We start from the raw sequence: 52,824 nt of genomic DNA, 5'->3' as shown, positions 1-52,824 counted from the left end.
GGCATTACCAATGAATTGTCTGCGACCGCACCGCCGTGTCCCGACCTGGGAGGTCACGAATGCCTGACATCACCCCCTACACGTTGGACGTGCCGCAGCGCGACCTCGACGACCTCGCGGCCCGCCTCGACCGCGTCCGGTGGCCCGACGAACTACCGGGCGTCGGCTGGGACCGCGGCGTCCCGCTCGCCCGCATGCGGGAACTCGCCGAGTACTGGCGCACCGGTCACGACTGGCGCGCCCAGGAGGCGCGGATCAACGAGTTCCCGCAGTACACGACCGAGATCGACGGCGCGAACGTGCACTTCTTCCACGTCCGCTCCCCGGAGCCGGACGCGCTGCCGCTGATCGTCACGCACGGGTGGCCGAGCGCGTCCGCCGACTTCCTCGACATGCTCGGGCCGCTCACCGACCCGCGCGCGCACGGCGGCGACCCGGCCGACGCGTTCCACGTCGTCGTCCCGTCCCTGCCGGGGTTCACGCTGTCCGGGCCCACGCGCGACACCGGGTGGAACGTCGGACGCATCGCGCGCGCCTGGGCCGAGCTGATGGAACGCCTTGGGTACACCCGGTACGGCGCGCAGGGCGGTGACTGGGGCTGGCCGGTCTCGCTGGCGCTGGCCGGTGTCGCCCCAGACCGTGTGGTGGGCCTGCACACGAACTACCTCCCGTCGCCCCCGGGGGAGACCGAGGGCCTGACAGAGGACGACCTGGAGCGGCTCGCCCGGCAGAAGGAGTACGTGTCCGCCCCCGCCGGCTACTGGCAGATGCAGTCCACGCGCCCGCAGACGCTCGCGTACGCGCTCGCCGACTCCCCCGTGGGCCAGCTCGCGTGGATCGCCGACCGGGTCACCGCCTGGACGGACCCCTCGATCGGCGTCGACGACGACCGGCTGCTGACGACCGTGTCGCTGTACTGGTTCACCGGGACGGCCGGGTCGTCGTCGCGGCTGCACGCGGAGAACACGGGCACCCGGGGCGGGCTGCCCGCGTGCCCGGTGCCGCTGGGGGTGGCCGTGTCGCCGCACGACCTCGTCCGCCCGGTCCGGCGGCTCGCCGAGCGGTACCACGACGTCGTCCACTGGACGGAGTTCGACCGGGGCGGGCACCTGCCCGCGCTGGAGATCCCCGAGTCGCTCACCGCGGACGTCCGGGCGTTCTTCCGGCTCGTCCGCCGACCGGTCACGGCTCGGTGAGGTCGTCGGAGAGGGCCCGCAGGCGGGCGCGGGCGTCGGCGTCGTACGCCTGCGCGTCGGCGCGCGCCTCGTCGAGCCCGTCGAAGAAGCGGCCCGAGACGTCGTCCAAGGCGGGGTCGGCGACGAGCCGGCGGGTGGCGCGGACGCCCTCCTCCAGGGTGCTGACCGGGGACGACACCATCTTCGTCGGCATGTACGTGGCGGGATGCAGGGCGTTCGCGGTGACGCCCGTCCCGTCGAGTTCGGCGGCGAGGTCGAAGGTGAACAGGATCTGGGCGAGCTTGCTCTGGCAGTAGGCCCGGACCGGGCTGTAGCCGCGGGTGAGCATCACGTCGCCGAAGTCGATCGCCTGCTGCCCGAGGCTGCTGACGTTCACGATCCGGGCCGGTGCCGAGGAGACCAGCGTGGGCAGCAGCAGCCGGGTCAGCAGGTATCCGGACAGGTAGTTCACCGCGAACGTCGACTCGTGCCCGTCCGCGCTCTCCTCGCGTTCGCGCGGCCCGCCGATCCCCGCGTTGTTCACCAGGACGTCCAGGCGCGGATGGTCGCCGCGGACGGCCTCGGCGAGGGCGCGGGCCTCGGCGAGGGACGCCAGATCGGCCCGGTACCACGAGGTGCGGCCGCCGATCTCCTCGCGCACGGCCGCACCGCGGGCGTCGCTGCGGCCGTGCACCAGGACGTGCGCGCCCTCGGCCGCGAGCTCGGCGGCGAGGGCGCGGCCGAGCCCGTCGGTGGCGCCGGTGATGAGGATCGTCTGCTCGTTGATGGGACGCATGCCCCCATCGTGCTCGCGCCGCGCCCCGGGACGCCAGGGACGGCGCCGCGCGTTCGTCCGGCGCCGGGGGCCCGGCCGCCGGAGGTCACGGGCGGGACAGGAAGTCCTCGACGTGCTTGAGGAACTCGTCCGGGCGTTCCGCCATCACGATGTGCCCGCTGTCGAGCTCGACGTACTCGGCGCCCGGGATGCCCGCGGCGAACTCCCGGTGGTTCTCCACCGGGAGGGTCGCGTCGTCCCGGGCGCCGACGACGAGCGTGGGCGCGGCGACCCGCGGCAGCAGGGACCGGACGTCCACCCGCCGCACCAGGTCGACCTGGCGGAGCCGGTCCGGCGTCGGGCGCATGAACCCGTGGGACTGCTCGATCGCGTCGTGCCCGGCCCGGTTCATGAACGCGCGGCTGTAGGCGAGGAGGGTCGAGTACCGGCCGAACGCCTCCGCGTCGCCCGCGACCGCGAGCCACGCCGCGACCATCTGCCGGACGTACTCGTCGCCCGGCCCGGCGACGCCCGCGACCGGGACCAGCCGCCGGACGACGTCCGGCCGCAGCCCCGCGACGGCGGTGGCGACGGGCGCGCCGAGCGAGAACCCGACGACGTCCGCCGGGCCCGTGCCCGCGTCCTCGATGACGGCCGCGACCTGCGCGGCGAGGGTCTCGGCGGTGAGCGGCGCGCCGCCGTCCGCGGCGGGGTCGCTGCCGGACAGGTCGGGCAGCACGACGGTGCGGTGACCGGTGAACCGGTCGAGCACCCCGTCCCACATGGCGGCGCCGGGACCGACGCCGTGGACGAGGACGAGCGCGGGGCCCGTCCCCTCGACGCGGTAGGGGACACGGGCGTCCGCAACGGTGATCGTGGGCATCTTGTCCGCCTTCCGGGTGGTTCCTGTGATGCCCTGAACGTTGCCGGACGCGCCGCGCGTTGAGGAGCGGACCGCGTTGGCTAGGACAACCGGTCCCAGGCTGCGGCGCCGCCGATCACCGATCATGGACGCATGGACATGGACCGCCGCGAGCTCGCCGACTTCCTCCGCCGCTCCCGGGAGCGGCTCCGCCCGCGGGAGGTCGGGCTGCCGGCCGGTCCGCGCCGCCGGACGCCCGGCCTGCGCCGCGAGGAGGTCTCGCAGCTCGCGGGCATGTCCGCCGACTACTACATGCGGCTCGAGCAGGCCCGCAGCCCGCAGCCGTCCGCGCAGCTCCTCGCCGCGCTCGCCCGCGCGCTGCGGCTCACCGCGGACGAGCGCGACCACCTGTACGTCCTCGCCGGGCACCGGCCGCCCGCCGGGCCGTTCGCGGGCGAGCACGTCCGGCCCGGCCTGCTGCACCTGCTGGACCGCCTCGGCGACACCCCCGCGCAGATCCTCGGCGACCTCGGCGACCTCCTCGCGCACAACGCGGCGGCCGAGGCGCTCTTCGGCTGCGTCTGCACGGTCGAGGGGGCCGACCGCAACATCGTCTGGCGGTGGTTCACCGACCCGTTCGTCCGGTCCGCCTATCCCGAGGACGACCACGAGCGCATCGCCCGCGCGCACGTCGCCGACCTGCGCGCCGCCGTGGCCCGGCGCGGGCACGACGCCGCGTCGGCCGCGCTGGTCGAGCGGCTGCACGGCACCGGGGGCGCGTTCACCCGGCTGTGGGAGCGGCACGAGGTCGCGGTCCGCCGCACCGGCCGGATGCGGGTCCGGCACCCGGAGATCGGGACGATCGAGTTCGACGCGGAGGTCCTCGTCACCCCCGCCGAGGACCAGCGCCTCGTCGTCCACACGCCGCCGCCCGGGTCCCGGTCGGTGGAGGCGCTCGAGCTGCTGCGCGTCATCGGGCCGGAGTGGGCCCACCGGAGCCACAGCGCAGGCGCCACAGGGACGTGACCTCGGCGGACCGGGCCGCGTGCAGCGGGTCGTCCGCGTCGGCCGCCTTCGGATGGACGGGCGCCGCGTCGAGCCGGTCGATCACCTGCAGGCCCGCGGCGGCGAACGCGGCGGTCAGGTCGTCCCGCGCCCGCAGTCCGAGGTGTTCGGCCAGGTCGGACAGGATCAGCCAGCCCTCGCCGCCCGGTTCGAGGTGGTCGCCGAGCCCGTCGAGGAACCCGCGCAGCATCCGCCCGCCCGGGTCGTAGACGGCGCGTTCCAGCGGCGTCGCGGGCTTCGCCGGGAGCCACGGCGGATTGCAGACGACGAGGCCGGCGCGTCCGTCCGGGTAAAGGTCCGCCTGCACGACGTCGACCGGCACCTGCAACCGCTCGACGTTCTCCCGGGCACATGCAAGCGCGCGCGGATCGACGTCGGTGGCGACGACCCGGCCCACACCGCGCCGCGCGAGGACGGCCGCGAGGACGCCCGTGCCGGTTCCGATGTCGAACGCGGACGTCACGCCAGGCGGGATCGGCGCGCGCGCGACGAGATCGACGTACTCGCCCCGGATCGGGGAGAACACGCCGTAGTGCGGGTGGACGCGGTCACCGCCGAGAGCGGGCACGGGCACGCCTTTGCGCCGCCACTCGTGCGCGCCGATCACCCCGAGCAGCTCCCGCAGCGGCACCACGTACGGCTCCTCGCACGGCCCGTACGCCTCCGTGCACGCGTCCCGGACGTCCGGCGCCCGCCGCAGCGGGACCACGTGCCCGGCCTCGACCGGCACCAGCACCATCCCGAGCGTGCGCGCGCGCTGGGCCCGCGCCTGCCGGAACAGGTGGAAAGCCTGGAGACCGGACGGTTCGGTCTTCTTCCTCTTACGCGTGGGTGCGTCGATCCTGCGCGCGATCGCCTGCACGAGCTGCCGGGCGTTCTGGAAGTCGCCCCGCCACAGCAGCGCCGTGCCCTCGCACGCCGCACGGTACGCGTCGTCCGCGCGCGTCCCGTCGTCGGCGGCCGTCACCCGGCGGGGCGGCGGCGCGGTCTCCGACCGCCAGCGCGCGCGGCGGCCCCGATCGTCCTCGAACCAGCCGACGCCCGGTTCGTCCGACACGTCCGCCCGCCCCTGCCCAGCACTCATACCGCGACCGTTCTGTGAGATCCCGCTTGGATCGTACGGCCGGTTCCGGCGTGACCGGGCGGCTCGGAACGGTGCGACAATCCGCGAATGCGACTTCCCGGGCCCGTCCACGTGGCCAACGAGGGTTTGGCCTTCCTCATCGAGATGGCCGCGTTCGCCGCGCTCGCCTGGTGGGGGTTCACGGCCGGAGACGCGGTAGCGGTCAACGTCCTCCTCGGCATCGGGGCACCGGCCGCGGCGATCGTCCTCTGGGGCCTGTTCGCCGCCCCGAAGGCCCGGTTCGACGCGGGGCTCCCGGTCGTCCTGCTGGTGAAGGCGCTCGTGTTCGCGGCCGCCGCCCTGGCCGTCCTCGGCGTGGGGAGCCCCGTGCTCGCCGCCGTGTTCGGGGCGGTCGCCTTCGTCAACACCGTCCTCGCCACGCTCGACCGGGACGCCCGCTTCCGCACCGCGCGGGACGGCGGCTAGGCGGACGGGCGGAGGCGGGCGTCCAGGGCGTCCAGGTCCGGGACGAACCAGATGTGGCCGCCCGTGTTCGACTCGGCGACGAGGGCGCGCAGCGCCGAGCTCGTCTCCAGGTGCGCGGAGATGTCGCCGACGATCGCCAGCCGGATCCGGTAGTTGACGAACTTCTGCATGATCTCGCCCGCGAACCGGGTGCCGAGGGCGAAGAACCGCTCGTCCAGGCGTCGCGCGGGCACGGCCACGACCTCGGCGCCGAGGAACGCGGCGCCGATCAGGTCGAGCGCGTCCTGCTCGGTGGCGATCGGCGGGCCGTCCGGGTCGCACACCAGCACCGGCGTCCCGGCCCGGTCCATCATCTCGTCAGCCATCGTGCTCCTCCGCCTCCAGTAGGTCGTTGCCGCCGTCGAGCACGCCCTCCAGAAGGCGCAGTACGTCCGCGGTCGGTCCCGCGCCGCCGAGCACGACGAACTTCAGGCGCCGCCGGCCGGCGTCGTGCACCGCCTGGATCCGCAGGCGGTCCGCGGCGGCCCCGCCGGTGTTCGCGGCGGCGAGGACGAGCGTGCTCAGCCGGTCGGCCGCCGCCCGGTCGACCCCGTCGATCTCGACGATGCTCGACACCTCGACGGACGCGCCCGCGCCCGTCCCACCGCCGGGGGCGGCCGGCCGGCCGGTGAGCGCCTCCAGATCGGCGGGCGCGATCCGGTACTGCTTGCCGATGCGCACGGCGCTGAGCCGTCCATCGCGGATGTAGCCGCGCACCGTCCGCACGTGCAGCCCGAGGAGGTCGGCGACCTCCTCGACCGAGTACATTTTCTCAGTCATCGTTCCCCACCGTACCTCTAATAGGGAACGATACGTACGTTTACAGCATCGGGCGGTCGAATGTTTCACGGGAAACAAGGGCGGATACGGCGACGGGCCGCGCCCCCGGAGCGTCCGGGGTGCGCGGCCCGTCGGGCGACCGGGCGGCCGGGGTCAGCGGCCGGTGCCTCCGTAGACGACGGCCTCGACCTGCTCGGAGTCGAGGTCGAACGCGCGGTGGGCGGCGGCGACGGCGGTGTCCAGGTCGTCCTGCGCGACGACCACCGAGATCCGGATCTCCGACGTGGAGATCATCTCGATGTTCACGCCCGCGTCCGCGATGGCGGCGAACAGCGTGGCGGTGACGCCCGGGTGCGAGCGCATCCCGGCGCCGATCAGCGACACCTTGCCGATGCGGTCGTCGTAGCGCAGCGACTCGAAGCCGATGCGCTCCTTGACCTTGTTGAGGGCCGACAGCGCGGCCTGCCCGTCCGTGGCGGGCAGCGTGAACGAGATGTCGGTGCGCCCGGTCGACGCGGCCGACACGTTCTGCACGATCATGTCGATGTTGATCTCGGCGTCGGACAGCACCGTGAAGATCGTGGCGGCCTCACCGACCTTGTCGGGGACCCCCACCACGGTGATCTTGGCCTCGCTGCGGTCGTGCGCGACGCCGGAGATGATCGCCTGCTCCATGTCCTGTCCTTCGAGTTCGCTGCTGTCGACGACCCACGTGCCTTCCTTCTGGCTGAACGAGGACCGCACGTGGATCGGGATGTTGTAGCGGCGCGCGTACTCCACGCAGCGCAGATGCAGGATCTTCGCCCCGCTCGCCGCCATCTCCAGCATCTCCTCGTAGGAGATCTTCGGGACCTTCCGCGCGGCCGGCACGATGCGCGGGTCGGCGGTGAAGACGCCGTCGACGTCGGAGTAGATCTCGCAGACGTCGGCGTTCAGGGCCGCCGCCAGCGCCACCGCGGTGGTGTCGGACCCGCCGCGGCCGAGGGTGGTGATGTCCTTGGTGCCCTGCGAGACGCCCTGGAAGCCGGCGACGATGCAGATCGAGCCCTCGTCCAGCGCGGTCCGGATGCGCCCCGGGGTCACGTCGATGATCTTGGCTTTTCCGTGGGAGCCGTCGGTGATGACCCCCGCCTGGGAGCCGGTGAACGACCGGGCCTCGTGGCCCAGGTTCGCGATGGCCATCGCCAGCAGCGCCATGGAGATGCGCTCTCCGGCGGTGAGCAGCATGTCCAGTTCGCGTGCCGGCGGCAGGGGGCTGACCTGCTCGGCCTTGTCGATGAGATCATCCGTCGTGTCACCCATGGCGGAGACGACGACAACGACGTCGTTGCCCGCCTTCTTCGTTGCGACGATCCGCTGGGCGACCCGCTTGACGCACTCGGCGTCTGCGACGGAGGAGCCACCGTACTTCTGCACGATTAGAGCCACGGTTTGGGCGCTCCTCGGTTCGGGGTCAGGCGTACCAGCCGTCCAGTCTACCGAGGTCATCCGCAATGACTACGTGCGGGTAATTCAGGGACGGGCTCCCGAACACCTCTCTCCCCCCGCCGCCGTCAACCGGCGCCGGCCGACGCGCCGGACGGGACGGGGCGTCCGGGGAGCGGGCGTTCGGGGACGGCGTGGGCGACGACGAGCTTGAGCAGCAGGACGACCGGGAGCCACGCGAGCCCGTCCGGTGCGGGGATCGCGGGGGTGAGCATCGCGCCGGTGAGGACGGCCAGCAGGGCGGCCGGACGGGCGAGGCGGCGCGGCGCGCGGGCGACGAGGACGACTCCGGCGAGGGCCCACGCGTACCAGAGCGGCCCCCACCACCACGCGGCGCCGAAGAGGAGCCCGGCGATGATCGGCTGCACGTGGACGGCCGCGAAGCCGATCTCGTCGTGCAGGAACCGGTTCACGCGCGTCGGCCGCACCGGCAGGGGCCCGTGGTAGAAGCGCTTCGCGGAGTCGAGGCCGTTGGCGACGACGCCGCCCGCGAGGTCGTACGCGATCACCGCGATGACGGCGAGCCGCCACCACGACCAGCCCGCGCCGATGCCGAGGCCGAGGGACGCGGCGACGCCGAAGGCGCCCGCGATGTGGGCGAGGGCGCGTTCGCCGCGGGTCGGGTCGACGCCGAGGAACCAGCTCGGTTTCACGTGCGGCCCCCCTCGTGGCCGGTCTTGTCCTGGCCGTTCTCGTCCTGGCCGTTCTTGTCGTGGTCGGTCATGCCGTAGGCGGTCATGGCCTCGGCGGTCCAGCGGGCGAGGCCCTCGGGGGACAACGGGTCGGTGCCGAGGACGTCGGCGATCCGGTGCCGCAGCAGGAGCACCGCGAGGTCGTTGACCAGCAGGAACGCGGTGCGTTCGGGGGTCGGGGCGTGCCGCCGGGCCGCCTCGAACAGGCGGCGGAACAGGCGCGCGCCGGCCGGGTCGTCGCCGGGCAGCAGCCGCGCGAGGTAGGCGGGGACGGGGGAGCCGGGCGGCAGGCGGCGCAGCAGCGCGTCCGCGAGGGACGCGTGGCCGCCGTCCGTCGGGGCCGGGTGCGCGGCGAGTTCGTCGAAGATCTCCTCCAGCAGGCTCACCACGTGCCGGTCGACGGTCTCGCGGAGCGCCTCCTTCGACCCGAAGTGGTGGATGACCAGGGCGGCGGAGACGCCCGCGGCCTCCCCGATCCGGCGGACGGTGACCCGGTCGGGGCCGTGCAGGGCGAACAGGCGCAGGGCCTCGTCGCGGATGACGGCCCGGGCGGTGCGGTCGTCGTTGGCTGAACGCATGTTTGGGATGCTAAACATATGTTTAGTCACTGTGCAACGCTGATGTCGGTTTTCCGCTAGTGGACGCCCGTGGCCGTCGAGGATGCTGGGGAGCATGCACGAGGACGTGGAGAGGTGCGTACGCGCCGTCCGGTCGAAGGACGCCCGGTTCGACGGATGGTTCTTCACCGGGGTGCTGACCACGGGGATCTACTGCCGCCCCAGTTGCCCGGCCGTCACGCCGAAGGCGGAGAACATGCGGTTCTACCCGAGTGCCGCGGCGGCGCAGCAGGCGGGGTTCCGGGCGTGCAAGCGGTGCCGTCCGGACGCGAGCCCCGGCTCGCCCGAGTGGAACCACCGCGCGGACGTCGTCGCCCGCGCCATGCGGCTCGTCGCGGACGGCGTGGTCGACCGTGAAGGCGTCCCCGGACTCGCGCGGAGACTCGGGTACAGCACGCGGCAGATCGAACGTCAGCTCAACGCCGAACTCGGTGCCGGGCCCCTGGCGCTGGCGCGCGCGCAGCGGGCGCAGACCGCGCGGCTGCTGATCGAGACGACGCCGCTGCCGATGGGGGACGTCGCGTTCGCCGCGGGGTTCGCGAGCATCCGGGCGTTCAACGACACCGTCCGGGAGGTGTTCGCGCTCACGCCCACCGAGCTGCGCGACCGGGTCGCGAAGGGGCACCCGCCGGCCGGGTCCGGCACCCTGTCGTTCCGGCTGCCGTTCCGGGCGCCGCTGTGCCCCGACAACCTGTTCGGGCACCTGGCGGCGACGGCGGTGCCCGGGGTCGAGGAGTGGCGGGACGGCGCGTTCCGCCGGGCGTTCCGGCTGCCGCACGGGCACGGCGTCGCGTCCCTGCGCCCGCACCCCGAGTACGTCGCCTGCACGCTCGCCCTCACCGACCTGCGCGACCTCACCATCGCGATCAGCCGGTGCCGGTGGCTGCTCGACCTCGACGCCGACCCCGTCGCCGTCGACGACCAGCTCCGCGCCGACCCGGTCCTCGCGCCGCTGGTCGGCAAGGCGCCGGGACGGCGGGTGCCGCGCGCGGCGGACGGCCCCGAGTTCGCGGTCCGGGCCGTCCTCGGGCAGCAGGTGTCGGTCGCGGCGGCCCGGACGCACGCGGCCCGGCTCGTCGTCGCGCACGGCGACCCGATCGGCGACCCGCTCGGTGGCGCGGGCGGGCTCACGCACCTGTTCCCGACGCCCGAGGCGCTCGCGGACCTCGATCCGGAGACCCTCGCGTTCCCCCGCTCCCGGCGCGTGACCCTGGCGGCGCTCGTGGACGCCCTCACGAAGGACGACATCGACCTCAGCGTCGGGAGCGACTGGGAGTCGGCCCGCGCGCGCTTGGCGACACTCCCCGGGGTCGGGCCGTGGACGATCGAGACCATCGCCATGCGCGCCCTGGGCGACCCCGACGCGTTCATCCCCGGCGACCTCGGTGTGCGCGCGGCGGCCCGCGCGCTCGGCCTCCCGCACACCCCGGCCGCCCTCACCCGCCACGCCGAAGCGTGGCGGCCGTGGCGCGCCTACGCCGTCCAGTACCTGTGGGCGACCGGTGACCACGCCATCAACTACCTGCCCGCCTCCTAGGAGCTGACATGCGGACAACCGGCAAGAGGACGACCGGCAAGAGGACAACGCACACCGTCCTGGAAAGCAAAGTCGGGCCGCTCACCATCGTGGTCACCGACGGCGCACTATCCGGCCTCTACATGCAGCAACAGCGGCACCGCCCGTCCCCGGAGACGCTCGGATTCCCCACGGACGACCCGAACGAACAGCCGTTCCCGCAAGTCGCGGAACAGCTCGACGCCTACTTCGCCGGTGACCTCACCGAGTTCGACGTCCCGATCGCCATGAACGGAACACCTTTCCAGCAACGCGTCTGGGCGGCGCTCCAGCGCATCCCCTACGGGGAAACGGTCACGTACGGCGAGCTGGCGCAGGAGATCGGCAGCCCGACCGCGTCCCGCGCCGTCGGCCTCGCCAACGGCAAGAACCCGATCAGCGTGATCGTCCCCTGCCACCGCGTCATCGGTTCCAACGGCGACCTCACCGGGTACGGCGGCGGCATCGAGCGCAAGCGGTTCCTGCTGGACTTCGAGCGCACGGTCCGGCACGGCGCCGAACCCGCGCTCTTCTGAACGGGCGGACGATTCTGTCGGCCCCCTCGGATAACGTGCGGGCGCGACCGGACGTCCGGTCGCGGGTATCGCGAAAGGGCACGTCAGATGGAGTTCCGAGTCGACCGGCAGACGCTCGCCGAGGCCGTCGCGTGGGCCGCGCGGACGCTGCCGTCCCGTCCCGCCGTGCCGGTCCTCGCCGGGATGCCGATCGAGGCCGGCGACGGCGAACTGGCCCTCGCGGGGTTCGACTACGAGGTGTCGGCGCGCGCCCGGATCGACGCGGAGGTCGCCGAGCCGGGCCGGGTGCTGGTGCCGGGCAGGCTGCTGTCCGACATCGTCAAGAGCCTCCCCGCCCAGCCCGTGGAGGTCTTCACGAAGGGCGCCGAGGTCGTCGTCCGGTGCGGGGCCGCCGAGTTCGGCCTGCTCACGATGCCCGTCGAGGACTACCCGACCCTCCCCGAGCCGCCCGCCCGCGCCGGCACCCTGCCGGGCGAGCTGTTCGCGGAGGCCGTCGCGCAGGTCGTCCCGGCCGCCGGCCGCGACGACACCCTACCGATGCTGACCGGCGCCCGCATCGACATCGAGGGCGACACGATGTGGCTCGCCTGCACCGACCGGTACCGCATCGCCGCCCGCGAACTGACCTGGTCGCCCGCCGACCCGGGGTTCACCGCGGGCGTCGTCGTCCCGGCCCGCACCCTCGCCGACGCCGCGAAGGCCGTCCGGCCGGGCGCGGAGGTCGCGATCGACCTCGGCGGCTCCGGCGAGGCCCTCATCGGCGTCTCCGGCGGCGGCCGCACCATGACCAGCCGCCTCCTGGACGACCAGTACATCAACTACCGCGCCCGGCTCACCGGCGAGTGGACGTCCACCGCGCGCGTCCGCACCGCCCCGTTCGCCGAGGCGATCAAGCGGGCGGCGCTGGTCACCGACCGGGGCACGCCCGTCCGGCTGGCGTTCACGCCCGGCGAGGTGCGGATCCGCGCCGCCACGGGCGACTCGGCCCGCGCCAACGAGGCCCTCGGCGCCGAGCTCGACGGCGACGAGGTCGACATCGCGTTCAGCCCCCAGTACCTCCTGGACGCCCTCGCCGGCGTCCGCACCGAGTGGACGCGCGTCGAGTGCACGGGCCCGACGAAGGCGGCCCTGATCACCGGAATCCCCGACGAGGAGGGCGCCGCCGACCACGACACCGGCTTCCGCTACCTCGCGATGCCGGTCCGCCTCACCTCCTGATCTAGAGGTCCAGGACGGCCAGGACGAACCGGACGTCCCGGTCGCCCGCGTTCGCGTACGAGTGCGGGCGGTCGCCGACGAACACGGCGGCCGCGCCCGCCTCGACGAGGTCGGTGCGCCCGTCCACGCCCAGCGTGAGGACGCCGTCCTCCACGTAGACGATCTCCTTGGTGCCGGGCACGTGCGGGTCGCTGTCCCGCGTCTCGCCCGGCCGCAGCTCCCACCGCCACAGCTCCAGCGACGGCCGCGGGTCGCTGCCGGCCAGCAGGGTGCCGCGCCCGCCCCGTGCGCCCTCCCACAGCACCACGTGCCGTTCCGGCGGGAACATCCGCACCGGCGGCTCCTGCTCCACCTGCACGAGCCGGGTCAGCGGCACGCCGAGCGCGTCGGAGATCCGGATCAGCGTCCCCAGGTTCGGGTTGCCGCGCCCCTGCTCCAGCCCCACGAGCACGCCTTTGCTGACGCCCGCCCGCCCGGCCAGCTTGTCCAGGCTCCAGCCGTGCCCGGCCCGCAGCGCCCGGACCGTCCGCGCCACGGCCTCGCCGATCGCACCCTGTTCGCCCACGCATCCTCCTCGACGGGGATACCAGGATGCCACCGCCCCGATCGGTCGTTACAATGACCTGCGGAGTACATCAAAATGACCGGGAGGTTCGGGGACATGCTGGAGCGAATCGTCGTGGACGAGGCCGTGCGGGAGCTGCGTCCCGACTTCGCGGTCCTCGCCATGACCGCGGAGGGCCTCACGAACGGACCGGGCGACGACGCCTCGGCCGCCTGGTTGACCCGCGCCGCCGAACACGCCGACCCCGCGAACCCGCACGTGGAAGCGTGGCGCGAAGCGTACCGGGCGTTCGGCGCGAAGCCGAAGCGCACCCGCCCGTCCGTCGACGCCCTCATGCGCCGCGCCGTCCCGTCCATCAACCGGGTCGTGGACGCCTACAACGCGATCAGCGTCGAGCACGCGCTCCCGATCGGCGGCGAGGACCTCGACGCCTACCGCGGCCCCGCCCGGCTCGTCCGCGCCACCGGCGACGAACCCTTCGACGTCGTCGCGTCCGGCGAACCGGCCGTCGAGCACCCCGAGCCGGGCGAGGTCGTCTGGCGCGACGACGACGGTGTCACGTGCCGCCGCTGGAACTGGCGGCAGTGCGTCCGCACCCGCCTCACCGAGAACACCAAGAACGCCCTGTTCCTGCTGGAACGCCTCGAGCCGTACCCCCTCGACGACCTCCACGCCGCCGCCGACGCCCTCGCCGCCCGCCTCCGCGAGATCTCCCCGGACGTCCGGATCGCCACCCGGCTCGTCGCATGGTGACGGTCCTCGCCCTCGGCGCGGCCCTGGCCTACGGCGTCGCCGACTTCCTCGGCGGTGCCGTCTCCCGCCGCGCCACCGCCCTGCAGGCGCTGCTGTGGTGCGTGCCCGTCGGGTTCGTCGTCGTCCTCACCGCCGCGCTGATCGACGGCGGCGCGCCCACCGCCCCGTCCCTCGCCTGGGGGTTCGGCGCGGGCCTCGCCGGCGGCACCGGCCTCATCACCTTCTACGGCGCGCTCGCCCGCGGCCCGATGAGCGTCGTCGCGCCCGTCTCGGCCCTCGCCGCCGCCGTCCTCCCCGTCGCCGCCGGCGTCGTGCGCGGCGAACGGCTCAGCGCCACCGTGATCGCGGGCGTCCTCCTGTGCCTGGTCGCGATCGGCATGGTCAGCATGGAGGAGGACAAGGAGGAAACGGCGCCCGCCAAGCGGAGCCTCACCGACTCGGGCCCCCTCATGGCGGCCGTCTCCGGCATCTGCTTCGGCGTCTTCTTCACCATCCTCGGCGCCGCCGGGAAGGACGGCGACCTGTGGCCGATCGTCGGCTCCCGCGTCGGCAACCTCGCGGTCGTCCTGGTCGCCGTCGCCGTCGCTCTCCGCCTCCGCGGCGGGAACCTCGGCCCCCGCGTCTCCGGTCGCACCCTGATCGCCCTCGCGCTGCTCTCCGGAATCCTCGACGCGAGCGCGAACGTCCTGTTCGTCGTCGCCACCCAGCACGGCCTGCTCAGCCTCGCCGCCGTCCTGACGTCCCTCTACCCGGCGATCACCGTCCTCCTGGCCCGCATCGCCTACAGCGAGCGCCTCCGCGCCGTCCAGCGCGTCGGCCTCGCCGTCGCCGCCACCGGCGTGGTCCTGGTGACCGCCGGGTGACGCACCGACGCGGCATGCGCGCGGTGTGGCACGACCTCCACCGCAACCGATCACCGCGTCAGGTGGAGTACTCCCCGTCCCAGGGGGCGCAGAAGCCGAGCCGATCCGGGTAGAGTTCGGCCCAGTCGTCCTCGTCCTCCTCCTCGCCGTGCCGTTCGATCACCAGGCCGAACAGGACGCCGTCGACCACCACGCGAAACGGCCGGACGGAGATGTCGGCGTACTCGCGCCCGGGAAGCGCGTCCAGCAGTTCCCCCATCCGGGCTTCCGCCCTGGCCACGACGGACGTGCCCGAGTGCGGCCGTCGCTGCTGCTCGCGCCACGTGCCCGCACACCACACGTCCGATTCGAGGTGACGGCCCGCGAAGTCGAACCGGTGAAGCACGACGAACAGTCGCTTGCGATCCTCCCAGCCCTCCCCGTGGTCGGCGTCGCCGGCCATGGCGTAGGTGATCGAGCCGAAGAACTGGCCTTCCGCGTACCGGCCGATCGTGGCCGTCCGGTACTCCGGCTCATGGGCGATGGGAATGAGATCGGGCACTGCCATCCCGAAACGCTAGCCGCGCGAGCATATTTGTTGTTACGCAGAGTCGGCTCAGGCATAGGGAGACGCCCATGTGGACCGCGAGTTCGCTGCCCTACCTCACACCCCGGCAAGACGGCCAGGCCGACGCGTGGTCCCAAGAGGCGGCGGAGGCTGGACACGTGGGCACCCAGCAGACCCGTGAGGTGGTGACAACGCTGCCGCCCGCGCAGGTGGCGGCGGCGCTACGGCTGCCGGAAGGCGCCCCGGCGGTGGTCCGGCGGCGGACCATGCTGATGGACGGTCGTCCGGTCGAGTTGACCGACTCCTGGTACCCGAGCGCCATTGCCGCCGGAACGGCCCTCGCCGAGCCCGGGAAGATCAAGGGCGGCGCGGTCACTCTGCTGGCCGGTCTCGGCTACACCGTGCACGAGGCCCGCGAGGAGATCGAGGTGCGCGTCGCCACTCCGGAGGAGGCCGCCGAACTCGCCCTACCCGCCGATGCACCGGTGATCCTCTTGCGACGTACATGTCTGACCGCCGAGGACGTGCCGTTCGAGGCGTCGGAAATGGTGATGGTGCCCGAGGGGCGCCGCCTGCGTTACCGGCTCACCGCCGGTTGAGCGCTTCGCGGACTGACGCCCGGTGCTCAGAGGTCGTGGGCACCCGACCGGATGGCACCGAGCAGCGCGCCGAAGGCCCCCCGGTCGAGCAGCAACTTCGGCCCGTGCGGATCGGTGGAGTCACGCAAACCGACTCCGGCCGATACGTTGCACGCAATCTCGACGCAGGTGTTGGCGTCCTTGCTCCGTGTGCTCTTACGCCACCGGACGTCGGGTCCTTCTAGCAGAGTCAGCATGGATGGTCGAAGCCTCGTCTCTTCGCCGCCGCCTCGATCAGTTCAAGAGAGCTTTCCGGGGTGAGTGCCGCTTCGCAGATCTTTTCGAACGCCAGCCTACAATGCTCGACTTGTTGCGGACTCTCCATGTAGACCACTCCGAAGAAGCCCTCCGCATACGCCACGTCGGGGTCTGCGGGCTCTGCGAACCTGAGGACGATCAGTGACCCTTCCAAGCCGCAGTGAGTCCCGACCGACTGCGGTAGGAGCTGAACGGTGACGTTCGGGCGCTGCGCATCGGATTGAAGCCGGCGGAGCTGGTCGCGCCACACGGCCGGTCCACCGATCGGACGGCCGAGCACGGCTGCGTCGAGGACGACGCGGAGCCGCGGCGGATCGACCTCCCGGGTGAGGATCGTCTGCCGGACCATGCGAGCACGGATCCGGCGCTCGATGTCACTCGCCTTGCCGAGGTCGCCCGCCTTGATGATCTCCCGCGCGTAGTCCGGCGTCTGCAGGAGCCCGGGGATCACCTGAGGGTCCCAGTTGCCGATCTCCGAGGCCGCGTCCTCCAATGCGACGTACGGTCCGTTGAGCACGTCGATGTAGTCCGTCCACCACCCGCGTTCTTCGGCTTCGCGGGCGAGGCTCAAGATGGCTTCTCGATCAGGGCTGCCCACTCCGTAGAGGTTGAGCATCAGATGAACGTCGCGTTCATTGGGCTTGTTGCGGGCGCTCTCGATATGGCTGACCTTGCCCTGACTCCACCCCAGGCGAGCGGCTGCGGCCGTCACTCCCAGTTCCGCCTGCTCCCGGAACTCTCTGAGGCTGCGCGCAAGCCTCCGCGCACGGACCGAGGGGATGTACGAAGGGGACATAGTGCCAGTATCGCTCCGTGTGATCGGCAAACAACTCTTCGTGGCCAGATCAGGTCACGCACATCGCTGCTAACGCCTTGCGATCAGTAATCATTACGAACACTATGTAGCCATGACGACGCCGAGTGTGACGGTGTCGCAGGCGAGACCTGGCAGGAAGAGACCGCCGCGCGGTCGGGCTGAGCTTGGAACCCTCTCCCCGACCGCGCGGCTACCAACCCCACAAGGGAGGAGGTACCGCCATGGTAGACAGCCCATCGGCGGTGAGGGGCGCTGTTGAGGGCGTTCCGACCGGGCTCGGGGATCTGTGTCCCGGGTGGTTCAGCGAACGGGTGGACGGGCGGCTCGTCGCGCGGCGGCTGGAGACGCTGTCCGACTACCAGCGCGGGTGCGGGTGCCTGGACGAGGTGACGGCGGGGTCCGTCACCGAGCTGCTGCTCGTGTGCGAGGCGCACAACACGCTCGCCGAACGGATCGCGGTCGCCGAGACGACGGCGCGCGGCGTCCACGGGGCGGGGTCGTGACCGCCGTCGTCCAGCCGATCCGGCCGGCGCCGTGGGATCGGGACGATCCGGAGGTGGTGCTCGCCGAGGTGCGGCGTGTGCTGCCGGGCGTGGTGGCGTGGGCGGGCGAGTACACCGGCTCGTTCTGGCTCCTGCACGACGACCGCCTGGAGGAGTTCGCGGACGGACGAGCGTTGCTCGCGAGTGTCCGAGGGATCTCCGTGCCGTGGCCGCCGCAGATCCCGAGGGCCCGGCGGACGGACGTCCGCCCTGGTGCGGCGCCCAGGCCGTCGAACCGGAGGGCCGCCGCGCCGCCACGTCACGTCCCTGCGCGGGTGGGGCGGCGCCGGGGGGGCGAGCCGTTCTTTCCGCCGCCCAACCGGGTTCGCCGGTTCCTCGGCAGGTGCGGGGCGCTCCTCGGGGGTGTGGACGCCGGTCACTGAGGGGCGTCGTCCCTGGTCACCGTGAGCCGGACGGCGTACAGGCAGTCTGAGGGTGGCGCGGTCCCCGAATCCACGGATCAGCGGAGCCGCGCGGTCAAGCCGGGGGAGCCAGGGTGACGTCCTGGCCGGTCGCGGTGACGGTGATACGGAACCGCCGGAGGGCGTCAGGCTCGCGTTCGGCCTGGAGGACCGACTGCGGTTGCTTCTGACCTCGCAACGGCATGAAGAACGCGTCGCCCACCGCGCGGCCCTCGGCAACGCCGTCTGCGACGTCGAGGACCACCAGCGCGCCGACGCATTCGGGGCCGGAGTAGGGCACGACGATCCGGCCTGCGTCGCGGGTCTGCTCGACCCACGCGTACGGGATCGTCCGGGCTGACGCCGTGACGATCACCCGATCGAACGGCGCCCTCTCGGGCGCGCCGTTCTCGCCGTCGCCGGTGATGAGGCCGACCCGGTCGGCGAAGCCGGTCCGCTCCAGGGCCGCCGACGCGGCGGCGGCCGGCTCCGTGTCGATCTCGACGGTGGTGACACGGGCACCGGCGGCGGCCATGAGCGCGGCGTTGAAGCCCGTACCGGCGCCGACCTCCAAGACGCTCATGCCGGGCTCCAATTCGGCGACGTCGAGCATCTGCCGCACGACGTAGAGGGCGGACGCCGACGAGGTCGGCCACAGCGTGCCGTGGGCGTCCCGGTGGACCTGGGTCACCACGGGCTCGCCGCTGTCGACATGCCGTTCCCACAGCTCGGGATCGTCGGCGCGGTCGAGTGACTGGAGCTCACCTTCCGAGTTCCGCACCCAGATCCGATCGGGAATGAAGTCCGCCCGGTTCACGCCTGCCCCGAGCCGCCGCAGAGCGGACACGTCACCTGCCTCTTCTTCCCGTCGTCCCACTGGTCCTGCTTCCCCGAGCCGTTGCAGCCATGGCACTTGGCCGGCTTGCCGTGCTTGCCCACCGCCCCCCTCCCACTCCTCAGTTGGGACAACCGTAAGTCGGCGCATCCGGGCCTACAAGGAGCGAACCTGCTCGCCGACGCGCGTGCTGCCGGGTGCTGGGTCCGACGGGGCGGACGGGATGGTCCGGGTTGCAGTGCGCGGGCGTGGCTTGTCCCCCGTGCGAGCTACGGGGGAATGTCCGCTGAACGGTGACGAATCGTGGGGGGACGGATCCATAGCGTTGTTCTCGTCGCCACGGACACCGTGCCGCGGCGAGAGACAAGCCCCCGGCTCCCGCTCTGGAGGAAACGATGATCCGCGCCGTCAAGACCGCCGCTCTGGCCGCCCTTTCCGTCGCCGTGCTCGGTGCCGGGCTCGTCGGGTGCGACGGCGAGTCGATGGAGAACTGGGACCCGTTCGCCTCCGGGCCGAAGGCCGCGTCGTTCACCGGCAGCGAGAAGCTCGATGTGGACGGCAAGTCGGTGAACGTGTCGTGTTCCGGTGAGCTGGCGGACGGTGAGCCGGTCGTGGTGCTGCTGCACGGCGGGGGCGACGGGGCCGACAAGATGGCCGCCCTGCAGGAGTCGGTGAGCGCGAAGCACCGGGTGTGCTCGTACGACCGGCTCGGTGCGGGGGCGAGCGCCAAGCCGGACGGGCCGCAGAGCTTCGACAGCACGGGGAAGGTCCTGACGGGGGTGCTCGACCGGGTGGCCGGGGACCGTCCGGTGGTGCTGGCCGGGCACTCGCTGGGCGGGCTGATCGCCGCCCGGTACGCCCCCGACCACCGGGACCGGGTGAAGGGCCTGGTGCTGATGGACGCGACGCCGGCGACGATGGTCGCCGACATCTCGACGATCATCCCCGCGTCGGCGACGGGCCCGGCGGGCGACCTGCGGGCGCAGAACCTCGCGATCTTCCAGGGGCGCAACCCCGAGCAGCTCGTCATCGAGGACGGGCCGGTCGAGTCCGCCGGGGACGTCCCCGTCGAGATCATCAAGCACGGGCAGCCGTACCTGGCGGCCCTTCCGGGGTACGGGCGGGCGCTGGAGGACGCCTGGACCGCGGGCCAGGCGAAGTGGAAGGGCCTGTCGAGCAAGGCCGAGGTCAGTGTCGCGGACAAGGCCGGGCACTACATCTACACCGACACCCCGGACGTCGCCGTCAAGGCCATCGAGAAGGTCGCGGAGGCCGCCTGACCGCGGCAACGGCGAAGGGCCGCGACCGGGAGACGGTCGCGGCCCTTCGCGGCGGCGGTGGTGGTGGGATTCGAACCCACGGAAGGTTGCCCTTCACACGCTTTCGAGGCGTGCGCCCTCGTCCACTAGGCGACACCACCGCGGAAGAGCCTACCGGACGCGGCGCCGTGCGAAGAACTCGATTAGCGGGGCCGCGCACTCCTCGGCGAGGAGTCCCGCGATGACCTCGGGCCGATGGTTCAGGCGGCGGTCGCGGACGACGTCCCACAGCGACCCCACGGCACCGGCCTTCTCGTCGACCGCCCCGTACACGAGCCGGGCGACGCGGGCCTGGACGGACGCGCCCGCGCACATCGTGCAGGGTTCGAGCGTCACGACGAGGGTGCAGCCCGTCAGCCGCCACTCGCCGCGGGCGGACGCGGCGGCCCGCATCGCGACGATCTCCGCGTGGCCGGTCGGGTCCCCGCTGCGCTCCCGGTCGTTGCGCCCGGTGCCGACGACGTCCCCGGACGGGTCGAGGACGACCGCGCCGACGGGGATCTCGCCCGCGTCCGCCGCGAGCCGCGCCTCGTCCAGCGCGCGCCGCATCGCCGGGACGAGCCCGGGCGTGGGGTCGTCAGTCACGGAGCCGGTCGAACTCCTCGCCGAATCCCGCGCGTTCGGCGACCGTCAGGAGCGCGTCGCCCGGCAGGGCCCGCTCCCCGAGGTCGGCGAGGCCGCCGGCGTCGATGCCGAGGTCGTCCAGCAGGGCCGGGTCGCCGCCGGGGTCGCCGGCCGGGATCTCCCCGACGAGCTGGTGGAACAGGGGCGCGAGCCCGTCCTCGCGGACGGTCGAGACGTACGCGCGGGGCTCGTCCTGCCCGTCCAGCCGGACGACCGCGAACCAGTCGTCGTTCTCCTCGACCAGCAGCACGACGGGGTCGCCGTACGACTCGACGGCCGCTTCCCGCATCAGGTCGGCGACGTCGTCGACGTCCGCGGCCTCGGCGAGGACGGCCTCGGTGCCGACCCAGCCCTGCGGGGTCCGCGCGAAGACTGCGGCGAAAGAGGACACGTGCCCATTGTTACCCACGGGGTTCCGCGGGTCACGTCCGCGCGCCTCCGGATCAGGCGACGGTGTCGACGGCGCGTTCGAACGCGGCCGCGAAACCGATGCGGCCCGCGATGCTGAGCAGCATCTCGTCCGGGTACAGCTCGAGGTCGCCGGAGATCGCGCCGAGCTCCATCTCGTCCAGGCCGAGATCGGCGAAGATCGACATGTCGCCGACGGGGAGGACCTGGTCGAGCTCCTCGTCCGCGGGGACGGGAATGTCCAGGTATTCCAGGACCTGTGTGGCCAGCGGCCAGTCCACCGACGCGGTGACGTCCGACAGGAACACCATCACCTCGTCGCCGAGCAGCCGGATCGCCACGAAGAAGTCGTCGCCGACCGCCACCAGCCCGATCGTGCCGCCCAGGCTCGGCTGCTGGCGCAGGGCATGGATCAGCCCCGCGAGGTCCTCGGTCAGCGCGACCGGGAGCACCTCGGCCTCCCAGGCTTCGTCCTCCCGGTACACCACGACGGCGAAATCCGTCGCGTCAACATCCGTCATGTCCACCCCACCGGCGCGGTTCCTGCCAGGGCATGTTCGCAGACGCGGCGCGCCCCCGTACGTCCCACCGCCGAATTCGGGGCGGGCCGGCGCGGACGCCCGGCACGTCGCGGCGCCCGGCCCAACGAACCTACTCGATCGGCACCGGGACCGGGCCGCCCGCACCGCATGTGGCGGAACGCGTCAGTTGATGCGGAACGTGCGGCGGCGCAGCGCCGCGTGGATCCGGGCGCGCCGCGACCGGTGCGGGGTGACGCGCCGCCGCAGCTCGCGGGCCTCGGCGAGCTCGCGCAGGAACACCGCCCGGCGGCGCAGATGCTCGCGCACCTCCTCCGGCGAGATCTCGCCCTGGGGGCCGGGACGGGACGGCGCGCGCCCCTCGTCGCCCGCGCGTCCCGCGGCTTGCGCGCGGCGGCCGTCCGCGGCGCGGCGGCCGGCTGTGACGTCGCTCACGGACGGTTCGGTCGAGTCCGGCGCCGGGTCGCGGGCCGGCCCCGGCGGCGTCGGCTGCTGATCGCTGTCGCGGCTCATACCGCTTTCGTGCCCAGCTCACCGGCGTCCTATCCTGCCGCGGCCCGGACCGGACGAACGCCGCATGTCGGCTACCGTGTGCGCATGCAGACCCTCGCCGTCGACCACCCGCTCGTCGCGCACAAGCTCACCACCCTGCGGGACTCGCGCACCGACTCGCCCACGTTCCGCCGGCTGGCCGACGAGCTGGTGACCCTGCTCGCCTACGAGGCCACCCGCGACGTCCGGGTCGCCGAGGTGACGGTGCCCACCCCGCTGGTGGAGGCCGAAGGCGTCCAGCTCGCCAGCCCGAAGCCGCTCGTCGTGCCGATCCTGCGCGCGGGCCTCGGGATGCTGGACGGGATGACCCGGCTGCTGCCCACCGCCGAGGTCGGCTTCCTCGGCATGATCCGCGACGAGGGGTCGCTGCAGGCGCAGACGTACGCGACGCGGCTGCCCGACGACCTGTCCGGCCGGCAGTGCTACGTCCTGGACCCGATGCTGGCGACCGGCGGGACGCTCGCCGCCGCGATCCGGCTGCTGTGCGAGCGCGGCGCCACCGACGTCACCGCCATCTGCCTGCTGGCGGCGCCCGAGGGGCTGAAGCACCTGGAGCAGTCGTTCACCGACATCACCGCGCCGGTCCGCGTCGTCACCGCCGCGATCGACTCGCACCTGGACGAGAACGGCTTCATCGTCCCGGGTCTCGGCGACGCGGGCGACCGGCTCTACGGCGTCGTCTGACGGTCCCGGCGGCCCCCCGGGCGCCGCGGCGGCCCCGGCGGCGCACCGCCCGCCCGTCCGATGACCATGTGGTCGCGAACGGGGGCGCGGAAATGTTCGTTCGCCCTGGTAGAGGGTATTGAGCCTCCACGGAACGCCAGTGCGCGTTCCCCTCCGCCGCCGCGGCACAGGGGACCGTTTCGGACCGGGCGGCGCGAGCGAGCTCGAGGATGTCGCAATGGCTCACCACGGGGATGGGGACCTGCCGCGCTACGCGGCGATCGGCGAGCGGCTGACCGAGGAGTTCGCGGGGGTGCACGCCGCCGAGACGGTGTCCCGCTGCGTGTCCGCGGCCCGGTACGGCGCCGAGGAGGTGGTGGGGTCGGCGCCCGCCGACCTCGTCGAACGGATCGCGCGCCGGCACCTGGAGGTGCTGGCGACGGTCGCGGCCGAGAAACGCCGCAAGGCGCGCCGGTCATCTCTCGACAACGCGCCATAGGCCTTCCTTTGCGGGGGGTTGCGGCTGTGCGAAACTGAACCGGGGTCTCGAGTCCAGTGCTCCGGGAGGCAGCCGTGCCCGCCAAGAAGTATCTGACGTGGGCCGCGGCGGCCTTCGTGGCGTTCTACGTCGTCACGCAACCGGACGGCGCCACGCGGTCGGTGGAGACCGTGGCCGGGGGCCTCGCCGACGCCGCCGGTTCCGTGATCACCTTCATCAACGCGGTCGGCTGAGGCCGCGATGAGACTGGTCACCCCCGGCGACTCCGCGCCCGCGTCCGTCAACAAGTACCTGCTCCCGCACGAGAACCAGGTCATCACCGTCCGCCGCCACCCCGCCGTGCTGATGGTCCCGGTCGGGCTCGTCCTCGGCGGCCTGATCGTCGCGGGCCTCCTGGTCAACACCGTCGGCGCCGCCATCATGTGGATCTGGTGGGGCTGGCTCGCGCTGCTCGCCTGGTTCGTGTGGCGCGTCGCGGAATGGTCGGTCGACTACTTCGTCATCACGAACCAGCGCATGCTGCTCACGACGGGCATTCTCACCCGCAGCGTCGCGATGATGCCGCTCGCCAAGGTCACCGACATGAGCTTCAAACGCTCGATCACCGGCCGGATGCTCGGCTACGGCGAGTTCGTCCTGGAATCCGCCGGCCAGGACCAGGCCCTCACCAACATCGACTACCTCCCCTACCCCGAGCAGCTGTATCTCGAAGTCTGCGAGATGATCTTTCCGAACAAGAACCCGGACGAGTAGCGGATCCCGCGCCCGGCGGCGGCTCGCTTCGTTACTCTCGATGTGCGTTAACCCGCAATGTGCAATCATGTCGGCACCCCAGCCGCCTGATTACTTCCGCTAAGTGAGTCCACATGCCGGGTCCAGGCAATGTCGGCGAACGTGTCCGCAACCTGCGGCTGACCAGACGCTTGTCGCAGGCACAGCTCGCCGGTCACGACCTTTCCGACAGCTACATCTCGTTGATCGAGTCGGGCAAGCGCACACCGACCCCGACCGTGCTGCGCATGCTGGCCGAGCGCCTCGGCTGCACGCCCGAGTACCTCGCCGAGGGCGTCGAGCCGGAGCAGCGCACCCACCTCGAGGTCCGGGAGCGCCACGCGCACCTCGCCCTGCTGGGCGGTGACCCGGCGGCCGCCGAAGAGGGCTTCGACGACGTCATCGCGCGCAGCGACGACCCCGACCTCACCTCCCGCGCCCGCTGGGGCCGCGCCCGCGCCCTCGAGGAGCTCGGCCGCACCGACCTCGCCATCGGGCTGTTCGAGGAGCTGCGCGAGCAGGCCGAACGCGACCCCGGCCGGGCCAGCACGCTGCCCGCCGTCGTCGCGCTCGCCCGCTGCTACCACACCGTCGGCGACCTGGGGCAGGCCATCGCGCTCGGCGAGCGAGCCATGGAACGCCTCCGCGTCGTCGGGCTGAACGTGGGACGCGAGCACACCGAAGCGGGCCGCGTGCTGCTCCTCGCCTACGTGGACAGGTCCGACCCGGCGCGCGCGCACGAGATCGGCCGCCGCCTCCTGTACCCGGACGGCGCGGACCAGCCCGTCAGCGTCCACTACCAGCAGGCGAGCCTGCGCGCCCTCGAGGACGGCGCGATCGGCGACTCGCTGTACTTCGCCGACCAGGCCCTCACGGCCCGCGCCGAGGGCGCCGCGCCGCGCGCCGACGCCCGCCTGCGCCTCGCCGCCGCCAAGGCGCTGCTGCGCGGCGTCGCGCCGTTCTCGGAGAAGGCCCCCACGATCGTCCCCGACGCCTTCGGGCGCCCCCGCGCCGAGGGCACGATCGACGCCGCGAGCGAGGCGCTCGACCTGCTGGAGCGGACGTCCGAGCTGACCGGGGCCGACGCCACCGAGGCCGCGATCGCCCGAGCGCGCGCGCTCGTCCTCGTAGGACGCCTCGACGAGGCCATCGGGGCGCTCGAACGGTTCCTGGACACGGGGTTCGCCCTGCAGCCGCCGCAGCCCACGATCCCGTCCCGTCCGCTGGCCCCGCAGCCCGGCCAGGACCTCGTGGCCCGCACCCGGACGGCCGTCCGGGCACGTCTCGTCCTCGCGCGCGCACGCGTCGCCCAGGGAGACCCGCAGGCCGCGCAGGTCGTGCTCCAGGCCGCGTCCGAGCAGCTGCGGACGCTCCCGGCGGGACGGTCGACCGCGCGCCTCCTGCGCGACATGGGCGAGCTGTTCGAGCTCGTCAAGGACGGCGAGAGCGCGGCCGCCGCGTACCGGCAGGCGCTCGAGGCCACCGGCCTGCGCGCGGGCCGCCCCCACGAGGCCAACTGCGACCTCGGCCGCGTCTGACGCACGCCCCGGCGCCCGCCGCGGAATAAACCCACGCCCCCGATGGTCCTAACATGGAGACATGGGATGACCGGCTGACTGCACGCCGGGTGACGTAGGGGGGACGCCGATGACGCTGCGCACCACGCGCCGCTCCTCGCTCGTCGACCAGGTGATCGACCAGCTCAGGGACGAGATCGCGAACGGCGTCTGGCCGGTCGGCGGGAAGATCCCGCCGGAGCCGGTCCTGTCGGAGACCCTCGGCGTCGGCCGCAACACCGTCCGCGAGGCCGTCCGCGCCCTCACCCACGCGGGCCTGCTCGACAGCCGGCAGGGCGACGGCACCTACGTGCGCGCGACCAGCGAACTGTCCGGCGCCGTCCGGCGGCGCCTCGAGAAGGCCGAGCTCATCGAGATCCTCGAGGTCCGGCGCGGCCTGGAGGTCGAGGCCGCCCGGCTCGCCGCCACCCGCCGCACCGACGCCGACACCGCCGCGATCGCCGTCGCCCTCGCCCGCCGCGACGCCGCCTGGACCGCCGGCGAGCACGCCGCGTTCGTCGAGGCCGACCTCGCCTTCCACACCGCCGTCGTCGAGGCCACCCACAACCGGGTCCTTACCGACCTCTACCGCGACTTCAGCACCGCCCTGCGCGCCAGCATCGGTGCCGCGGGCGACCTGCTGCGGCACGCGGACGTCCCGCACGGGCCCATCGCCCGCGCCATCGAGGCGGGCGACGCCGAGGCCGCCACCCGCGCCACCCACGCCTGCCTCGACCAGATCCTCGACTCCGCCGTCCCAGAGACGGCCGTGCCCGGGGTCCCGGAGACGCCGCCTCCCGTCGGGACGCCCGGCGGGGCCGGGGCCGCCCCGTAGCGCACCCCCTCCTCCCCCCCGTCGCGGGCCGTCGCTCTGACGTGCCCGATTCCTCCCACCGAATCCTGTTCCGTAGAGCCGCGCCGCGAGCGCACGACGAAGGTGAAATGAACGCGTCCACGAAGCCCTCCGCCACGACCGCGTCCCCCGCCCCGGCGACGTCCCGCGCCCCGGCGACGTCCCGCGCCACCGCCGCGTGGGCCCTGGCGGGGCTGATCCTGCTCACCGTCAACCTGCGCGCCGCGATCACCGGCATCTCCCCGGTGCTCGGCGAACTCCGCGACGCCTTCGGGCTGTCCGGCGTCGGGGTGAGCGTCCTCACCACCCTCCCGGTGCTGTGCCTCGGCGTGTTCGCGTCCCTCGCCCCGGTGCTGGCCCGCAGGCTCGGCACCGAGGTCGCCATCGCCGGCTCCCTCATCATGATCACCGCCGGGATCCTGCTGCGCGTCGTCGCGTACGCGCCCGCGCTCTACATTGGAACGGTCCTGGCGGGCGCGGGCATCGCGATGGGCAACGTCCTCATGCCCGCGGTCATCAAGCGGGCGTTTCCGCGCCGCGTCGGCTCCCTGACCGGCGTCGCGATGATGCTGATGGCCGCGTCCGGCGCCATCGCCGCCGGGCTCGCGGTGCCGCTCGACCACGCGGGCGGCTGGCGCCTCGCCCTCGCCGTCTGGGCCGTCCCCTCCCTGGCCGCCGCCCTGGTGTGGGGCCCGCTCGCGCTCCGCGGGCGGACACAGCGCCGCCGCACCGCCGAGCCCGCCGACGTCCCCGGCACCGACCCCCACCGCACGGACGGGACGCTGCTGCGCTCGCCGCTCGCCTGGTGCGTCGCGGCGTTCATGGGCCTGGCCTCGCTGATGTTCTACGTGCTGATGTCCTGGCTGCCGGAGATGATGCAGGACGCCGGATACGCCCCGGCGACCGCCGGGATGATGGTCTCGGTCATGATGATCGTCGGCATCCCGCTGGGCTTCCTCGTCCCCGTGTTCGCCGCCCGGCTCCGCGACCAGCGCGCCGTCGTCGCCGCCATCGGCACCGTGATGATCGTCGGCATCGGCGGCATGCTCCTCGCGCCGTCCGCCGGCTGGGTGTGGACGGTCACCCTCGGCATCGGCGTCGGCAGCGCCTTCCCGCTCGCCTACACGCTGCTCAGCCTGCGGTCACCGAGCCCGTCGATCGCCGCGCGGCTGTCCGGGATGGCGCAGACCGGCGGATACCTGCTCGCCGGATTCGGCCCGCTCGCCGCCGGCGTCCTGCACAGCGCCACGGGCGGCTGGGACGTCTCGCTCGTCCTCCTGCTCGCCCTGATCGTGCCCGAGATGGTCTTCGGGCTCCTCGCCGCCCGCCCCGGATACGTCCGCCTCGGCGACGGGGGCCCGCTCGTCGAGGCGAAGCAGATCGCCCTCCCCGCGCCCGCCCGCACCCGCTGAGGGCGGGCGCCCGCGCGGCGGCGCCCGTGCGGCGCGCGGGTCAGCCGCGCACGCCCACCGCGTCCAGATCGAGGACGCGGGCGTGCAGGACGGTCCGCTGCTGCAAGGCGGCGCGCAGGGCGCGGTGCAGCCCGTCCTCCAGATACAGCTCACCGCGCCACTGGACCACATGGGGGAACAGGTCGCCGTAGAAGGTGGAGTCCTTGGCGAGGAGCGACTGCAGATCGAGCTCCCGCTTGGTGCTGACGAGCTGGTCGAGGCGGACCTGGCGAGGCGGGATCTTGGCCCAGTCCCGGGACGAGAGCCCGTGGTCCGGATAGGGCCTTCCCACACCCACCGCCTTAAAGATCACCCCACGAGTCTACGGCGTCCGACGCGGTCGCAGAAGGAAACGCAACTACCCGAGTCACCGTTTTCACCTCCCGGGTAAACCAATTACATCGCAGGTCAACGGGGTTGTCAGTATTTTGCGTCAACGCAGTTGATCGCCCCGTCGGCCATGACCGTCTGCCCCGTCATGTATCGGGAATCGTCCCCGGCGAGGTACGCCACGGGCCACGATGGGCGCGACGCCCCGCTCACGGTAGGGAAGGCGGAACGAGGGGCCGTGCGGGTACCGCTGACCCGTACCGGCGAACCCGGCCCTCCGCCCCGGCAGGGAAGACCCTCGGGCCCGTCCGGTGTGCGCGGGACCACGCGGCGACACGCCCGCGCGCCGCGGTCCGGAAAGCACTGAGGGCGGCATCCGATGGATGCCGCCCTCGACGTCGTGCGCCCCGCGGGGCGAGCGGAGGATGCGAGATTCGAACTCGCGAGCGCTTGCACGCAACACGCTTTCCAAGCGTGCGCCCTAGGCCACTAGGCGAATCCTCCGCGGGACAGCCTACCGGGTGTCGGGCAGTGGTCGCGCCTCGATTACCGCCTCCACCGGAATCGGGCCGTAGACGTGCGGGAACACCCCGTCCCCGACCGGCTCGTCGCGGACGGGCGCGTCCAGCCGCGACACGTCGATCACCAGCAGGACCAGGGCGTCCCGGTCCACGCCCGCGTAGAACCGGCCGAGGACGCCCCGCACCTGGTCCATGCCGGAAGAACAGTGCACGAAACCCTCGTCGTCGAGCGTCCGTCCGAGGGTGGACATGGTGTACGACACACCCGCGTCCCTGGCCGATTCCCAATGGCGTCGTTCGGCGATGTGCAGGAGTGTGCGCCGCGCTGGAGCGGTGTCGGAGTCGCCCATGGGGCGGAGAGTAACGCCGGAACCGTGCCAACCTCGCGCCGGGATGCCATAGACTTTGGGGCAGACCCCTCGCATGGCGTCACCCTGTGAACCTCCCCAGGGCCGGAAGGCAGCAAGGATAAGCAGGCTCTGGCGGGTGTGCGGGGGGTCCTTTCGTTTCTGACGCTCTGCTCTTGAGGAGGGCGGACCCCCGATGAGTCTGGCTCTGTACCGCAAGTACCGGCCTGCGACGTTCGCCGAGCTCAAGGGGCAGGAGCACGTCGCCGAACCGCTGCAGCAGGCGCTGCGCAACGGCAGGATCAACCACGCGTACCTGTTCAGCGGCCCGCGCGGCTGCGGGAAGACGTCCAGCGCCCGCATCCTCGCCCGCTCCCTGAACTGCGAGAACGGCCCCACCCCCGACCCGTGCGGCAAGTGCGACTCGTGCGTCGCGCTCGGCCCGACCGGCACCGGGCACATCGACGTCATCGAGATCGACGCCGCCTCGCACGGCGGTGTCGACGACGCCCGCGACCTCCGCGAACGCGCCTTCTTCGCGCCCGTCTCCGCGCGCTTCAAGGTGTACATCATCGACGAGGCGCACATGGTGACCCGCGAGGGGTTCAACGCGCTGCTGAAGCTCGTCGAGGAACCGCCACCGCACCTGAAGTTCGTGTTCGCGACGACCGAGCCGGAGAAGGTCATCGGGACGATCCGGTCCCGGACGCACCACTACCCGTTCCGGCTGATCCCGCCGGGCACCCTCACCGAACTCGTCGAGGAGATCCTCGAGTCGGAGAACGTCCCGTACGAGGCGTCCGCGCTGCCGCTGGCGGTGCGCGCCGGCGCCGGATCCGCGCGCGACACCCTGTCGATCCTCGACCAGTTGCTGGCCGGGTCGGACGAGAACGGCATCACGTACGCGCGGGCCGTCTCCCTCCTCGGCTACACCGACTCCACGCTCCTCGACGAGGTCATCGGCGCCTTCGCGGCCCGCGACGGCGCCGCCGTCTTCGCCGCGATCGACCGGGTGATCGAGAGCGGCCAGGACCCCCGCCGGTTCGCCGCCGACCTGCTCGAACGGCTCCGCGACCTGGTGATCCTCTCGAACGTCCCGGAGGCGGCCGGGTCCGGGCTGCTGAACGCGCCGCCGGACGAGCTCGAGCAGATGCGCAAGCAGGCGTCCGCGCTCGGCCCGGGGGAGCTGACGCGGGCGGCCGACCTGCTGCACACCGGGCTCACGGAGATGCGCGGCGCCACGTCCCCGCGGCTGCTGCTGGAGCTGGTCGCGGCACGGATCCTGCTGCCCGCGGCGTACGAGGACGAGGCGTCGATGTTCGCGCGCCTCGACCGGCTGGAGCGGCAGGCGTCCCAGGGCGGCTTCGGCGGAGGCGGTGGCGGTGCCGGAGGCGGCGGCTTCCTCGGGGGCGGTGGCCTCGGGGGTGGGGGGCTTGGGCAGTCGGCCCCTGCACAGCCCCCGCCCGCCCAGGGGGGCGACCCCACTTCAAGTGTCAACCGCCCCGCCTCTCCCGCGCCCGCAGAACCGCGTCCTGTGGATAACCCCGGTTCCACGAACCTCCCGCCGTCCCCGGACGCCCGCCCGAACGCGGGGCACGACCGGCAGCCCTCCGGCCAGCCCCACGGCCAGTCTCACGCCCAGCCGACCGGCCAGCCCCACGGTCAAGCGCCCGCCCAGCCCCACGGCCAGGCACCCGCCCAGGCACCCGCCGCCCCGGCCTCAGCCCCTGCGGCGGCCCACGCGGCCCCCACGGCCCCGGCCCCCACGTCCCCGGCCTCCCCGGCCTCCGCTGCACCCGCCGCTCCCGCCGAGGGCCCGGACATCCAGACCCTCCAGCGGTACTGGCCCGACGTCGTCGAGGCCGTCAAGCAGAAGAGCCGCGCCACCTGGATGGTCATCATGTCCGGGGTCCATCCGATCGGGCTGGAGGGCAAGGTCCTCACCCTCGGCTTCGACGCCGACGGACGGCGCCTCGGCTTCGTCAACGGGGGGCGCGACGTCGTCGTCCGCGAGGTCCTCAAGGAACGGATGGGCGTCGACTGGCGGATCGAGACCGTCGTCGGCAACTCGCCTCCCCCCTCGGGCGGCGGACGTCCCGGCGGCGGGTCACCGGGACCGTCCGGCGGCGGCCCGGGCGGCCGCCCCACCGGCGGCTTCGCCCCCGCCGCCGCCCCGACACCCACCCCGAGCCAGGCCCAGACCCCGGCCCCGGCCCAGGCCCCGGCTCCGCCACGGCCCGCCCCCGACCCGCCGGCTCCCCCGCCCGGCCAGGGACGCGGCCCGGCGGCGGGCGCGCCCGTCCGGGACCCGGGGCCGCCGCCCCCGCCGCCGGACGAGCCTCCGCCGCCGCCCGAACCCGCCCCGATGGACGAGAGCGACGAGGTGGACCCCGAGGGCGACGCCGACGCGGACGGGCTCGAGGCGGAGATGACCGGGATGGCGCTCATCCAGCGGGAGCTCGGCGGGCAGATCATCAAGGAGATCGACAACTCCTAGCGCGAACTCCCGGCCGGAGCCGCGCGACCGAACGGAGTCGGCACACCGGCGTCCGCACTTACCGCCGCGCGCCGTCACCCCGTAGTCTCGGGGGACGGACGTCCGGTGGTCGGCGGGTCACCAGAGAGAAGGCCCTCACCAAGGGCCGGAAGAAGGAGTGCACCGTGGAACCCGGTGGTCAGTTGAACATCCAGGAACTGCTCCAGCAGGCGCAGGCCATGCAGGAACAGCTCTTCACCGCGCAGCGCGAGCTGTCGGAGGCCGAGGTCAAGGGCACCGCGGGCGGCGGCCTGGTCACCGCGACCGTCAACGGCGCCGGGGAGATCACCGGCCTGACGATCGACCCGAAGGCCGTCGACCCCGACGACCCGGCCGACACCGCGGAGACGATCGCCGACCTGGTGCTCGCCGCGATCCGCGACGCCGGTCGGGAGGCCCGCGAGCTGCAGCAGGAGAAGATGGGCCCGCTCGCGCAGGGCCTCGGCGGCGGTGGCGGCCTGCCCGGCATGCCCGGTCTCGGCGGCGGCGAGGGCGGCGGCGAGGGCGGCGGCGGCCTGCCCGGCGGCTTCCCCGGCCTCGGCGGCGGCACCGGCGGCGACCCGCGGCCCTGACGCCGTAACGGCGCGTCCACCAGAACCCGAGCGGAAGGAAAGGTCCGTTGTACGAAGGGGTCGTTCAGAACCTCATCGACGAACTGGGCAGGCTGCCCGGCGTCGGCCCCAAGAGCGCGCAGCGGATCGCCTTTCACCTCCTGGCCGCCGACCCGGCCGACGTGGAGCGCCTCGGCAAGGCGCTCAAGGAGGTCAAGGACAAGGTCCGCTTCTGCAAGACCTGCGGGAACGTCGCGGAGGAAGAGGAATGCCGGATCTGCCGTGACGCGCGGCGGGACCCTCACGTCATCTGCGTGGTCGAGGAGTCCAAGGACGTCGTCGCGATCGAGAAGACCCGGGAGTTCCGCGGCCGCTACCACGTGCTCGGCGGCGCGATCAGCCCGATCGAGGGCGTGGGTCCGGACGACCTGCGGATCCGCGAGCTGATGCAGCGGCTCGCGGACGGCACCGTCACCGAGCTGATCCTCGCCACCGACCCGAACCTGGAGGGCGAGGCGACCGCGACCTACCTCGCGCGGCTCGTCAAGTCCATGGGCCTGAAAGTCACCCGACTGGCCAGCGGCCTGCCGGTGGGGGGCGATCTCGAATACGCCGACGAGGTGACGCTGGGCCGCGCATTCGAAGGACGGAGGCTGCTCGATGTCTGACGCCAACAGCCCGCAGGAGTGGACGGCGCTCGCCGAACGGGTCGCCAAGCACGTGGAGAACTACCTGGGCGGCCTGGAGGCCGTCGCGCGCGGTGACGGCGGCACCCAGACGGTGTCGCTGCTCCTGCTGGAGGTGTCGCAGATCATCCTGGCGGGCGCGCAGCTCGGCGCCAGCGCCGACGTGATCCTGCCCGACAACTGGGAGCCCGAGATGGGGGACGACCCCGATCTCGACGCCGTCCGGACGGGCCTCGCCGAACGCCTCGTCGCCGTCGACGAGTACGTCGAGGTGTTCGACCCGTACAAGGACACCGAGCCGACCGCGTACCGGCTGTCCGACGACCTCGTGGACGTCGCCAGCGACCTCGTCCACGGCCTGCGCCACTACCAGCGGGACCGTCCCCTCGAGGCGCTGTGGTGGTGGCAGTACTCGTACTTCAACCACTGGGGCAACCACGCGGGCGCCGCGCTCCGCGCCCTGCACGCCGTCGTCGCGAACGTCCGCCTGAACGTCGCCGAAGAGGTCGCCGCCGCCGGCTGACCGCGGTCCGGGGCCGTGGCCGGCCGACCGGATGCGGCCCCGCGGCTTCGGCCCGATCGCCGGACCGCCCCGGCCGGGATCGACTACGCTCGCACGATCATGGCCCGGCACCGCTCGGGCGGACGTCCGTGGACGGCGGCGTCCGGCCGGGCCGGCGCCCGTGCGTACCGCCGGCTCGGCGCCCGTGCGTGCCGCCGGGCCGCCGTCTCCGATCTCCCGGGAGCGCTCGCGTGTCCGCAGGCAGGAAGGGCTTCGCCCTGCTCGCCGCGGCGCCGCTGTGGCTGGCCGCCGGATGCGGGTCGGCGCCCGCGCCGGACACGGGCGATGCACCGGCGCCGCGCGACGCATCGGCCCCGCCCCGGATGCCGTCGGCTCGGCCCGGATACACGCTGTCGTGCCCGCCGCTCCCTACGGCGGACGACGGCGCGAAGGGCGTGATCTGCAGGGAGGTGCCGAAGCCGTGCTCGCCGCGGCCGTGCGCCGGCAGGCCGGGCGACGTCCTGTACGTCACCGGGTTCGAGCGGTGGACCGACCCCAGGGGGCGGGCCGGGTACCGGCTGCGATGGAGGTTCAGCCGGGAGGAGGCGTCCGCGCCGCTGTACCTCAGCTTTGTGGAGTTGCGCGACGCCACGGGCGGCACCGTCGCGCGCCGCGCGCTCGATGGTGAGGGGTGCTTCATCCGGCACAAGGCCATGGAGATCCCGGCGGGACGTACGACGGTCTCGCCCGGCCCTATCTGCATGGTCGCCGATTCGGGTGCGCGGCCGGCGATCGCGTTCTTCCACTTCTGGATCGAGGTCGGCGGGGGCCAGACGGTCCGGGAGGTGCCGCTGACCGCGGACGGGCGGCGGCCGTAGCCGTTCGCGCACCGGCCTTGGGATCCCGGGTGGGAACCGAAGGCCGGGGGCGGTAGTTGTCAGAATGGACGGACTTCAACGGCGAAGGGTGTGTCGGGCATGGCCTCCAGGTGGGCGCCCGCCCTGGCGGTCGTCGGCGCCACGGGCGCGGTCGGGTCGGTGATCCTCGAGCTGCTGTCGACCCGGCGGGACGTGTACGGGGACGTGCGGCTGGTCGCGTCGCCGCGGTCCGCGGGACGGACGCTCGCGGTGCGGGGGGCGGACGTCGCGGTCGAGGCGTTGACGCCCGAGGTGTTCGACGGTGCGGACGTCGTGATGTTCGCCGTGCCGGGGGCGGTGGCCGCCGAGTGGGCGCCGGTCGCGGCGGCGCGCGGTGCGGCGGTCGTGGACGGGTCCGGGGTGTTCCGGATGCGGCGCGACGTGCCGCTGGTGGTGCCCGAGGTGAACCCGGAGGCGGTGCGGGAGCGGCCGCGGGGGGTCGTCGCGGGGCCGGGCGGCGCGACGATGGCGGTCGTGGTGGCGCTGGCGGCCCTGCACCGCGCGTACGGGCTGCGGGAGGTCGTGGTCGCGTCGTACGAGGCGGCGTCCGGCGAGGGACGGGACGGCGCGGACGTCCTGCACGCGCAGCTCGAGAAGGTCGGGGGCGATCGCGGGCTCGGCAGCCGGGCGGGGGACGTGCGGGGCGTCGTGGGGGACACGGGGCCGTTCCGGGCGCCGCTGGCGATGAACGTCGTCCCGTGGGCGGGCGCGGCGGCGGACGGCGGCTGGACGACGGGGGAGCTGGGCGTCCGGCTGGAGACGCGGAAGGTGCTGGGGCTGCCGGACCTGAAGGTGTCGGCGACGTGCGTGCGGGTGCCGGTCGTCACGGGGCATTCGGCGGCGATCCACGCCGTGTTCGACGAGCCGGTCGACCGGCGGGAGGCGCAGGACGTGCTGGCCCGTTCGCCCGGTGTGGTGCTGTGCGACGATCCGGAGTTCCCGACCCCGGCGGACGCCGTCGGCACCGACCCCGTGTGGGCGGGGCGCGTGCGGGTGTCCCCGGACGATCCGCGCGCCCTCGACCTGTTCGTCAGCGGCGACAACCTGCGGGTCGGGTCGGCGCTGAACACCGTGCAGATCGGCGAGTTGATCGCCGCCGATCTCGGCGCCTGACCCGCGCGACGCGCGGCGGTGCGGCGCGTCCGGACGGTCGGCGCCTGACCGCGCGGCGTCGCGGGCCGTAGGGTGGCAGGCGTGACCGAGACGAAGGCGGTGAAGTCCGAGCAGACCCGCGCCCTGATCGTGCAGACGGCGCTGCGGCTCTTCCGGGAGCGCGGGTACGAGGCGACGACGATGCGCGCGATCGCCAAGGAGGCGGGCGTCTCGGTCGGGAACGCCTACTACTACTTCGGCTCCAAGGAGGAGCTGATCCAGGCGTACTACGACGAGCTGCAGGACGAGCACGTCGCCGCGTGCCGGGCCGTGCTGGAGGCGGAGACGGAGTTCGCGGCGCGGCTGCTGGGCGTGCTGAGGGCCCGCGTCGACACGATGGTGCCGTACCACCAGTTCGCCGGGAAGTTCTTCAAGTTCGCGGCGGAGCCGACGAGCCCGCTGAATCCGTTCAGCGCGGAGTCCGGGCCGGCGCGGGACTCGGCGGTCGCGATCTACCGCGAGGTCGTCGAGGGCTCCGACCTGAAGGTCGACAAGGAGTTCCGGAAGGAACTGCCCGAACTGCTGTGGCTGTACTCGATGGGCATCGTCCTCTACTGGGTGCACGACAGCTCGCCGGGCTGCCGCAAGACGTACCTGCTCGTCGAGCGGACCGTGCCGCTGGTGAACCGGATGGTCGCGATGTCCCGGATTCCGGGGTTCAAGTCGGTCACCCGGGAGCTCGTGGACATCATCCGGGATGTTCGGGCGTGACCGTCACGTGTAGGTGATGTCCCAGTGGTCGCTTTCGCGGGCGTAGAGTCCGCCTTCGGGTGACCGGTACAGCTTCGCCCCGTCGCCGCGGACGCCTTCGCGGTCGTAGCCCTCGATCTCCCGGTCGACGCACTTGTTCGGCGCGATGTCGATCTTGTAGCCGTTGTAGTGGCTGTGCCGGCCGGGGGCGTGGCCGCGTTCGGTGCCGCCGGTGACGACGATCTTGCAGCCGCTCTTCGCCGCGAAGCGCAGCAGTCCCTCGAGGGTCGTCCAGCGGAGCCCGGTGAAGGACGTGCAGGTCGGCTTCTCGCGGTCGGAGCAGTTCCCCGTGGAGCGCCATTCGATGTCCCGCGCGCGCAGGACGTCCGTGACGAAGTCGTGCTCGAGGCGCATCGCCTTCGGCAGCGGCGGCAGGTCCGGCTTCCCGGGTCCGGCGGCCGGTTCCCGGACGGGCGGCGCCCCGTTCGCCGCCGGCGCGGAGGCCCCCGCGGGCTCCGCGGGCCGCACGGGGCGGTCGTCCTTCGCCTCCGGGGCGTCCTTCGCGGACGGCTGCAGGGCCTCGACGGTCGAGCCCTGGCCCGCCGGGGCCGCGAGGGAACCGGGGGGCGACCCCGGGGCGGGCTCGAGCGTGTGCGGTGCTTCCGGGCCGGAGCCGGGGTCCGTGCCGGGGAAGACGGGCTCGTGCGGGCGGCCCATGGGCAGCGGCGGGTCGTCGGACGGCACCGGAGGCCCGTCCGGAATCGCCCGCGCCGCCGGGGCGGCCGGGGCGGCGGTCGCGGTCGCGGACGTCGTCACGATGACGGCCGTGGCGGCGAGCAGGGCGCCCGCGCCCAGGGCGAGCAGGCGCGGCACGGGCCGCCGCGGGTCGAGACGCCCGGGTTTTCGCCGGTCCGCGGCGCGGAACGCCCCGGACGGGTCCGGCACGCGGGCATGCGGGTGCGGGTCGTGCGGCAGCCGAGTCATGTGATCCCCCCGATCAGCGATGTGGAGCGCTGCGCCGCCGCATGGGGCGGTGGCGCCGGGGGGCCGCCGGTCACGCCGGGTATGCGGGCGATGACCGGCCGTTGCTCACTAGCGGCCGACGGAGGGATGCCCCACCATCTGATCTTGTAAACGCGGGGACGTGCGGATGATCCGCACGTCCCCGCGACAGATCACGACATACCGAGATGCTTCCGGGCGAAGTCGATTTCGGCCGCCATCTGGGTGATGCGTTCCTCGACGACCAGCGAGCCGTGCCCGGCGTCGTACCGGTACACCTCGTGCGGCAGCCCCAGCTCGGCCAGCCGCGCGAGGTAGTTGTCGATCTGCCGGATCGGGCAGCGCGGGTCGTTCTCCCCGGCGAGGATCAGCACCGGCGCCCTCACCCGCTCCACGTACGTGATCGGGGACGACTCGCGGTACCGGTCCGGGACCTCCGCGGGCGACCCGCCGAACAGCGACCGGTCGAACGCCTGCAGGCCCTCCATCTCGTCCTCGTACGCCGCGACGTAGTCGGCGACCGGGACGCCCGCGACGCCGACGCTCCAGTCGTCCGGCTGCGTGCCGATGCCCAGCAGCGTCAGGAACCCGCCCCACGACCCGCCGGTCAGGACGAGCCGTTCCGGGTCGGCGAGGCCGGACGACACCGCCCAGTCGCGGACGGCCTTGATGTCCTCGAGCTCGGTGAGCCCGACCCGCCCCTCGATCGCGTCCCGCCACCGCGACCCGTAGCCGGTCGAGCCCCGGTAGTTGACGCGGACGACCGCGAACCCGTGGTCGATCCAGGCCGCGGCGGACGGGACGAACGAGTCGTCGTCCTGCGCGGTCGGGCCGCCGTGGACGTCGAACACCGTCGGGTACGGGGCCGCCGAACCGTCGTCCGGCCTGCTGACCAGCGCGTGGATGCGGCCGCCCGGGCCGTCCACCCACGCGTCCTCGACCGGCACCGACGGCGGCGCGGCCGGTCCCGGCGGCGTCAGCACGACCGCCCCGGACGTCGACCGGATCACCGGCGGCTCCGCGGCCGACGACCACGAGAACTCGACCGTCCCGTCCGGCCGGACGTCCGCGCCGCCGATCACGCCGCGCGGCGTGTCGATCCGGGTCAGCTCGTCCGTCCCGAGGTCGTAGCGGTACAGCTCGTCGCGGGCCTCGTGCGAGTGCGACACCAGCAGCGCCGACCCGTCCGGGTACCAGTCCGCGCCGATCTCGCCCGGCAGGTCGAGGACGATCTCGCGCTCGGTGCCCGCGACCGGGTCCCAGATCAGCATCTCGTCGCGGCCCCGCCGCTCGTGGTTCACCAGCAGCCGCGCGTCGCCCGCGACCGGCGCGAACCCGGCGCCGTAGACGCCCTTGCCGGGCCCGTCCCACAGGTCCGCGACCGCCGACCCGTCCGGGCGGACGACGCGCAGCGCCATGTGCCGGCTGTCGCCGTGCTCGCTGTGCCCGATCGCGATCAGCGTCTCGTCCCGCGACAGCGCCGCGACGTGCGCGTCCTCCGCGTGGTGGTACAGCACCTCGGGCTCCGCGCCCGGACGGCACAGGTGGATCGTGTTGCCCGCCTCCGTCGTGCGGCCGACGACCGCGAGGCCGCTCGCGCCCAGGCTCAGGCCGGACGGGTACGCGGGCTCCAGCCCCGGGACGGCCGGGACGCTCTCCGCGCCCTCCCCGGCGTCGAACGCGACGCGCCTCCACACGCCGAACTCGTCGCCGTCGGTGTCGGCGAACCACCACACCCACGTACCGGACGGGTCGACGCCGCCCATCCACGTCCCGTTCGGCCGGTCGGTCACCTGCCGCCGCGCGCCGGTCGCCCGGTCCCACGTGTAGATCTCCCACGTGCCGGTCACGTTCGACCGGTAGACGCTGCGGTCGGGCGCGTCACGCGCCCATCGGGGCAGGCTGATCCGGGCGGCGCGGAACCGCGCCTTCCAGCGCTCTTCGTCGACCATGCACCCCAGTATGGCCGCCCGCGCCGGACGGACGCGCCCGCGCGCGTCCCCGGAAGCGATCAGGTGGCGAGGGGGCCGAGGAGCCGGTCGATCGCCGCCCGCACCTGCCGGTCCATCGCCGCCGCGAAGCCCGCCTCGACGGTGACCTGCGCGCCCGGCCGCAGCCGCGCCAGCGTGTCGGTCAGCTCGCCGAGGTCCTGCTCCTCCAGCCGGCCGACGACGTGCGTCGCGATGAGGTCGACGAACATGGCGGCGAGTCCGTCCATGCTCTCCTGCAGCTCCCGCCCGGCCGACAGCACCGCGTCCAGCGGCACCCCGGCCCGGACGAGCGTCACCGTCGCGTCGAGCTGGCGGCGGCTCCAGTGCGTCACGCGGTCGCCGTCGATCTCGATGATCCCGAGCTCCAGCGCCCGTTCCACCGACGCGGGCCCGACCTCGCCGGGGAACAGCGCGGCCAGCTCGTCCATCGACATGGTCACCGGCACCTCGGTGGACCACGGCGTCGTGACCGCCTTCTCCACGCCGAGCACGGCGCCGATGTCGCGGCCCTGCTCCCACGCCGCGAGCAGCTCCCGGATGCCCTCCAGGGTGTGGCCGCGCTCCAGCAGATTGGCGATCATGCGCAGGCGCGCGAGATGCTCCTCCGAGTACAGCCCGATGCGGCCCTTCCGGCGCGGCGGCGGCAGCAGCCTGCGCTCCTGGTAGTAGCGCAGCGTCCGGACCGGGACGCCCGCGGCCTCCGCGAGCTCCCCGATCCGGTACTCCCGTCCGTCCGGTTCCGTCACGGCCTCATCGCTCACGGCGTCAGCATAGTTCGCGGCGGGACCGGGACCCGCCCGCGCGCCGGAACGCCCGCCGTTCCGGGCACGTCTGAGTGTCGCGCCCGCCGTCCCGGAGGGCTCGAGTTCGCGAAAGGCAAGGATGATGAGCAGAAGAGTCGCCCTGACGATGACCGTGGTGGTCGCGGCGTTCGGCCTGACGGCGTGCGGAGGCGGCGGGGACCGGTGGTGCGAGCACGACGCGACCGACCGGCGGGTGAACGACAGCCACTGCGAGAACAACGAGCCCGGCTACGAGTGGGAGTCGGACGGCGGCTCGAAGGGCAAGAAGAAGAAGCGCCACTGAACCCGCCCGCCGAGCCCGGCGGGCGGGCGCCCCGACGCCGTCAGGGGGCGCGGCGGACGGTCATGACCCGGCGTTGCCGCCGCCGCCTGCGGCGTTCGTTCCCGCCGCGCCGGGGCCCGTCGGGCTCGGTGGCGAGCAGGTCGCGGAGGCCGCGCGGGAGGACGTCCTCACGGCGGTCGGCGAACGGCGAGCGCGTCGGCTTCATGTCCCTCTCCTCTCCCGTCGCGGCCGGTTCACGCCGGGGACGGCTCGCGGGGCGCCGGGGAACGCCCGTAGGCGCGGGTCACCGCGGCGATGGCCCAGCGCATCCGGGCGAGGTAGACGTCCGGGTGATCGCCGGCCTCCTGCGCGATCTCCGCGAGGCAGCCGGCCCGGTCGCCGCCGCAGGCGCCGAGGCGCGCGTCGACGGCCGCGCGCACCTGCGCGGCGGACGGCCGATCGGACTCCTGCAGCGCGGAGCCGTACAGGAGCCGGGCGAGTTCTATGGTGTTCATCGAGGTGAGGATCGACGTATCGGACATCGTTGCCTTCTTCCTGCGGCCGGTCCCGTCTCCGGTCCGCGTCCCTCTACCGCCGATGTCGACTCTGCCCGGTCGGCGGACTCATCGCCATCCGGGAAAACCCCCAAATAAGGATGCGGCTCGCCCGCATGCGCCCCGTGGACGGGGATCGGGGTGATCGGGAGGGCCCGGGGAGTCCTGGCGTGTCGCCGGTCTCGTCAGGGGGCCGGGAGGTCGCCTCGGCGAGTGAGGGACTTGATGTTCCGTGGTGAAAAACGGATGTTGTGCAACCGAGCTTAGCCGCCGTCTGCAAATCCTTTGAGGGTCTATTGGGCGCGTTCCCGCGAAGGACGTTCCCGCAGCGGGAGGGCGAGCGCCTCGCACCACGCGCGGACGGCCGGGTGCCCGCCGCTCCCCCTGCGCGTCGCGGCGAACAGGCGCCGGACGCGCCGCCCGCGCGGCAGCCGCACGACCGGGACGGCCGCGCCGCCGCCCGTCCACACCAGGTCGGGGAGCAGGGCGGCGGCGTGGCCGCGCTCGACGAGCCGCAGGTGCAGCAGCAGGTCGGTCGACTCGTAGCGGACGTCGGGCTCGAACCCGGCGTCCCGGCACAGCCGGGTCGCCCAGCGCCGCGACGCCGTCCCCGCGGGCTCCATCACCCAGGGAAGGCCGGCCGCCGCCGCCAGGGCGCCCTCCCCGGCGGCGGTCTCGCCGGGCAGGGCCAGCCGCATCTCGTCCCGCCCCAGCTCCGCGTACTCGATCCCGTCCGGGCGCGGCATCGGCTCGTCCGGGTACTCCTCGGTGACGGCCACGTCGAAGTCGCGGGCGAGCAGCGCGGGCAGGGCGCTCTCCGGCTCGCACTGCGTGACCTCGACGCGCAGCCCCGGATGGGCCGCGCCGAGCCGGCTGAGCGCGTCCGGGACGAGCGCCAGCGCGGCCGTCTGGAACGCCGCGACGCGCAGCGTCCCGGTGAGTCCCGCCAGCGACGCCGCGAGGTCGGCCTCCGCGCGTTCGAGCCGCTCCAGCACCGCCTCGGTGTGCGCGACGAGGATCTCGGCCTGCGGGGTCAGCCGCACCCGCCGCCCGACCGGTTCGAGCAGCGGCACCCCCGCCTCCCGCTCCAGCACCGACAACTGCTGGGAGATCGACGACGGGCTGTACGACAGGGCCGCGGCGACGGCGGCGAGCGTCCCGCGATGCTTCAGCTCGCGCAGCAGCCGCAGCCGGTGCAGATCCAGCATCGCCCACCCTCGATCGTTCGGTTCCCCTGATGATTATCGCTCGGAAACATGCGCTGGACCGATCGGAGTGCGCTGCGGAAGCCTGACCTCATGACCACGATGACCCGCACGTCCTGGTACGTCCGCCCCCGGGCCGCCGAACGCGATCGCCCGTCCGTCCCGTCCGTCCCGCACGACGCCGTCGCGGCGTTCCACCGGACCCTGCCCGGGTACGCGCCCACCCCGCTGGTCGAACTGCCGCCGCTCGCCGCCGAACTGGGCGTCCGCCGGCTGTTCGTGAAGGACGAGTCGTCCCGGCTCGGCCTGCCCGCGTTCAAGATGCTCGGCGCGTCGTGGGGCGCCTTCCGGGCCGTGTCCGAGCACCACGGGCTCGCCGAGCCGACGCTCGAACGGCTGCGCGAGCGCCTCCGCGGCGAACGTCCCGTCCGGCTCGTGACGGCCACGGAGGGCAACCACGGACGGGCGGTCGCCGCGATGGCGCGGCTGCTCGGCGCGCGCGCCCGCGTCTACGTCCCGCACGGCGTCCACCCCGTGGCCGTCGCGGCGATCGAGGGCGAGGGCGCGTCGGTCACGGAGGTCGCGGGGACCTACGAGGAGGCGGTCCAGCTCGCCGCCGCCGCGTCCGCCCCGGACACCCTGCTCGTTCAGGACACGTCCGTGCCCGGCCACGAGCAGGTACCCCAATGGATCGTGGACGGCTACTCCACCCTCTTCACCGAAATCGACGACGAACTGAGCGTGCGCGGCGTCGAGCCGCCGAGCCTCGTCGCCGTCCCGGTCGGCGTGGGTTCGCTGGCGCAGGCGGCCGTGGCCCACTACCGGGCCGGACGGACGCCGTCCACGCTCCTGACCGTCGAGCCGGACGCGGCGCCCTGCGTCCTCGCGAGCCTCACCGCCGGACGGCCCACGACGATCGAGACCAGCGCGACCATCATGTCCGGGCTGCACTGCGCGGCGCCGTCCGCGCTCGCCTGGCCGCACCTGCGGGACGGCGTGGACGCCGCCGTGTCCGTCTCCGACGGCGCCGCCGCCCGCGCCGCCCGCGACCTCGCGGCGCTCGGCGTCCCCGCCGGGCCCTGCGGCGCCGCGTCCCTGGCGGGCGTCCGCGCCGCGCTCGCCCCCGGCCGCCGCGACGCGCTCCCGGACGGCCACGACCGCACGGTGGTGCTGCTCGCGACGGAGGGGGCCTCCGCGAACCCGGCCCTCGCCGCGGACGCCCCGCACTGACCCCGCCGACAGATCTTCGGAATCGGGGCGAAATCAGGGGGGACAGGCGTTCTACGCGTCGGTAACATGCCACTACTCGCGGGTACGGACAGCCGCCGCGAACCACCGACCCGTGCGGAGGTGACCGATGCAGACCGTCGCGGCACCCGTGACCAACCGCCTCATCGACCGCCTCGACGAGATCGCCGCCGAGGTCGCCGGGGACATCACCGCCCGCGTCCCCGCCTACGCGCACCTGCCCGACACGGTCGTCGCCCGCGCCCTGCGCGACGCCCTCATCGTCTACGCGGGCGCCCACGGCAAGACCGCCGCGCTCGACTGGTTCCGCCGCCTCGGCGCCCGCTCCGCCCGCGCCGGCCAGGACGTCCGGCAACTGGAGTCCGCGCTGCGCACGGGCGCCCGGATCCTCGTCCGCGAGATGGCGGGCGCCGCCGCGCGCCTCTACCCGCCCAACGACGAGTTCGTCGCCGTCATGGAACGCGCCTTCACCGGCGAGGCCGAGATCATCGAGGCCGCGCTCACCGCGCACCGCATCGCGCACGCGGCCGACGGCCGCCCCTGACGCGGAAGGGGCGGCCGCCGGAACCCTCGCCGCGGCCGGGCCGCGCCGTCAACCCTCCCCGAAGCGGTGGACGGCCCGCTCGTTCGGCACGCAGTGCGTCATCTTCAGCCCGCCGACGTCCCGCGGCCCGTTCTTGCCGAGGTTCGCGAGCCGGCGCCGGTCCTCGTCCGTCAGCGTCTGCCCCGGCAGCGGCTCCAGGTGCGCGACGGCGTCCGGCCCGATCCCGAGCCCGTCGCCGACCCGCAGGCCCAGCTCGTCCTCCGCCAGCAGGAAATGCCACACCATCCGCTCCTGGATCGGCCGCTCGCACCGCGACAGCTGCCCCACCAACGTCTCGACCAGCGCGTCGCGTTCCCAGCCCTCCATCAGCAGGTACCGCTGCCCCGCCTGCACGTAGTCGTTCGTCCGCGGGATCCGCTTGCGCGTCACCCGGCCGACGATCTCCGGGCCCTCGTCGTCCGTCGTCGGGTACTGCGCCTCCCGCAGCCCCCCGGTGATCGACGGCTCGTAGTTCACGTGCGGGTTCTCGCCGCCGCCGTCGACGTAGTAGGCCATCTGGCCGTCCCGCTGGTTGGTCCGCACCTTCGCGCCCCTGGCCTGGTTGACCGGAAGCTGCAGATAGTTCGGCCCCACCCGGAACCGTTGCGTGTCGCTGTAGGAGAACGTGCGCCCCACCAGCATCTTGTCGTCCGAGAAATCGAGCCCGTCCACCAGGACGCCCGTCCCGAACGAGATCTGCTCGTTCTCCGCGAAGTTGTCCTTCACGTTCTCGTTCAGCACCATCCGCCCCACCGGCTTCGGCGGGAACTCGTTCTCCGGCCACACCTTCGTGTCGTCCAGCGGATCGAAATCGAGCTCCGGGTGCTCGTGGTCGTCCATCATCTGCACGACGAGCTCCCACTCCGGGAAGTCCCCCCGGTCGATCGCCTCGTGCAGGTCCCGCGTCGCGTGCCCCAGGTCGCTCGCCTGCACGGCGGCGGCGTCCGCCTCCGTCATGCTCCGGACGCCCTGCTTCGGCATCCAGTGGTACTTGACCAGCTTCGTCTGCCCGGCCTGGTTCACCCACTTGTACGTGTTCACGCCGAACCCCTGCATGTGCCGGTAGTCGGCCGGGATCCCGCGCGGGCTGAACAGATTCACGAGCATGTGCATCGACTCGGGCGTCTGCGACATGAAGTCGAAGATCCGGTTCGGCTCCTGCCGGAACGTCACCGGATCGGGCTTCAGCGCGTGGATGACGTCCGGGAACTTGATCGCGTCCCGGATGAAGAACACCGCCAGGTTGTTCCCCACCAGGTCCCAGTTCCCGTCCTCGGTGTAGAACTTGACCGCGAACCCCCGCGGGTCCCGCGCCGTCTCCGCCGAGTCGCGCCCGCCGATGACCGTCGAGAACCGCACCGCCAGCGGCGTCCGCTTCCCCGCCTCCTGGAACAGCTTCGCGCGCGTGTAGTCCGCGATCGGCTCGTCGCCCCACCTGCCGTACGCCTCGAAGTACCCGAACGCCGTCACGCCCCGCGCGTGCACGACCCGCTCCGGCACCCGCTCCCGGTCGAAGTGGCTGATCTTCTCGAGGAACTGGTAGTTCTCCAGCGTCGCCGGACCCCGCGCCCCGACCGTCCGCTGGTTCTGGTTGTCGTACACCGGATGGCCCTGCCGGTTCGTCAGCACCTCTCGCTCGTCGCCCGGCTCCGATCCCCTGCTCGAAACGTCGGTCACGACGCCCCTCTCCTCTCGCTCCGCGACATGCCTCCCGCCGCCCCTACCCGAAGCGGCACAGCGGAAAGTCACGCCCGGTGCGGTTTGAGTAAACGCACCGGCCGCAGGCGACGCCAGGTCGGCGAACGGGCCCGTGCCGCCGCCCCCGGACAGGTTCGCGCCGCGGCCCCGACGCACGGCCGAGCCCTTCGCGATGCACGGGGCGACGACGCCGGTGCACATCGCCGCCTCGGCCGCCCGTCCGCCCATGGAGGCGCAGACCAGGGGATTGTCCAGCGCGGCGCGGAATGACACGCTGATGTGACCGCTTGATACGGCGAACGCAGGATCGAAGATGTACCGTGACGACGCGGTAAGGGCCGCGCTCCGCTACCGGTCGCACCTGCCAGTGGGTATTTCGGCGGTTCTCGCGGCCGCACTGGGAAGCGCCATGACTCCCCTGTACTTCCTCGCCCTACGTTCGGGCGCTCCCTCATTGCTGATCTTGCCCCTTCTGGGCGCCGCTTCGGTCCTCGTCGTGAATCGCTGCATCTCGCGGAACGTGACCCTTTCCGCCGACGGCCGACTTACCGTCACCGGCCTCGGGCGGCGCGTCGACGTGGACGTGCGACACCTCACCGCCGTCCACGTTTCCGCAGCCGCCCGCGCAGGCTTCGCCTTCGCCCAAGTCCGCTGGGACGGCGGAGGCTGCCGGCTCTGGCAGGCCATGGAACGCCTCCCGGAACCGGGATCGAAGAGACGCACCCGCCCGTCCGCGAACGTCAGCGAGGACTTCCGGGACCTGGTGTACCGCCTGAACCTCCTCAACCCCCCAATGACCATCCACGGCATAGACCCCCCGGCCCAGTACCGCCACTTCCGCCCGTAGGCGAACCGGCTCGATACCGCCCGCCCCGTACGTGTCCGCCGTCGCGACCAGCCAGACGTCCGGGCGGGCCCGCACCATGCCGCCGGCGAACGCGCACGAACGGATGGACAGCGCCTGGTTCAGCTCGGCGAGCAGTCCCGGGAGGCCGCTGCCCAGCTCGTCGAGGAGCATCAGCTCCTCCAGCGCCGCGAATGCCCGCTTTCACCGTCTCGGCGGACGCCGACTCGGCCGCCTTCCCGGCGGTGCGCGCCGCGACGTCCGCCGTCCCTCCGCGGACGGACGATCTCCTCGGCGCGGGCGACGCGCTCCCCCGCCACCGCGAGCGCGACCCGCTGGGCGACGCGCCGCCATCGTCTCCTCGGCGTACGCCGTCCGCGCGAACGCGTCCACGTGGTGCATGACGGTCTCGAACGCCACCGCCCCCGCGATCTAGCGGACCTCAGCCCTGGACCTCTCCCGCATGCCCCGAGTATCGGCGGGCGCCCCCGGGAACCCCTCCCGGACGCCGAGGAGCGCGCCCGTCCGGCCACCGGCGTCCAGCCCATATGCCGTGCCGGCGCGGCGAAAACCCGAGAAAGCGGCTGTCCGCTATTCCTTATGGGCTTTTCTTTCTCTATCTCCGGCATCCGCATGCCGCAGCAACTAGCATTGTCGGGCTCTGTCAAGGCGTAGTGATCGAAGGGCGGGCATGGACGCCGCAAACGAGGGTGAGAGCCGCCACCGGATCGACATCATCGACGACGATCCGCTACGCGCCCGCCGGGAGGCGCGTGAACTGCTCAACGATCTCCAGGCGGCCGACGGCGCCGCTGAACTGAATGTTCTACGGGATCGGACCATCGACGAGTCCCGCAAGGGCGGAGTGTCCGCGGACCTCGTCGGCGTGCTCTTCGGCGGCGGGTCGTTCGTCGCCGCCGCGGTGCAGATCTGGCTGGCCAGGGTGCCGCAGCGGACCGTCGTCGTGACCCGTCCGGACGGCGCGACGTTGCGCATCACCGGCCGCGAGGCGAGGGCCGATGACGAACGCGTCGAGCGATTCCTCCGCGGCGACGACACCGGTACCGACGGGGCGGCATGATCAGCAACGATCGTTACGCAATGCTCATCGGGGTATCCGCCTACGACAGCGAGAAGTATCCCGATCTTCCTGCGGTCCGGGCCGATCTGCACTACATGCAGGCGGTGCTGGAGAACACCCAGATCGGGATGTACAACGACTGCGAGGTGGTGGCCGAGCCGACGCGCCTCGAGATGTTGCACGCCGTCGAGACCTACCTGGAGGAACGGCGGCAGAGCGAGACGGCGCTGCTCTACTTCAGCGGCCACGGGGAGTTCTGCGAGCAGGACAACCAGCTCTACTTCCTCACCCGCGACACCGACCCGGACGATCTCCCTGGTACCGCCGTGCCCGCGCAGTTCCTGGAACGGATGCTGCAATCCTGCCGCGCCGCGTCCAAGCTGGTGCTGCTGGATTGCTGCTCCAGCGGTTCCGTGGTCCAGGGCTGGACGGCGAAGGGCGGCGGCACCCCGGGCGCCGGAGAGCATCCGGGACGCAGCACCCTGCTGCACCCGACGGGCGTCTACTTCATCACCGCATCCGACGCACTGCAGGCCGCGTCGGCGATGGCGCCGCCCGGCTCCACGCTGGGCACGTCCCGGTTCACCGGAGAGATCGTGGAAGGCCTGCGCAACGGGCGGATCACCAACGGCGCCTGGGTCACGCCGGACCACCTGTTCGACTACCTGACCGACCAGATGACGCGGAGCGGAGTACCCGAGGAGCAGCGTCCGACCCGGTCGATCATCCGGGCCACCCGCTCCCTCCCCTTCGCCCGTTCCGTCGCCCGCACCGTGCACCTGCCCACGCCGCCCGGCGACCGGGGAGCTCACCGAGACACGCCTGCGTTGCGAAAAGCCCGTGAGTCGGCCGCGCGGGAGCCGCGCGGGGACGCCACAGAGTGGCAGCGGCTTCTCCGCTACTACGCCGATTGCCTCAGCACCCAGACGTCCTCAGGAATGACGCCGGACCGCGTAGAGGGACGGAACCGGGAGTACTTCCTGGTGGGAGAAGGCGCGGAGACGATCCAGTCGGGGCTCGGGTCGAGCCTGCCCGTCCCGTCCGCCCTACCAGGCGCCGGAGAAGGCCGAGGGGGCGCAGAGCAGTACGAGTACTGGTACGGCTACCCGGCGCTGACCCTTCCGCCGTCCGGTGCGGGCCGGAAAATGTCGGCGGCGCCTCTGCTCCTCCAGCAACTCGAGCTCACGCCGGACGAGTCGGGGCGCGCGGTACTTCGCCCGACAGGTGTGCCGTCGGTGCACGCGGGCGTCGTCAAGGAACTCCTGACCGACGCGGAAGCCGCCGACGTCATCGCGAGCTGGCAGCCCACCTGGCAGGAGGGCAACGAGAACCAGATGATCCACGCGGTGCGGGAACTGCTGAACACGCTGGGGATGCGCGAGCTGGAGCCGTTGGTCCCCTCGGCCCTGAGCGGGCAGTCGTTCGCGAAGACCCTCCGGCCCGGCGCGCACAACGCCGCCATGGTGCTGGTGCGTTCGGGCAAGGCCATGTCGGCGACCGTCGGCCTGGAGGAGAACCTGCTCGCCATCTCCGCCCGCGCCGGCGAGATCCCCGGCACCGCACTCGGTGCCCTCCTGGCCGGCGACTCGGCGGCCCCGGAGGAAGCGGAGCCGCGATGGCCGGTCGTCGCGGCGGGGCCGTGCAACGAGAGCCAGGAGCAGGTCGTCGCGTCCGCGATGACCCGTCCGCTGACCGTGGCGACGGGACCGCCCGGGACGGGTAAGAGCGAGGTCGTGACCTCCGTGGTCACGACCTGCGTGGCGGCCGGGCAGACCGTCCTGGTGGCGTCCACCAACAACGAGGCGGTGGACGTCGTCGCCGAGCGGTGCGACGCGATCTCCCCCGGGCTGCTTCTGCGAACCGGCAACGTGGAGGCGCTGAAAGAGGAGGCCGCAAAGATCGAACGGCTGCTCCACCAGGGAGTGCCCCGCCCGCGACGCGCCTCCTCCACCGTGTCCGGGGAACTACGCGACGTGCATGCACGGGCGGCCGCGGAACGGGCCGAGGCCGAAGCGTTCGTAGCCGAGGAGGAGCGGCTGCGCGACTTCCTCGAGGAGCGGGAGGCCAGAGCTGCTTCGCTGGACCTTCCGGTGGAGTCGCTCACCCGTGCGTGGGCCGGCCGGACGGCCCCGCTCGTCCGCTGGGAGACCCGGGCGCGCAAGGCCGCGGCGGCTCGCAGATGGTTCCCCCGGCTGCGCCGCGCGCGAGCACTGAACGCGCTGGTCGCAACGGCTTCCCAGGAAGCCGGGGCGTGGCCGGCCTGGGTCGCGGAACGTCCGGTGCCGCCGGCGCGGCTGGCCGAGCTGGCCGACGCGATGTCCGCGGAGCGCAACCTGCGGGAGCTTCTGCCGCGCCATCTCAGCCGAGACGAACAACGGCTGCGGCTCTCACGACTGGAAACGAAGACCCGGCTGTCGGATCTGTCGGAAGAGCTCTCGCAGGCGGCAGCGGCCGAGTCGGTGGCCCGCGCCCGCACGCTGCTGACCGACCGGCTTCAGGCGCTCCGCGACCGCCGGGGCTTCCGGCGGTCCCAACAGAACCTGATGCGCGAGATCAGGGGCTGGGCCACCAGCACGCACTCGGTTCGCCGACTCGAACTGGCCCCGAAGATGTTCGACCTGGTGGTGATCGACGAGGCGAGCCAGTGCTCGGTCGCCGCGGTGCTGCCGCTCCTCTTCCGGGCACGACGGGCATTGATCATCGGTGATCCGATGCAGCTCGGCCACATCGGGATATCACCTCAGCAGGAACGGCAGGTCCGGAAACGCGCCGGGCTCAGCGCGGCCCAACTCGAAGACCGGCGGCTCGCCTTCCACGTGCATTCGTCGTATCACGCGGCGGCGCGGCGGGTGGAGTCGACGTTCCTGCTGGATGAGCACTACCGGTGCCACCCGGAGATCGCCGACGTCGTGAACGGCCACTGCTACGCGGGCCGGTTGAGAGTACTGACCGATGTGCGTCGGCACGTCCCCGCGGTGAACCCGTCGCGGCCCACCGAATCCGCTCCCGTACTTGGCTGGGTGGACGTTCCAGAGGGCGCGTCGATGCGAGGAACCGGCGAACGGTCCTGGCGGAACCGCGCCGAGGCCGACGCCGTGCGCGTCACGGTGGAGTCACTGCTCGACCGGCTGCCGGAGAACGCAACGGTGGGAGTGGTGACGCCCTTCCGCGCGCAGAAAGAAGAGCTGGAGCGGACCCTGCGGCACGAGCGAGTGCGGGTCGGTACCGTCCACACGTTCCAAGGGGGCCAGCGTGACGTGATGGTCCTCAGCCCGGTCGCGGCGCACAACACCCCGGCGGGGACGGCCCGCTGGGTGGCGAGCCAGGTGAACCTGTGGAACGTCGCCATCACCCGCGCGAAGTCACAACTGATCACGGTGGGCTGCCACGCCTTCTGGTGGCGGCAGGAAGGGCTGCCCGCCCTGCTCGCGGAACGCTCGGTCCCGCTCGGCGAACCGGCGGGACCGTCCCCGGCCACCCCTCTGCTCGACCAGCACCGGGACTTCCGACGCCAAGACCTCGCCGACCGGCTCCAGCGATATCTAGGGTCGGCGTGCGGCGTCACGGACCTGGAGCGCGACGCACTGGTCGGTGGGCACCGAGCGGATCTGCTCTACACGGTGGACGGAGAGAACGTCGCCGTCCTCATCGACCCGGGCCCCGCACCGGGCCAGGACCGAGCGCGGCATCTGCGTCTGAACCACGCGCAGAGCGATCTGCTGACCGGCTTGCCTTCCGGAGGCATGGGCGCGAAAGAAGGCCCCGTCAAACGCACGCTGCGGATCCCCGCATGGAAAGTCCTGGCAGGCGACGAGCATCTCCACGAGCTGCTGCCGTGACCAGCCCGGCCCGGCGGCCACAACCCGTCCGCCGGGCCGGCATCCCATACCGCAACGCGTCCATGAAGTCGGCGACATCGCAGACGAATCGCGGCCAAAAAGATCTCAAGGCCGGTCTCCTAAGCGGAGATCCGGCCTCGATCTGGCGGTTCTGTCGGGGTGGCGGGATTTGAACCCACGACCTCTTCGTCCCGAACCCCAAATCATGGCTATTTAGGGGTCGTGCATGTAAAGACGATTCGCGTTAAAATCCCAGGTGGACGGCGGGTTCCGGTGCCAATCGCTCACGGACAAGGATGGCCGGTTCGCCACCGTCCACGGACAAATCACGGACGGATGATCATGGGGAGATCGCCTCGTGGGATACGCGAAGAAGCGCAAAGGCAACAACGGAAAGTACCGCTACACGGCCTGCTATGTCGACATCAAGGGCCGCCTGCGGTCAGCCGGGACATATTCCAACAAAAGGGAAGCCGACAAGGCATGGCAGCGAGCGGAGGTAGAGGTCTCCAGAGGCCGAACCGGCGACCCGGGCCGCGGAAAGCAGCGGTTCAAGGACTACGTCGAGCTGGTCTGGCTCCCGAACCACCAGGTCGAGGCCACCACCCGTGAGAGCTACACGTACGCGATCTACAGGAACATCATGCCGACGTTCGGCTCGATGCGGATGATCGACATCCTCCCCGAGCACGTCCGCGCGTGGATCACGGCCCTCAAGAACCAGGGCATGAAGCCCGTGAACATCCGCTACAACAAGATCGTCCTCAGCGCCGTCTTCACCACGGCGATGGACGACCAGGTCACCTTCATCCACCCCTGCCGCGGCGTCCGCACGCCCCCGGTCGTCCGCAAGCCCCTAGAGATCATCACGCCGGAGCAGTTCGACGACGTCTACAACGCCCTCCCGAAGGCACCTTCCGCCTCCTCGCCGAAACCGAGATCGAGAGCGGCCTCCGCTGGGGCGAACTCAGCGAGCTGCGCGTGAAGGACGTCAACCTCCGGACCCGCATCCTCACGGTCAGCCGCACCGTCGTCGAGCTGAACCCGAAGTTCCACCCGGAGGGGCGCCACTTCCTCGTCAAGGACTACCCGAAGGACAAGGAGTTCCGCCGCTTCAAGCTCAGCACCCAGATCATCGAGAAGCTCGAAGACCACATCCGGGCCGCCAACCTGACCCAGGACGACCTCCTCTTCCAGATGCCACCCCAGGACAAGCCCCGAGCCCGCATCACCGAGATCCCAGACCCAGAGACACTCGGCCGCACGGAACCGAACGAGAAGGGCCGCACCTACAACCACGGCACTCTCAGCGGGTACACCGCCGGCCGCTGCCGCTGCGACTACTGCCGAGGAGCCTTCGCCCTCTACCGAGCCGCCCGCCGCGCGAAGGGCAAGGACAACCCCCGCCCCCGCCGTGTCCGCGAGACCGACGGCCACATCCCCAACGACTGGTTCCGCCGCAGAATCTGGTACCCCGCCCTGGCCGCCGCCGGCCTCAACTTCAGACCCACCATGCGCGACCTACGCCACGCCCACGCCTCCTGGCTCCTCAACGGCGGCGCTGACCTCCAGGTAGTAAAGGAGCGCCTAACCAGGGTTATTGGGTGATGGCGGTCGGGTAAGTCGACGGACCGTCGGTGTGGGCGTATGCCGGTGGTATGGCCAGATACCCCCAGGGCG

59 protein-coding genes, 2 tRNA genes, 1 other RNA gene and 1 pseudogene are annotated in these 52,824 nt (G+C 72.8%); 34 read left to right on the top strand and 29 right to left on the bottom strand.

Going from position 1 to position 52,824, the window contains the following annotated elements; translation table 11 throughout:
* Nucleotides 1-59: 59 nt before the first annotated feature.
* Nucleotides 60-1,196, top strand: a complete 1,137-nt coding sequence (locus tag ACFQ11_RS03240; RefSeq protein ID WP_378296241.1) for an epoxide hydrolase family protein — start codon at nt 60-62, stop codon at nt 1,194-1,196.
* On the opposite strand, the gene ACFQ11_RS03235 is transcribed toward ACFQ11_RS03240, so the two are convergent.
* Together ACFQ11_RS03235 and ACFQ11_RS03230 are read right to left on the bottom strand one after the other, a co-directional pair.
* Complete coding sequence (locus tag ACFQ11_RS03235) at nt 1,183-1,971, bottom strand: SDR family NAD(P)-dependent oxidoreductase (protein ID WP_378296240.1); 789 nt, start codon at nt 1,969-1,971, stop codon at nt 1,183-1,185. The two genes, ACFQ11_RS03240 and ACFQ11_RS03235, sit on opposite strands and share 14 nt — an antisense overlap.
* A gap of 85 nt (nt 1,972-2,056) precedes the next feature.
* Nucleotides 2,057-2,833 carry an alpha/beta fold hydrolase gene (locus tag ACFQ11_RS03230; protein ID WP_378296239.1) on the bottom strand — a complete coding sequence of 259 codons (777 nt, stop codon included), beginning with the start codon at nt 2,831-2,833 and terminating at the stop codon, nt 2,057-2,059.
* 132 nt (nt 2,834-2,965) lie between these two features.
* Between ACFQ11_RS03230 and ACFQ11_RS03225 the strand changes: the two genes are divergently transcribed.
* Nucleotides 2,966-3,838, top strand: a complete 873-nt coding sequence (locus ACFQ11_RS03225; protein WP_378296238.1) for an MmyB family transcriptional regulator — start codon at nt 2,966-2,968, stop codon at nt 3,836-3,838.
* Here ACFQ11_RS03225 and ACFQ11_RS03220 read toward each other — a convergent pair.
* Nucleotides 3,783-4,961 (bottom strand): methyltransferase, encoded by a 1,179-nt coding sequence (locus ACFQ11_RS03220; RefSeq protein WP_378296237.1) that lies wholly within the window; start codon nt 4,959-4,961, stop codon nt 3,783-3,785. The genes ACFQ11_RS03225 and ACFQ11_RS03220 overlap by 56 nt on opposite strands.
* Nucleotides 4,962-5,048: 87 nt before the next feature.
* Between ACFQ11_RS03220 and ACFQ11_RS03215 the strand changes: the two genes are divergently transcribed.
* The gene (locus ACFQ11_RS03215; protein ID WP_378296236.1) at nt 5,049-5,426 is read left to right on the top strand and encodes a YrdB family protein; all 378 of its coding nucleotides are present in this window, start codon (nt 5,049-5,051) and stop codon (nt 5,424-5,426) included.
* Here the strand turns inward: ACFQ11_RS03215 and ACFQ11_RS03210 are convergent.
* The 5 genes from ACFQ11_RS03210 to ACFQ11_RS03190 form a co-directional block, all read right to left on the bottom strand.
* The gene (locus ACFQ11_RS03210) at nt 5,423-5,791 is read right to left on the bottom strand and encodes a DUF4180 domain-containing protein (RefSeq protein ID WP_378296234.1); all 369 of its coding nucleotides are present in this window, start codon (nt 5,789-5,791) and stop codon (nt 5,423-5,425) included. The two genes, ACFQ11_RS03215 and ACFQ11_RS03210, sit on opposite strands and share 4 nt — an antisense overlap.
* The gene (locus ACFQ11_RS03205; RefSeq protein ID WP_378296233.1) at nt 5,784-6,245 is read right to left on the bottom strand and encodes a helix-turn-helix domain-containing protein; all 462 of its coding nucleotides are present in this window, start codon (nt 6,243-6,245) and stop codon (nt 5,784-5,786) included. Before ACFQ11_RS03205 ends, ACFQ11_RS03210 begins: the two co-directional genes overlap by 8 nt.
* Nucleotides 6,246-6,398: 153 nt before the next feature.
* The gene (locus tag ACFQ11_RS03200) at nt 6,399-7,673 is read right to left on the bottom strand and encodes an aspartate kinase (protein ID WP_378296232.1); all 1,275 of its coding nucleotides are present in this window, start codon (nt 7,671-7,673) and stop codon (nt 6,399-6,401) included.
* Between the two features lie 125 nt (nt 7,674-7,798).
* Complete coding sequence (locus ACFQ11_RS03195; protein ID WP_378296231.1) at nt 7,799-8,383, bottom strand: hypothetical protein; 585 nt, start codon at nt 8,381-8,383, stop codon at nt 7,799-7,801.
* Entirely contained in the window at nt 8,380-9,000 is a 621-nt protein-coding gene (locus ACFQ11_RS03190) for a TetR/AcrR family transcriptional regulator (protein ID WP_378296230.1), read from the bottom strand. Before ACFQ11_RS03190 ends, ACFQ11_RS03195 begins: the two co-directional genes overlap by 4 nt.
* Nucleotides 9,001-9,094: 94 nt before the next feature.
* Between ACFQ11_RS03190 and ACFQ11_RS03185 the strand changes: the two genes are divergently transcribed.
* The 3 genes from ACFQ11_RS03185 to dnaN all read left to right on the top strand — a co-directional run bounded on the left by ACFQ11_RS03185 (nt 9,095) and on the right by dnaN (nt 12,348).
* Nucleotides 9,095-10,576 (top strand): AlkA N-terminal domain-containing protein, encoded by a 1,482-nt coding sequence (locus tag ACFQ11_RS03185; protein WP_378296229.1) that lies wholly within the window; start codon nt 9,095-9,097, stop codon nt 10,574-10,576.
* An 8-nt stretch (nt 10,577-10,584) separates the two neighbouring features.
* Nucleotides 10,585-11,130 carry a methylated-DNA--[protein]-cysteine S-methyltransferase gene (locus ACFQ11_RS03180; protein WP_378296228.1) on the top strand — a complete coding sequence of 182 codons (546 nt, stop codon included), beginning with the start codon at nt 10,585-10,587 and terminating at the stop codon, nt 11,128-11,130.
* A gap of 87 nt (nt 11,131-11,217) precedes the next feature.
* Entirely contained in the window at nt 11,218-12,348 is a 1,131-nt protein-coding gene (gene dnaN, locus ACFQ11_RS03175; protein WP_378296227.1) for a DNA polymerase III subunit beta, read from the top strand.
* Between the two features lies 1 nt (nt 12,349).
* Here dnaN and ACFQ11_RS03170 read toward each other — a convergent pair whose 3' ends face one another.
* Nucleotides 12,350-12,913, bottom strand: a complete 564-nt coding sequence (locus ACFQ11_RS03170) for a helix-turn-helix domain-containing protein (RefSeq protein ID WP_378296226.1) — start codon at nt 12,911-12,913, stop codon at nt 12,350-12,352.
* 96 nt (nt 12,914-13,009) lie between these two features.
* Here ACFQ11_RS03170 and ACFQ11_RS03165 point away from each other — a divergent pair, with 96 nt between their 5' ends.
* Together ACFQ11_RS03165 and ACFQ11_RS03160 are read left to right on the top strand one after the other, a co-directional pair.
* Nucleotides 13,010-13,666 (top strand): B3/B4 domain-containing protein, encoded by a 657-nt coding sequence (locus tag ACFQ11_RS03165; protein ID WP_378296225.1) that lies wholly within the window; start codon nt 13,010-13,012, stop codon nt 13,664-13,666.
* Nucleotides 13,660-14,529 (top strand): EamA family transporter, encoded by an 870-nt coding sequence (locus tag ACFQ11_RS03160; RefSeq protein WP_378296224.1) that lies wholly within the window; start codon nt 13,660-13,662, stop codon nt 14,527-14,529. Before ACFQ11_RS03165 ends, ACFQ11_RS03160 begins: the two co-directional genes overlap by 7 nt.
* Nucleotides 14,530-14,587: 58 nt before the next feature.
* Here ACFQ11_RS03160 and ACFQ11_RS03155 read toward each other — a convergent pair whose 3' ends face one another.
* Nucleotides 14,588-15,076 (bottom strand): hypothetical protein, encoded by a 489-nt coding sequence (locus ACFQ11_RS03155; protein ID WP_378296223.1) that lies wholly within the window; start codon nt 15,074-15,076, stop codon nt 14,588-14,590.
* 158 nt (nt 15,077-15,234) lie between these two features.
* On the opposite strand from ACFQ11_RS03155, the gene ACFQ11_RS03150 reads away from it, so the two are divergent.
* Nucleotides 15,235-15,675, top strand: a complete 441-nt coding sequence (locus tag ACFQ11_RS03150; protein ID WP_378296222.1) for a GntR family transcriptional regulator — start codon at nt 15,235-15,237, stop codon at nt 15,673-15,675.
* A 26-nt stretch (nt 15,676-15,701) separates the two neighbouring features.
* Here the strand turns inward: ACFQ11_RS03150 and ACFQ11_RS03145 are convergent, their stop codons facing one another.
* Nucleotides 15,702-15,911, bottom strand: a complete 210-nt coding sequence (locus tag ACFQ11_RS03145; RefSeq protein ID WP_378296221.1) for a DUF397 domain-containing protein — start codon at nt 15,909-15,911, stop codon at nt 15,702-15,704.
* Nucleotides 15,905-16,768, bottom strand: coding sequence for a helix-turn-helix domain-containing protein (locus ACFQ11_RS03140; protein ID WP_378296220.1), 864 nt, complete (start codon nt 16,766-16,768; stop codon nt 15,905-15,907). The genes ACFQ11_RS03145 and ACFQ11_RS03140 overlap by 7 nt, the downstream gene beginning before the upstream one ends.
* A gap of 242 nt (nt 16,769-17,010) precedes the next feature.
* On the opposite strand from ACFQ11_RS03140, the gene ACFQ11_RS03135 reads away from it, so the two are divergent.
* Entirely contained in the window at nt 17,011-17,292 is a 282-nt protein-coding gene (locus ACFQ11_RS03135) for a hypothetical protein (RefSeq protein WP_378296218.1), read from the top strand.
* Entirely contained in the window at nt 17,289-17,714 is a 426-nt protein-coding gene (locus ACFQ11_RS03130) for a hypothetical protein (RefSeq protein WP_378296217.1), read from the top strand. The genes ACFQ11_RS03135 and ACFQ11_RS03130 overlap by 4 nt, the downstream gene beginning before the upstream one ends.
* A gap of 94 nt (nt 17,715-17,808) precedes the next feature.
* Here the strand turns inward: ACFQ11_RS03130 and ACFQ11_RS03125 are convergent, their stop codons facing one another.
* Entirely contained in the window at nt 17,809-18,549 is a 741-nt protein-coding gene (locus ACFQ11_RS03125; protein WP_378296216.1) for a methyltransferase domain-containing protein, read from the bottom strand.
* A 413-nt stretch (nt 18,550-18,962) separates the two neighbouring features.
* Here ACFQ11_RS03125 and ACFQ11_RS03120 point away from each other — a divergent pair, with 413 nt between their 5' ends.
* The gene (locus ACFQ11_RS03120; RefSeq protein WP_378296215.1) at nt 18,963-19,847 is read left to right on the top strand and encodes an alpha/beta fold hydrolase; all 885 of its coding nucleotides are present in this window, start codon (nt 18,963-18,965) and stop codon (nt 19,845-19,847) included.
* A gap of 55 nt (nt 19,848-19,902) precedes the next feature.
* Here ACFQ11_RS03120 and ACFQ11_RS03115 read toward each other — a convergent pair.
* From ACFQ11_RS03115 to ACFQ11_RS03095, 5 genes are all read right to left on the bottom strand, one after another.
* Nucleotides 19,903-19,987 (bottom strand) — tRNA-Ser (locus ACFQ11_RS03115).
* Nucleotides 19,988-19,997: 10 nt separating this feature from the next.
* On the bottom strand, nt 19,998-20,435 hold the full coding sequence (tadA, locus tag ACFQ11_RS03110; protein ID WP_378296367.1) for a tRNA adenosine(34) deaminase TadA: 438 nt from the start codon (nt 20,433-20,435) through the stop codon (nt 19,998-20,000).
* A gap of 28 nt (nt 20,436-20,463) precedes the next feature.
* A complete protein-coding gene (locus tag ACFQ11_RS03105; protein ID WP_378296214.1) occupies nt 20,464-20,901 on the bottom strand; it encodes a tRNA adenosine deaminase-associated protein in 438 nt (145 codons plus the stop codon).
* Nucleotides 20,902-20,953: 52 nt separating this feature from the next.
* Complete coding sequence (locus tag ACFQ11_RS03100) at nt 20,954-21,439, bottom strand: tRNA adenosine deaminase-associated protein (RefSeq protein WP_378296213.1); 486 nt, start codon at nt 21,437-21,439, stop codon at nt 20,954-20,956.
* Between the two features lie 183 nt (nt 21,440-21,622).
* The gene (locus ACFQ11_RS03095; RefSeq protein ID WP_378296212.1) at nt 21,623-21,892 is read right to left on the bottom strand and encodes a hypothetical protein; all 270 of its coding nucleotides are present in this window, start codon (nt 21,890-21,892) and stop codon (nt 21,623-21,625) included.
* 162 nt (nt 21,893-22,054) lie between these two features.
* Between ACFQ11_RS03095 and upp the strand changes: the two genes are divergently transcribed.
* From upp to ACFQ11_RS03060, 7 genes are all read left to right on the top strand, one after another.
* Complete coding sequence (gene upp, locus ACFQ11_RS03090) at nt 22,055-22,693, top strand: uracil phosphoribosyltransferase (protein ID WP_378296211.1); 639 nt, start codon at nt 22,055-22,057, stop codon at nt 22,691-22,693.
* Between the two features lie 217 nt (nt 22,694-22,910).
* Nucleotides 22,911-23,171 (top strand): hypothetical protein, encoded by a 261-nt coding sequence (locus ACFQ11_RS03085; protein ID WP_378296210.1) that lies wholly within the window; start codon nt 22,911-22,913, stop codon nt 23,169-23,171.
* A 74-nt stretch (nt 23,172-23,245) separates the two neighbouring features.
* Nucleotides 23,246-23,404 (top strand): hypothetical protein, encoded by a 159-nt coding sequence (locus ACFQ11_RS03080; RefSeq protein ID WP_187357082.1) that lies wholly within the window; start codon nt 23,246-23,248, stop codon nt 23,402-23,404.
* A gap of 7 nt (nt 23,405-23,411) precedes the next feature.
* On the top strand, nt 23,412-23,924 hold the full coding sequence (locus ACFQ11_RS03075; RefSeq protein ID WP_378296208.1) for a PH domain-containing protein: 513 nt from the start codon (nt 23,412-23,414) through the stop codon (nt 23,922-23,924).
* A 113-nt stretch (nt 23,925-24,037) separates the two neighbouring features.
* Nucleotides 24,038-25,480 carry a tetratricopeptide repeat protein gene (locus ACFQ11_RS03070; protein ID WP_378296207.1) on the top strand — a complete coding sequence of 481 codons (1,443 nt, stop codon included), beginning with the start codon at nt 24,038-24,040 and terminating at the stop codon, nt 25,478-25,480.
* Nucleotides 25,481-25,589: 109 nt separating this feature from the next.
* Nucleotides 25,590-26,333 (top strand): FadR/GntR family transcriptional regulator, encoded by a 744-nt coding sequence (locus ACFQ11_RS03065; RefSeq protein WP_378296206.1) that lies wholly within the window; start codon nt 25,590-25,592, stop codon nt 26,331-26,333.
* 107 nt (nt 26,334-26,440) lie between these two features.
* A complete protein-coding gene (locus tag ACFQ11_RS03060; protein WP_378296205.1) occupies nt 26,441-27,763 on the top strand; it encodes a CynX/NimT family MFS transporter in 1,323 nt (440 codons plus the stop codon).
* A 40-nt stretch (nt 27,764-27,803) separates the two neighbouring features.
* Here the strand turns inward: ACFQ11_RS03060 and ACFQ11_RS03055 are convergent, their stop codons facing one another.
* The 3 genes from ACFQ11_RS03055 to ACFQ11_RS03045 form a co-directional block, all read right to left on the bottom strand.
* Nucleotides 27,804-28,115 (bottom strand): type II toxin-antitoxin system VapB family antitoxin, encoded by a 312-nt coding sequence (locus ACFQ11_RS03055; RefSeq protein WP_075902778.1) that lies wholly within the window; start codon nt 28,113-28,115, stop codon nt 27,804-27,806.
* 436 nt (nt 28,116-28,551) lie between these two features.
* Nucleotides 28,552-28,636 (bottom strand) — tRNA-Ser (locus ACFQ11_RS03050).
* Between the two features lie 10 nt (nt 28,637-28,646).
* A complete protein-coding gene (locus tag ACFQ11_RS03045; RefSeq protein WP_378296204.1) occupies nt 28,647-29,003 on the bottom strand; it encodes a DUF952 domain-containing protein in 357 nt (118 codons plus the stop codon).
* 60 nt (nt 29,004-29,063) lie between these two features.
* Between ACFQ11_RS03045 and ffs the strand changes: the two genes are divergently transcribed.
* From ffs to ACFQ11_RS03005, 8 genes and pseudogenes are all read left to right on the top strand, one after another.
* An RNA gene (gene ffs / locus ACFQ11_RS03040) (signal recognition particle sRNA small type) lies at nt 29,064-29,159 on the top strand.
* Between the two features lie 37 nt (nt 29,160-29,196).
* Entirely contained in the window at nt 29,197-31,497 is a 2,301-nt protein-coding gene (locus tag ACFQ11_RS03035; protein WP_378296203.1) for a DNA polymerase III subunit gamma and tau, read from the top strand.
* A gap of 164 nt (nt 31,498-31,661) precedes the next feature.
* Nucleotides 31,662-32,015, top strand: a pseudogene (locus ACFQ11_RS03030) (YbaB/EbfC family nucleoid-associated protein); the annotation flags it as partial.
* 140 nt (nt 32,016-32,155) lie between these two features.
* Entirely contained in the window at nt 32,156-32,755 is a 600-nt protein-coding gene (recR, locus tag ACFQ11_RS03025) for a recombination mediator RecR (protein ID WP_378296202.1), read from the top strand.
* A complete protein-coding gene (locus ACFQ11_RS03020) occupies nt 32,748-33,296 on the top strand; it encodes a DUF5063 domain-containing protein (protein ID WP_378296200.1) in 549 nt (182 codons plus the stop codon). The genes recR and ACFQ11_RS03020 overlap by 8 nt, the downstream gene beginning before the upstream one ends.
* 230 nt (nt 33,297-33,526) lie before the next feature.
* A complete protein-coding gene (locus tag ACFQ11_RS03015; RefSeq protein WP_378296199.1) occupies nt 33,527-34,153 on the top strand; it encodes a hypothetical protein in 627 nt (208 codons plus the stop codon).
* 99 nt (nt 34,154-34,252) lie between these two features.
* The gene (locus ACFQ11_RS03010; protein ID WP_378296198.1) at nt 34,253-35,305 is read left to right on the top strand and encodes an aspartate-semialdehyde dehydrogenase; all 1,053 of its coding nucleotides are present in this window, start codon (nt 34,253-34,255) and stop codon (nt 35,303-35,305) included.
* 81 nt (nt 35,306-35,386) lie between these two features.
* Nucleotides 35,387-36,055 (top strand): TetR/AcrR family transcriptional regulator, encoded by a 669-nt coding sequence (locus ACFQ11_RS03005; protein ID WP_378296197.1) that lies wholly within the window; start codon nt 35,387-35,389, stop codon nt 36,053-36,055.
* A gap of 3 nt (nt 36,056-36,058) precedes the next feature.
* On the opposite strand, the gene ACFQ11_RS03000 is transcribed toward ACFQ11_RS03005, so the two are convergent.
* The 3 genes from ACFQ11_RS03000 to ACFQ11_RS02990 form a co-directional block, all read right to left on the bottom strand.
* Nucleotides 36,059-37,018, bottom strand: coding sequence for a hypothetical protein (locus ACFQ11_RS03000; protein WP_378296196.1), 960 nt, complete (start codon nt 37,016-37,018; stop codon nt 36,059-36,061).
* Between the two features lie 191 nt (nt 37,019-37,209).
* The gene (locus tag ACFQ11_RS02995; protein WP_378296195.1) at nt 37,210-38,988 is read right to left on the bottom strand and encodes a S9 family peptidase; all 1,779 of its coding nucleotides are present in this window, start codon (nt 38,986-38,988) and stop codon (nt 37,210-37,212) included.
* 59 nt (nt 38,989-39,047) lie between these two features.
* The gene (locus tag ACFQ11_RS02990) at nt 39,048-39,788 is read right to left on the bottom strand and encodes a MerR family transcriptional regulator (protein ID WP_378296194.1); all 741 of its coding nucleotides are present in this window, start codon (nt 39,786-39,788) and stop codon (nt 39,048-39,050) included.
* Between the two features lie 124 nt (nt 39,789-39,912).
* Between ACFQ11_RS02990 and ACFQ11_RS02985 the strand changes: the two genes are divergently transcribed.
* On the top strand, nt 39,913-40,113 hold the full coding sequence (locus tag ACFQ11_RS02985) for a hypothetical protein (protein WP_378296193.1): 201 nt from the start codon (nt 39,913-39,915) through the stop codon (nt 40,111-40,113).
* Nucleotides 40,114-40,153: 40 nt separating this feature from the next.
* On the opposite strand, the gene ACFQ11_RS02980 is transcribed toward ACFQ11_RS02985, so the two are convergent.
* The 3 genes from ACFQ11_RS02980 to ACFQ11_RS02970 form a co-directional block, all read right to left on the bottom strand.
* Entirely contained in the window at nt 40,154-40,318 is a 165-nt protein-coding gene (locus ACFQ11_RS02980) for a hypothetical protein (protein WP_378296192.1), read from the bottom strand.
* 28 nt (nt 40,319-40,346) lie between these two features.
* The gene (locus ACFQ11_RS02975) at nt 40,347-40,634 is read right to left on the bottom strand and encodes a hypothetical protein (protein ID WP_378296191.1); all 288 of its coding nucleotides are present in this window, start codon (nt 40,632-40,634) and stop codon (nt 40,347-40,349) included.
* 305 nt (nt 40,635-40,939) lie between these two features.
* Nucleotides 40,940-41,854, bottom strand: coding sequence for a LysR family transcriptional regulator (locus ACFQ11_RS02970; RefSeq protein WP_378296189.1), 915 nt, complete (start codon nt 41,852-41,854; stop codon nt 40,940-40,942).
* 90 nt (nt 41,855-41,944) lie between these two features.
* Here ACFQ11_RS02970 and ACFQ11_RS02965 point away from each other — a divergent pair, with 90 nt between their 5' ends.
* Entirely contained in the window at nt 41,945-43,081 is a 1,137-nt protein-coding gene (locus ACFQ11_RS02965) for a pyridoxal-phosphate dependent enzyme (RefSeq protein ID WP_378296188.1), read from the top strand.
* A 127-nt stretch (nt 43,082-43,208) separates the two neighbouring features.
* Complete coding sequence (locus tag ACFQ11_RS02960) at nt 43,209-43,643, top strand: hypothetical protein (RefSeq protein ID WP_378296187.1); 435 nt, start codon at nt 43,209-43,211, stop codon at nt 43,641-43,643.
* A gap of 48 nt (nt 43,644-43,691) precedes the next feature.
* Here the strand turns inward: ACFQ11_RS02960 and ACFQ11_RS02955 are convergent, their stop codons facing one another.
* Nucleotides 43,692-45,359 carry a catalase gene (locus ACFQ11_RS02955; RefSeq protein ID WP_378296186.1) on the bottom strand — a complete coding sequence of 556 codons (1,668 nt, stop codon included), beginning with the start codon at nt 45,357-45,359 and terminating at the stop codon, nt 43,692-43,694.
* A 472-nt stretch (nt 45,360-45,831) separates the two neighbouring features.
* A complete protein-coding gene (locus ACFQ11_RS02950) occupies nt 45,832-46,398 on the bottom strand; it encodes a hypothetical protein (RefSeq protein ID WP_378296185.1) in 567 nt (188 codons plus the stop codon).
* 517 nt (nt 46,399-46,915) lie between these two features.
* Between ACFQ11_RS02950 and ACFQ11_RS02945 the strand changes: the two genes are divergently transcribed.
* The 4 genes from ACFQ11_RS02945 to ACFQ11_RS02930 all read left to right on the top strand — a co-directional run bounded on the left by ACFQ11_RS02945 (nt 46,916) and on the right by ACFQ11_RS02930 (nt 52,752).
* Nucleotides 46,916-47,305 (top strand): effector-associated constant component EACC1, encoded by a 390-nt coding sequence (locus tag ACFQ11_RS02945; RefSeq protein WP_378296184.1) that lies wholly within the window; start codon nt 46,916-46,918, stop codon nt 47,303-47,305.
* A 20-nt stretch (nt 47,306-47,325) separates the two neighbouring features.
* Nucleotides 47,326-51,144, top strand: a complete 3,819-nt coding sequence (locus ACFQ11_RS02940) for a caspase, EACC1-associated type (protein WP_378296182.1) — start codon at nt 47,326-47,328, stop codon at nt 51,142-51,144.
* Nucleotides 51,145-51,502: 358 nt separating this feature from the next.
* The gene (locus ACFQ11_RS02935) at nt 51,503-52,129 is read left to right on the top strand and encodes a tyrosine-type recombinase/integrase (protein ID WP_378296180.1); all 627 of its coding nucleotides are present in this window, start codon (nt 51,503-51,505) and stop codon (nt 52,127-52,129) included.
* Complete coding sequence (locus ACFQ11_RS02930) at nt 52,126-52,752, top strand: hypothetical protein (protein WP_378296179.1); 627 nt, start codon at nt 52,126-52,128, stop codon at nt 52,750-52,752. Before ACFQ11_RS02935 ends, ACFQ11_RS02930 begins: the two co-directional genes overlap by 4 nt.
* Nucleotides 52,753-52,824: the final 72 nt, after the last annotated feature.

Origin of the sequence: Actinomadura sediminis (assembly GCF_042675525.1) — a bacterium.
GTDB classification, from domain to species: domain Bacteria; phylum Actinomycetota; class Actinomycetes; order Streptosporangiales; family Streptosporangiaceae; genus Spirillospora; species Spirillospora sediminis.
This window is presented reverse-complemented; position numbering and strand designations above follow the sequence as displayed.

Bases quoted from the DNA above. Each gene is read 5' to 3' on its own strand.
- ACFQ11_RS03240 (WP_378296241.1), top strand. From the start codon at position 60: ATGCCTGACATCACCCCCTACACGTTGGACGTGCCGCAGCGCGACCTC.
- ACFQ11_RS03235 (WP_378296240.1), bottom strand. From the start codon at position 1,971: ATGCGTCCCATCAACGAGCAGACGATCCTCATCACCGGCGCCACCGAC.
- ACFQ11_RS03230 (WP_378296239.1), bottom strand. From the start codon at position 2,833: ATGCCCACGATCACCGTTGCGGACGCCCGTGTCCCCTACCGCGTCGAG.
- ACFQ11_RS03225 (WP_378296238.1), top strand. From the start codon at position 2,966: ATGGACATGGACCGCCGCGAGCTCGCCGACTTCCTCCGCCGCTCCCGG.
- ACFQ11_RS03220 (WP_378296237.1), bottom strand. From the start codon at position 4,961: ATGAGTGCTGGGCAGGGGCGGGCGGACGTGTCGGACGAACCGGGCGTC.
- ACFQ11_RS03215 (WP_378296236.1), top strand. From the start codon at position 5,049: ATGCGACTTCCCGGGCCCGTCCACGTGGCCAACGAGGGTTTGGCCTTC.
- ACFQ11_RS03210 (WP_378296234.1), bottom strand. From the start codon at position 5,791: ATGGCTGACGAGATGATGGACCGGGCCGGGACGCCGGTGCTGGTGTGC.
- ACFQ11_RS03205 (WP_378296233.1), bottom strand. From the start codon at position 6,245: ATGACTGAGAAAATGTACTCGGTCGAGGAGGTCGCCGACCTCCTCGGG.
- ACFQ11_RS03190 (WP_378296230.1), bottom strand. From the start codon at position 9,000: ATGCGTTCAGCCAACGACGACCGCACCGCCCGGGCCGTCATCCGCGAC.
- ACFQ11_RS03185 (WP_378296229.1), top strand. From the start codon at position 9,095: ATGCACGAGGACGTGGAGAGGTGCGTACGCGCCGTCCGGTCGAAGGAC.
- ACFQ11_RS03180 (WP_378296228.1), top strand. From the start codon at position 10,585: ATGCGGACAACCGGCAAGAGGACGACCGGCAAGAGGACAACGCACACC.
- dnaN (WP_378296227.1), top strand. From the start codon at position 11,218: ATGGAGTTCCGAGTCGACCGGCAGACGCTCGCCGAGGCCGTCGCGTGG.
- ACFQ11_RS03165 (WP_378296225.1), top strand. From the start codon at position 13,010: ATGCTGGAGCGAATCGTCGTGGACGAGGCCGTGCGGGAGCTGCGTCCC.
- ACFQ11_RS03160 (WP_378296224.1), top strand. From the start codon at position 13,660: ATGGTGACGGTCCTCGCCCTCGGCGCGGCCCTGGCCTACGGCGTCGCC.
- ACFQ11_RS03155 (WP_378296223.1), bottom strand. From the start codon at position 15,076: ATGGCAGTGCCCGATCTCATTCCCATCGCCCATGAGCCGGAGTACCGG.
- ACFQ11_RS03145 (WP_378296221.1), bottom strand. From the start codon at position 15,911: ATGCTGACTCTGCTAGAAGGACCCGACGTCCGGTGGCGTAAGAGCACA.
- ACFQ11_RS03140 (WP_378296220.1), bottom strand. From the start codon at position 16,768: ATGTCCCCTTCGTACATCCCCTCGGTCCGTGCGCGGAGGCTTGCGCGC.
- ACFQ11_RS03135 (WP_378296218.1), top strand. From the start codon at position 17,011: ATGGTAGACAGCCCATCGGCGGTGAGGGGCGCTGTTGAGGGCGTTCCG.
- ACFQ11_RS03120 (WP_378296215.1), top strand. From the start codon at position 18,963: ATGATCCGCGCCGTCAAGACCGCCGCTCTGGCCGCCCTTTCCGTCGCC.
- tadA (WP_378296367.1), bottom strand. From the start codon at position 20,435: ATGCGGCGCGCGCTGGACGAGGCGCGGCTCGCGGCGGACGCGGGCGAG.
- ACFQ11_RS03100 (WP_378296213.1), bottom strand. From the start codon at position 21,439: ATGACGGATGTTGACGCGACGGATTTCGCCGTCGTGGTGTACCGGGAG.
- upp (WP_378296211.1), top strand. From the start codon at position 22,055: ATGCAGACCCTCGCCGTCGACCACCCGCTCGTCGCGCACAAGCTCACC.
- ACFQ11_RS03085 (WP_378296210.1), top strand. From the start codon at position 22,911: ATGGCTCACCACGGGGATGGGGACCTGCCGCGCTACGCGGCGATCGGC.
- ACFQ11_RS03075 (WP_378296208.1), top strand. From the start codon at position 23,412: ATGAGACTGGTCACCCCCGGCGACTCCGCGCCCGCGTCCGTCAACAAG.
- ACFQ11_RS03070 (WP_378296207.1), top strand. From the start codon at position 24,038: ATGCCGGGTCCAGGCAATGTCGGCGAACGTGTCCGCAACCTGCGGCTG.
- ACFQ11_RS03065 (WP_378296206.1), top strand. From the start codon at position 25,590: ATGACGCTGCGCACCACGCGCCGCTCCTCGCTCGTCGACCAGGTGATC.
- ACFQ11_RS03060 (WP_378296205.1), top strand. From the start codon at position 26,441: ATGAACGCGTCCACGAAGCCCTCCGCCACGACCGCGTCCCCCGCCCCG.
- ACFQ11_RS03045 (WP_378296204.1), bottom strand. From the start codon at position 29,003: ATGGGCGACTCCGACACCGCTCCAGCGCGGCGCACACTCCTGCACATC.
- ACFQ11_RS03035 (WP_378296203.1), top strand. From the start codon at position 29,197: ATGAGTCTGGCTCTGTACCGCAAGTACCGGCCTGCGACGTTCGCCGAG.
- ACFQ11_RS03020 (WP_378296200.1), top strand. From the start codon at position 32,748: ATGTCTGACGCCAACAGCCCGCAGGAGTGGACGGCGCTCGCCGAACGG.
- ACFQ11_RS03010 (WP_378296198.1), top strand. From the start codon at position 34,253: ATGGCCTCCAGGTGGGCGCCCGCCCTGGCGGTCGTCGGCGCCACGGGC.
- ACFQ11_RS03000 (WP_378296196.1), bottom strand. From the start codon at position 37,018: ATGACTCGGCTGCCGCACGACCCGCACCCGCATGCCCGCGTGCCGGAC.
- ACFQ11_RS02995 (WP_378296195.1), bottom strand. From the start codon at position 38,988: ATGGTCGACGAAGAGCGCTGGAAGGCGCGGTTCCGCGCCGCCCGGATC.
- ACFQ11_RS02985 (WP_378296193.1), top strand. From the start codon at position 39,913: ATGAGCAGAAGAGTCGCCCTGACGATGACCGTGGTGGTCGCGGCGTTC.
- ACFQ11_RS02980 (WP_378296192.1), bottom strand. From the start codon at position 40,318: ATGAAGCCGACGCGCTCGCCGTTCGCCGACCGCCGTGAGGACGTCCTC.
- ACFQ11_RS02975 (WP_378296191.1), bottom strand. From the start codon at position 40,634: ATGTCCGATACGTCGATCCTCACCTCGATGAACACCATAGAACTCGCC.
- ACFQ11_RS02970 (WP_378296189.1), bottom strand. From the start codon at position 41,854: ATGCTGGATCTGCACCGGCTGCGGCTGCTGCGCGAGCTGAAGCATCGC.
- ACFQ11_RS02965 (WP_378296188.1), top strand. From the start codon at position 41,945: ATGACCACGATGACCCGCACGTCCTGGTACGTCCGCCCCCGGGCCGCC.
- ACFQ11_RS02960 (WP_378296187.1), top strand. From the start codon at position 43,209: ATGCAGACCGTCGCGGCACCCGTGACCAACCGCCTCATCGACCGCCTC.
- ACFQ11_RS02950 (WP_378296185.1), bottom strand. From the start codon at position 46,398: ATGCTCCTCGACGAGCTGGGCAGCGGCCTCCCGGGACTGCTCGCCGAG.
- ACFQ11_RS02945 (WP_378296184.1), top strand. From the start codon at position 46,916: ATGGACGCCGCAAACGAGGGTGAGAGCCGCCACCGGATCGACATCATC.
- ACFQ11_RS02940 (WP_378296182.1), top strand. From the start codon at position 47,326: ATGCTCATCGGGGTATCCGCCTACGACAGCGAGAAGTATCCCGATCTT.